41 protein-coding genes and 1 tRNA gene (1 of these 42 running past the window's edge) are annotated in these 57671 nt (G+C 72.6%); 17 read left to right on the top strand and 25 right to left on the bottom strand.

Going from position 1 to position 57671, the window contains the following annotated elements:
- Positions 1 to 188: the 3' portion of a hypothetical protein gene (locus AB0I21_RS37250; protein WP_360568341.1), read on the top strand. Its footprint begins 37 nt before the window's first position; only the last 188 of its 225 coding nucleotides appear in the window; the start codon falls outside the window, past its left edge; its stop codon occupies positions 186 to 188.
- A 450-nt stretch (positions 189 to 638) separates the two neighbouring features.
- Here AB0I21_RS37250 and AB0I21_RS37245 read toward each other — a convergent pair whose 3' ends face one another.
- The 5 genes from AB0I21_RS37245 to AB0I21_RS37225 form a co-directional block, all read right to left on the bottom strand.
- Positions 639 to 3374, bottom strand: a complete 2736-nt coding sequence (locus AB0I21_RS37245) for an FAD-binding and (Fe-S)-binding domain-containing protein (protein ID WP_360568339.1) — start codon at positions 3372 to 3374, stop codon at positions 639 to 641.
- 3 nt (positions 3375 to 3377) lie between these two features.
- A complete protein-coding gene (locus AB0I21_RS37240) occupies positions 3378 to 3713 on the bottom strand; it encodes a hypothetical protein (protein ID WP_360568337.1) in 336 nt (111 codons plus the stop codon).
- 409 nt (positions 3714 to 4122) lie between these two features.
- Positions 4123 to 4437 (bottom strand): hypothetical protein, encoded by a 315-nt coding sequence (locus AB0I21_RS37235; protein WP_360568335.1) that lies wholly within the window; start codon positions 4435 to 4437, stop codon positions 4123 to 4125.
- A gap of 230 nt (positions 4438 to 4667) precedes the next feature.
- A complete protein-coding gene (locus AB0I21_RS37230) occupies positions 4668 to 5264 on the bottom strand; it encodes a cadmium resistance transporter (RefSeq protein WP_360568387.1) in 597 nt (198 codons plus the stop codon).
- 182 nt (positions 5265 to 5446) lie between these two features.
- A complete protein-coding gene (locus AB0I21_RS37225; protein ID WP_360568333.1) occupies positions 5447 to 5809 on the bottom strand; it encodes a hypothetical protein in 363 nt (120 codons plus the stop codon).
- 362 nt (positions 5810 to 6171) lie between these two features.
- Between AB0I21_RS37225 and AB0I21_RS37220 the strand changes: the two genes are divergently transcribed.
- Genes AB0I21_RS37220 through AB0I21_RS37210 form a run of 3 tightly spaced genes read left to right on the top strand, consistent with a single transcriptional unit; the run spans position 6172 to position 10095 of the window.
- Positions 6172 to 8283 carry an MMPL family transporter gene (locus AB0I21_RS37220; protein ID WP_360568331.1) on the top strand — a complete coding sequence of 704 codons (2112 nt, stop codon included), beginning with the start codon at positions 6172 to 6174 and terminating at the stop codon, positions 8281 to 8283.
- A gap of 8 nt (positions 8284 to 8291) precedes the next feature.
- Complete coding sequence (locus AB0I21_RS37215) at positions 8292 to 9476, top strand: sensor histidine kinase (RefSeq protein ID WP_360568330.1); 1185 nt, start codon at positions 8292 to 8294, stop codon at positions 9474 to 9476.
- Positions 9469 to 10095: a response regulator transcription factor gene (locus tag AB0I21_RS37210; protein WP_360568328.1), complete on the top strand. Its 627-nt coding sequence runs from the start codon at positions 9469 to 9471 to the stop codon at positions 10093 to 10095. The genes AB0I21_RS37215 and AB0I21_RS37210 overlap by 8 nt, the downstream gene beginning before the upstream one ends.
- Before the next feature lie 196 nt (positions 10096 to 10291).
- Here AB0I21_RS37210 and AB0I21_RS37205 read toward each other — a convergent pair whose 3' ends face one another.
- Positions 10292 to 11524, bottom strand: coding sequence for a helix-turn-helix domain-containing protein (locus tag AB0I21_RS37205; RefSeq protein ID WP_360568327.1), 1233 nt, complete (start codon positions 11522 to 11524; stop codon positions 10292 to 10294).
- Between the two features lie 482 nt (positions 11525 to 12006).
- Positions 12007 to 12885 carry an alpha/beta hydrolase gene (locus tag AB0I21_RS37200; RefSeq protein ID WP_360568326.1) on the bottom strand — a complete coding sequence of 293 codons (879 nt, stop codon included), beginning with the start codon at positions 12883 to 12885 and terminating at the stop codon, positions 12007 to 12009.
- Positions 12886 to 12990: 105 nt separating this feature from the next.
- On the opposite strand from AB0I21_RS37200, the gene AB0I21_RS37195 reads away from it, so the two are divergent.
- Positions 12991 to 14961, top strand: a complete 1971-nt coding sequence (locus AB0I21_RS37195; RefSeq protein WP_360568324.1) for a BTAD domain-containing putative transcriptional regulator — start codon at positions 12991 to 12993, stop codon at positions 14959 to 14961.
- A gap of 32 nt (positions 14962 to 14993) precedes the next feature.
- A complete protein-coding gene (locus AB0I21_RS37190) occupies positions 14994 to 16217 on the top strand; it encodes a hypothetical protein (protein ID WP_360568322.1) in 1224 nt (407 codons plus the stop codon).
- Between the two features lie 14 nt (positions 16218 to 16231).
- On the opposite strand, the gene AB0I21_RS37185 is transcribed toward AB0I21_RS37190, so the two are convergent.
- On the bottom strand, positions 16232 to 17884 hold the full coding sequence (locus AB0I21_RS37185) for a DUF885 domain-containing protein (protein ID WP_360568320.1): 1653 nt from the start codon (positions 17882 to 17884) through the stop codon (positions 16232 to 16234).
- A gap of 139 nt (positions 17885 to 18023) precedes the next feature.
- On the opposite strand from AB0I21_RS37185, the gene AB0I21_RS37180 reads away from it, so the two are divergent.
- Both AB0I21_RS37180 and AB0I21_RS37175 read left to right on the top strand, forming a co-directional pair.
- A tRNA-Cys gene (locus AB0I21_RS37180) sits at positions 18024 to 18097 on the top strand.
- Positions 18098 to 18130: 33 nt separating this feature from the next.
- The gene (locus tag AB0I21_RS37175) at positions 18131 to 19579 is read left to right on the top strand and encodes a hypothetical protein (RefSeq protein ID WP_360568318.1); all 1449 of its coding nucleotides are present in this window, start codon (positions 18131 to 18133) and stop codon (positions 19577 to 19579) included.
- Between the two features lie 58 nt (positions 19580 to 19637).
- Here AB0I21_RS37175 and AB0I21_RS37170 read toward each other — a convergent pair whose 3' ends face one another.
- Complete coding sequence (locus tag AB0I21_RS37170; RefSeq protein ID WP_360568316.1) at positions 19638 to 21569, bottom strand: HEAT repeat domain-containing protein; 1932 nt, start codon at positions 21567 to 21569, stop codon at positions 19638 to 19640.
- A gap of 341 nt (positions 21570 to 21910) precedes the next feature.
- On the opposite strand from AB0I21_RS37170, the gene AB0I21_RS37165 reads away from it, so the two are divergent.
- A complete protein-coding gene (locus tag AB0I21_RS37165) occupies positions 21911 to 22594 on the top strand; it encodes a siderophore-interacting protein (RefSeq protein WP_360568315.1) in 684 nt (227 codons plus the stop codon).
- A gap of 5 nt (positions 22595 to 22599) precedes the next feature.
- Here the strand turns inward: AB0I21_RS37165 and AB0I21_RS37160 are convergent, their stop codons facing one another.
- The 8 genes from AB0I21_RS37160 to AB0I21_RS37125 form a co-directional block, all read right to left on the bottom strand.
- On the bottom strand, positions 22600 to 24813 hold the full coding sequence (locus AB0I21_RS37160; protein ID WP_360568314.1) for a DUF6055 domain-containing protein: 2214 nt from the start codon (positions 24811 to 24813) through the stop codon (positions 22600 to 22602).
- A 146-nt stretch (positions 24814 to 24959) separates the two neighbouring features.
- Entirely contained in the window at positions 24960 to 28304 is a 3345-nt protein-coding gene (locus AB0I21_RS37155; protein WP_360568313.1) for a beta-L-arabinofuranosidase domain-containing protein, read from the bottom strand.
- Complete coding sequence (locus tag AB0I21_RS37150; protein WP_360568311.1) at positions 28301 to 29269, bottom strand: hypothetical protein; 969 nt, start codon at positions 29267 to 29269, stop codon at positions 28301 to 28303. Before AB0I21_RS37150 ends, AB0I21_RS37155 begins: the two co-directional genes overlap by 4 nt.
- Positions 29270 to 29902: a hypothetical protein gene (locus tag AB0I21_RS37145; protein WP_360568309.1), complete on the bottom strand. Its 633-nt coding sequence runs from the start codon at positions 29900 to 29902 to the stop codon at positions 29270 to 29272.
- Between the two features lie 7 nt (positions 29903 to 29909).
- Entirely contained in the window at positions 29910 to 32963 is a 3054-nt protein-coding gene (locus tag AB0I21_RS37140) for a family 43 glycosylhydrolase (protein WP_360568308.1), read from the bottom strand.
- Between the two features lie 11 nt (positions 32964 to 32974).
- A complete protein-coding gene (locus AB0I21_RS37135) occupies positions 32975 to 38476 on the bottom strand; it encodes an Ig-like domain-containing protein (protein ID WP_360568306.1) in 5502 nt (1833 codons plus the stop codon).
- Positions 38473 to 39099: a hypothetical protein gene (locus AB0I21_RS37130; RefSeq protein WP_360568304.1), complete on the bottom strand. Its 627-nt coding sequence runs from the start codon at positions 39097 to 39099 to the stop codon at positions 38473 to 38475. Before AB0I21_RS37130 ends, AB0I21_RS37135 begins: the two co-directional genes overlap by 4 nt.
- 312 nt (positions 39100 to 39411) lie before the next feature.
- Positions 39412 to 39837, bottom strand: a complete 426-nt coding sequence (locus AB0I21_RS37125) for a helix-turn-helix domain-containing protein (RefSeq protein WP_360568302.1) — start codon at positions 39835 to 39837, stop codon at positions 39412 to 39414.
- A 117-nt stretch (positions 39838 to 39954) separates the two neighbouring features.
- Here AB0I21_RS37125 and AB0I21_RS37120 point away from each other — a divergent pair, with 117 nt between their 5' ends.
- Together AB0I21_RS37120 and AB0I21_RS37115 are read left to right on the top strand one after the other, a co-directional pair.
- Positions 39955 to 40821 carry an aldo/keto reductase family oxidoreductase gene (locus AB0I21_RS37120; protein ID WP_360568300.1) on the top strand — a complete coding sequence of 289 codons (867 nt, stop codon included), beginning with the start codon at positions 39955 to 39957 and terminating at the stop codon, positions 40819 to 40821.
- An 81-nt stretch (positions 40822 to 40902) separates the two neighbouring features.
- Entirely contained in the window at positions 40903 to 41073 is a 171-nt protein-coding gene (locus AB0I21_RS37115) for a hypothetical protein (protein WP_360568299.1), read from the top strand.
- A 49-nt stretch (positions 41074 to 41122) separates the two neighbouring features.
- Here AB0I21_RS37115 and AB0I21_RS37110 read toward each other — a convergent pair whose 3' ends face one another.
- Positions 41123 to 42934 carry a family 16 glycoside hydrolase gene (locus AB0I21_RS37110; protein WP_360568297.1) on the bottom strand — a complete coding sequence of 604 codons (1812 nt, stop codon included), beginning with the start codon at positions 42932 to 42934 and terminating at the stop codon, positions 41123 to 41125.
- A gap of 301 nt (positions 42935 to 43235) precedes the next feature.
- On the opposite strand from AB0I21_RS37110, the gene AB0I21_RS37105 reads away from it, so the two are divergent.
- Together AB0I21_RS37105 and AB0I21_RS37100 are read left to right on the top strand one after the other, a co-directional pair.
- Complete coding sequence (locus AB0I21_RS37105) at positions 43236 to 44921, top strand: Hsp70 family protein (protein WP_360568295.1); 1686 nt, start codon at positions 43236 to 43238, stop codon at positions 44919 to 44921.
- Entirely contained in the window at positions 44921 to 45421 is a 501-nt protein-coding gene (locus AB0I21_RS37100) for a hypothetical protein (RefSeq protein WP_360568293.1), read from the top strand. The genes AB0I21_RS37105 and AB0I21_RS37100 overlap by 1 nt, the downstream gene beginning before the upstream one ends.
- Positions 45422 to 45446: 25 nt before the next feature.
- Here the strand turns inward: AB0I21_RS37100 and AB0I21_RS37095 are convergent, their stop codons facing one another.
- Together AB0I21_RS37095 and AB0I21_RS37090 are read right to left on the bottom strand one after the other, a co-directional pair.
- Positions 45447 to 46244, bottom strand: coding sequence for a hypothetical protein (locus tag AB0I21_RS37095; RefSeq protein ID WP_360568291.1), 798 nt, complete (start codon positions 46242 to 46244; stop codon positions 45447 to 45449).
- 89 nt (positions 46245 to 46333) lie between these two features.
- Positions 46334 to 46756 carry a hypothetical protein gene (locus tag AB0I21_RS37090; protein WP_360568289.1) on the bottom strand — a complete coding sequence of 141 codons (423 nt, stop codon included), beginning with the start codon at positions 46754 to 46756 and terminating at the stop codon, positions 46334 to 46336.
- A gap of 236 nt (positions 46757 to 46992) precedes the next feature.
- Here AB0I21_RS37090 and AB0I21_RS37085 point away from each other — a divergent pair, with 236 nt between their 5' ends.
- Positions 46993 to 47262: a PspC domain-containing protein gene (locus AB0I21_RS37085; protein WP_354898862.1), complete on the top strand. Its 270-nt coding sequence runs from the start codon at positions 46993 to 46995 to the stop codon at positions 47260 to 47262.
- Between the two features lie 90 nt (positions 47263 to 47352).
- On the opposite strand, the gene AB0I21_RS37080 is transcribed toward AB0I21_RS37085, so the two are convergent.
- Positions 47353 to 48354, bottom strand: coding sequence for a hypothetical protein (locus AB0I21_RS37080; protein ID WP_360568287.1), 1002 nt, complete (start codon positions 48352 to 48354; stop codon positions 47353 to 47355).
- Positions 48355 to 48425: 71 nt separating this feature from the next.
- On the bottom strand, positions 48426 to 49004 hold the full coding sequence (locus tag AB0I21_RS37075; protein WP_344505387.1) for an NADPH-dependent FMN reductase: 579 nt from the start codon (positions 49002 to 49004) through the stop codon (positions 48426 to 48428).
- Positions 49005 to 49090: 86 nt separating this feature from the next.
- On the opposite strand from AB0I21_RS37075, the gene AB0I21_RS37070 reads away from it, so the two are divergent.
- From AB0I21_RS37070 to AB0I21_RS37060, 3 genes are all read left to right on the top strand, one after another.
- A complete protein-coding gene (locus AB0I21_RS37070; RefSeq protein WP_360568285.1) occupies positions 49091 to 49573 on the top strand; it encodes a MarR family winged helix-turn-helix transcriptional regulator in 483 nt (160 codons plus the stop codon).
- Positions 49574 to 49653: 80 nt separating this feature from the next.
- Positions 49654 to 53784 (top strand): PAS domain S-box protein, encoded by a 4131-nt coding sequence (locus AB0I21_RS37065; RefSeq protein WP_360568283.1) that lies wholly within the window; start codon positions 49654 to 49656, stop codon positions 53782 to 53784.
- Between the two features lie 69 nt (positions 53785 to 53853).
- A complete protein-coding gene (locus AB0I21_RS37060) occupies positions 53854 to 55044 on the top strand; it encodes an EAL domain-containing protein (RefSeq protein ID WP_360568281.1) in 1191 nt (396 codons plus the stop codon).
- 16 nt (positions 55045 to 55060) lie between these two features.
- On the opposite strand, the gene AB0I21_RS37055 is transcribed toward AB0I21_RS37060, so the two are convergent.
- From AB0I21_RS37055 to AB0I21_RS37045, 3 genes are all read right to left on the bottom strand, one after another.
- Positions 55061 to 55297, bottom strand: coding sequence for an STAS domain-containing protein (locus tag AB0I21_RS37055; RefSeq protein WP_360568385.1), 237 nt, complete (start codon positions 55295 to 55297; stop codon positions 55061 to 55063).
- An 80-nt stretch (positions 55298 to 55377) separates the two neighbouring features.
- Positions 55378 to 56889, bottom strand: coding sequence for an alpha-N-arabinofuranosidase (locus AB0I21_RS37050; RefSeq protein ID WP_360568279.1), 1512 nt, complete (start codon positions 56887 to 56889; stop codon positions 55378 to 55380).
- 62 nt (positions 56890 to 56951) lie between these two features.
- Positions 56952 to 57671 (bottom strand): ricin-type beta-trefoil lectin domain protein (locus tag AB0I21_RS37045; protein WP_360568277.1); only part of this gene is annotated, 720 nt, incomplete at its 5' end.

Raw genomic sequence — 57671 nt, 5'->3', positions numbered from 1 at the left:
CGGTCGAGGCGATACCGCCGTTCAGTCGAGCACTGCGGCGGGCCGGATCGGTAACGATCTGGTGGACCGCCACTCACCTCACCTCACCTCGGGACGGAACTTTGTCCACCTTGCGATTCGTCGAGAACCTCAAGCAGATCGAGGTCACCGCCAACGGCGAGGTCGTCTTCGGCGACGTCGTCTCATAGTTTTCGATTCATAGGTTCAGGGTCCGAGTCCTGTCGGCTCACCGCCGTGAGCCGCGCTTTGCAGTTGCACGGCGCGCGCTTCTTGCCACCCCCTTACTCGTCTGGGACGTGCGCTGGGTGATGGTCTTGACACTGCTTCGGCAGGGACAGCCCGGCCGCCCGGATCGCGGGGTAGAGCCCGACGACGACGCCGACAAGCATGCTGGCAGCGAAGGCTCCGGCCGTCGCCCAAGCCAGCACGACGGCTGGCAGGCCCTGGTCGGCGGCGTAACCGGTCGTGTCGGCGGCGCCTCAACGCACCGACCACCGCCCCGGGTGTCTCCAAGGTCAGGTGCGCTGATCTGCCGCTGCGGGCGTTCGGCGACGGACCGGCCTATGGGCGCCGTTGCGTTGAGCGTTGCCCGACGCCAGTCGCACCTTCTGATCCGTAGCGCGACTGGGTGCAGCCGCTCACGTCGGGCTCCCCGTGGCGGTGTCGAGCAGTTCGAGCAGGTGGTGGTAGGGGTACCCGGTCGCGCGGGTCAACCCGATCTCGCAGGTTCGGTTGACCGAGGCATGCGTGGCGTAGTCGCCGCGGTTGACGGCGTCGGCCTCGGCGCGGGTTGCGGAGGCCGTCAGTTCCGGGTGCAGCAGACCGCGGTCGCCGGCGAACGCGCAGCATTGCCAGTCGTGGGGCACCTCGACGCGTTCGGCGATTGCTTCGGCGATGCGGGTGATCGCGGCATCGAGACCAAGCCGGGTAGAGGAGCAGGTGGGATGCAACGCCAGCGATGGCAGCCGGTGGGTGATGGTGAGGCGAGGCAGGATGTGCTCGGCGGTGAATGCGACCGCGTCGATCACCGCCGAGTCGTCGAGGAGCTTGTGGAAACCCTCCGTGCACGACGCCGCGTCGATGATCACCGGCAGCGTCGTGCCGGCCACGGCGGCCCGGACCCGGTCGCGCATGACGGCGTAGCCGACGGGCAGGCCTTTGGACGACCACGGGGTGCCGCAGCACAGGTCGCCGATGCCTTCAGGAATGTGCAGCCGCAGGCCGGCGCGCTGCGCGAGACGTCGGATCGCGGTCATGACGCCAGCGCCGCCGGCGGCTGGTGCAAACATCGTGTTGAGACAGGACGGTAGGTAGACGGCGTCCGCGTCGTGCTGCGGTGCGGCACGGCGGCGGCCGCCGCCGGCCGGCAGATCCCGGCTCCAGCTCGGCAGGCCCGGCACGCGGGTGACTGCTTCCACCAGACCCGGCGGTGCGACCGCGGCGGCGTCGAGCGCGATGTTCATGGCTCGGGTGGCCGCGTCCCAGTGCCGTGCGGCGCCTGTCCATACCCGTTCGGCGATGCGGCCGTTGGCGTCCGCGCGGAGCCGTCTGGTCAGGTCGCCGGTATTGATGCCGACGGGACACGCGGTGGCGCACATTCCGTCGACGGCGCAGGTATCGACGGCCTCGTACTGATATTCCCGTTCGAGCTGACCGGCCAGCGTGGCATCACCGGCGCTGCGTGCCATGGCGAGTTCACGGCGCAGCACGATGCGCTGCCGCGGTGTGGTGGTGAGGTCCCGGCTGGGGCACACCGGTTCGCAGTAGCCGCATTCGACGCACCGGTCGACCTCGGCCTCGACGGTGACCACGGGTTTGAGATGGCGCAGATGAGCCTGCGGGTCGTCGGCGAGCAGCACTCCGGGGTTGAGCAGGCCGGCCGGGTCGCAGGCGCGTTTGACCTGCTGCATGACCTCGAACAGCTCGTCGCCGAACTGGCGCCGCACGAACGGGGCCATGACCCGGCCGGTGCCGTGTTCGGCCTTGAGGGTGCCGCCGCGAGCCAGGACCGCGTCGACCATCTCCTCGGTGAAGGCGGCGTACCGGCTGGTCTGGTCACCGGCGCCGAACTGCTCGTTGAGCATGAAGTGCAGATTGCCGTCCTTGGCGTGGCCGAAGATGACGCTGCGCTCGTAGCGGTGCCGGTCGAACAGCTGGTTGAGGTCGTCGCACAGCCCGGCGAGGGCCGGCACCGGAACGGCGACGTCCTCGAGCAGGGCGACGCTTCCGGTGGGGCGGTTGCCGGCGACGGTGGCGTAGAGGCCTTTGCGGATGTGCCACAGCGCCGCCCGCCCGGCCGGGTCCCGGCTGAGTTTCGGCGGTGTGCTCAGTCGCCGGGCCTGTTCTTCGCGGGCGGTGAGCTGCTCGTCGTCGGCTTCCTGCCATTCCACCAGCAGCGCGGCGTGCTGGTCGACGGTGAACCCGCGGAGTGCGGCGTCGGCTTGTGGGTCGAGTTGGGCGACGCGCAACGACTCGGCGTCGAGCAGCTCGATCGCGGCCGGGCCGGCGTCGACGAGTTCCGGCATGGCGGCCATGGCGGTGTGCAGGGTGTTGAAGACGATCAGGCCGGTGCTGGCCGCATGGTGCACCGGCACGGTGCGGAACACGGCTTCGGCGACGAACCCGAGCGTGCCTTCACTGCCGATGATCAGGTGAGCGAGGATCTGGACCGGGGTGTCGTGGTCCAGGAAGCTGTTGAGGCCGTACCCCATGGTGTTCTTCATGGCGTACTGTTCGGCGATCCGCCGGACGGAGTCGGGGTTGCCGCGGATGCGATCACGCAGCTGTTCCAGGGTGGTGGTGAGGCCCGGCTCGAGATGCCGCAGCCGTGCGTCGGCGTCGCCGGCCGCGGTGTCGATGACCGTGCCGGAGGGCAGTACCAGGGTCATCGATTCGCACGTGCGGTAAGCGTTGGCATGGGTGCCGCAGGTCATGCCGCTGGAGTTGTTGGCCACGACTCCACCGACGGTGCACGCGGCCTCGCTGGCCGGGTCCGGGCCGAGTTTGCGGCCGTAGCGGCTGAGCCGCGCGTTGACCTGCCGCAGCACCGCACCGGGCTGGACCCGGACACGGTCGCCGTTGTCGAGAATCTCGATGTTGCGGAAGTTGCGGCGCACGTCGACCAGCAGGTGGTCGGTGCCCGCCTGCCCGCTGAGGCTGGTGCCGCCGGACCGGAACGTGACTCCGAGACCGAGTTGGGCGCTGGCACGCATCAGCGCGCCGACGTGGGCGGCATCGTTCGCAACGACGACGGCCTGTGGGGTGAGCAGGTAGTGGGAGGCGTCGTGAGCCATGCCGAGCCGGTCGGACGCCCGGGTCCGCACGGACCCTGGCGCCAGCTGTTCCAGCGGTGCAAGCAGGGAGGAGTCGCTCATGGGTTACCGCCGTGGGTCGACGTGGATTTTCGGGCCCGGTCCGGCGTCGGCCGGCCGGTGCCCGGCGAACACCTCGGCGACCTCGTCGAGGCCGACGGTGGCGGCGACCGGGGGCCGCGGGTCGACGGATCCGTCCGCGTAGGCGGCGATGGTGCCGGCCAGGAATCGGCCGGCCGGGTCGACGCCCCCGTCGTTGAGCGCTCCAACCGCGGCAAGGGGCACTCCCACCCAGGGGTTGAGCAGGCCCGCGCCCGCTCCCGCACCCCCAGCAACGGCCACCCCGACGGGCGCACCCACCGCACGGCCGCGCCACCGCCACTGCTGCCGACCCTCCGCCATGGCACCCATAGTGAGTGGTGCAACCACATCAGCACCATCAGCCACAAAGTCGGATGGGATCTGACTGGCCGACGGCCGGGGCCGCGACAGGAGCAAGGCGATCCGAACAGTGCTGCGACCAAGCCGTGCATCTGGCTCAACGCCGCGGTGCGGGCTTTGATCGCTCCGCGGCGCGCGACTCGTAGCGCCCGGATCGCCTCCACTGGTCCGCTGCGCGACTTCGGCACGCCGTTGGCTTCTCCGGACAGCGCTGCACGCGTGCGCACCGCTAACTTTCGGATCTTCTTCCCTAGACAAGAGGAATGGTGTCGGCGCTTGCTGCGCTTCGCGGACCGTGGCGGCACCGCGTGCGGCGGCCTGTCAGGCTGTTGTTCGTCGCACCCGGCACGACTCGGCCACCAGATGTCTCTCATCCCGCCGACGGCATCGACCATAGTGCGATCCGCCGGGGACGCATATCCACGGCGCACCAGGACAATCCTCCGTAAGTGACGTTGAACGGGTACTCGTCGCACTGCATGGTCTGCGCGCCGGACGGCCCGGTGGTGTACGGGGTCGGGTAGTTGGCCCGGCAGTACGACTTGACGATGTTGCGGTTCGCGTTTCCCTGCGTGCCGTACTTGTTGCGGTGCAGCGGCTCGACCTTCGAGGTGTCCCGCGGGTAGTAACTGCCGGGCACGTACTGGGCGGAGGTCCGGCCGGGGAACGAGCCGAGGTTCGTCATTGCCTTGTTGATGAAACGCCACCGAGTCGCGCCAGTTCGACGCGCTGGCGCTGTTGTAGTCGAAGGTGAGGATGCCAGCCGACGCGGGGAACATGCAGGCGCCGTTGGCGGTCACGCCGGAGAAGTACGGGGCGTTGTCGCAGCGCGCCGGGATTTCGCTGGAGGCCGTGGTCTGCGCAGACCACGACCTCCACGTTCGAGCGTTGCGGCAGGTGGCAGGCGTTCGCCTGTTATAAGCCGAAGGCTCCGCCTTCGATGAGGATGAGCAGGCCGATGCCGATCAGGACGATCGGCATGAGGATGTGCCCCCATCTGCTGAGCGCTTTGGCGATCACCGGTCGGGTGGCGAAGTACCGGCCGGCGGCGATCCAGACGGCGACCAGGATGAGGAAGACGACGACGTAGACGCTCATGCCGCCGGTGCCGGCGGTGGCGAACACCGGGACGTATACGCCGATGTTGTCGCCGCCGTTGGCGAACGTGACGGTGGTGACCTCGAGGATCTTCGGGCCGTCCTGCTTGGCCTGGGTCTCTTCGTCGGTGTCGCCGCGGTGTCGCCATGCCTGGACCGCGGCCTTGATGCCCAGGCCGAGTGGGAGGAGGCCGAGATAGGGGATGACGCTTTCGGGCAGGAACGTCGCGCCGAACGCGGCGGCCACGGCGGTGGCCAGGATGGCGGCGAAGCCGACGTATTGCCCGATGGCGATGTTTCTCGTGGCGCCTTTGTGTCCGGCGCCTTGGGCGAAGAACAGGGCGAGAATCAGGATGTCGTCGATGTTCGTGACCGCGAACAGGCCGGCCGCCTGCCCGATGATGCCTGCATTCATGATTGCGGCACCGCCGCTGTGACCCGATCCGCGACGTGCGGATACCCGGAGTGTGTCTGCATGTTTCAACCTCAAGCTCTTCGTACCGATCAGGACACTGACTGGTGCGGCAGCACAGATCACGCTCGCTCCGCGGCCCCAGGGCTCATATCGGTGAGCGTCGCGCCGTACACCGGCGCCGATCAGCAGCGAAGGACTTGCAGGGCCTCCAGCCGGGGCTGCAGGACGGTGAGGATTCGCCAGAGCAGTGGTCGCCGTCGTGGCCGTCTGAGGGCGGAGGCGAGGATCAACGCCGTCCACAGCGGTGTCGGGACGTCGTGTTCGCTTGCCGGTGGCAGCACGAACGCGCGTGGCTGCAGCGTCAGACCGTCCGAGGTGATCGATGGCTGCGGGGAGTGGTCCTGGGCGACGTCGCTCGACACTGTCGCGACGTGCGCGGTGGCGGGACGGTGCAGGCCCTGCTCGGGGTATCGGTCCGACGAGATCAGGTAGAAGGTCAACGCGGTGACGACCAGCACGACGAGACCCGACCATCGCCGTGCCATCAAGCCTCCCACCAGCGCATCGTCAGCCGCCGACCGAGCCACAGCTTCCCATACGCAGGGCACGACCTAGATCGAGCCCCCGGCGCGACAGTTGCTCGGCCATCATGCGGCCTGGCCGGGCTCGCGCGACCGATCAGTGCAGCGGGACGCCGAGTCGGTCATCGTCATCGTCCGGTGATACGCGCTGAGGCGTTCCGCAGGTGGAGGTCCTGGGCGCTGCGGCCGCTGCCGTAGCTGGCGCCATCGAGTCTCCAACTTTCGTTGGGTTCCAACCGCCCACCTTCGCGCCATGTACCGGCCGGCCCGCGCTTTTAGCGTCGAAGGCAGTTGCTGTGCCGACTGCGAATCGAGGGTGGGGCGTGATGGCGGGCGTGTGGGATCGGCTGGCACGGCTGGTGACCGGCCGGAAGGGCGCATGGTTGGTACTGGTCGCGGGCCTGGTGGTCGCGGCTGGCGTGACGGGAGCGCTGCGGGGTGCGGAGGCTCCAGGAGCGGCCGACAGTTTGCCGACCGGGTCGGAGTCCGCGCGGGTGCGGCAGTTGGCGGAACGGTTCCCGCACCACGAGCTGGCGCCGGTGGTGGCGGTCTTCACCCGTCCCGACGGCGCCCGGCTGAGCAGCGATGATCTGGCCGCGGTCCGCGACATCGGGCAGCGGCTGGGGCAGCAGATGCATCAGCAGCCCTCGCCGCCGATCGTGTCCGGCGACGGCGAGGCGGCGGCGGTCGACGTGATGGTCGACGCTGACCGGCTGAACGCCCAGGTCGCCCAGACGATCGAACGGCTGCGTGCCACCGTCCGGGAGGCGGCACCGGCCGGGTTGACGGTACAGATCACCGGCGGGCCGGCGTTCGGTGCCGACATCGCCTCGGCGTTCGACGGCGCGAACTTCACGCTGCTGGCGGTGACGATCGGTATCGTGGCCGTGCTGCTGCTCATCACGTACCGGTCACCGGTCCTGTGGCTGATACCGCTGGCCGTGGTGGGCCTGGCCGACCAGGTCGCGGCGGCGGTGACGGCCGAGCTGGGTGCGGTGGCGAACCTGCGGTTCGATGCCGGCATCATCAGCGTGCTGGTGTTCGGCGCGGGCACCAACTACGCGCTGCTGCTGATCTCCCGGTACCGCGAGGAGCTGCACCGGGCCGGCGAACACCGGGCGGCGCTGGCCGCGGCGGTGCGCGGCACCGGCCCGGCGATCCTGGCCAGCAACGTCACCGTGGTGGCCTCGCTGCTGACGCTGCTGCTGGCCGCCATGCCCAACACGCGTGGGCTGGGGGTGGCCGCCGCGGCCGGGTTGGCGATCGTGCTGCTGTTCGCGCTGCTGGTGCTGCCGGCGGCGCTCGTGGTGTGCGGGCGGCGGCTGTTCTGGCCGTTCGTGCCCCGGCCGGGTACCGCACCGGCGGTGGGCCGGGTGTGGCGGCGGATTGCGGGCGCTGTGACGCGACGGCCAGCGCTGGTTGTGGTGGCCTCGCTGCTCGGGATGGCGGCGCTGGCCAGCGGGCTGGCCGGCACCCGGGTCGGGCTCAGCCAGCTGGAGCAGTTCCGTGTGAAGTCCGAGTCGGCGGCCGGGCTGGAGGTGCTGGCCCGCCATTTCCCGGCCGGCGAGTTGGCCCCGCTGACCGTCATCGCCAAGGCCTCTGCCGCCGACGCGGTGGCGGATGCGGCGAGTACCGTGCGGGGTGTGACGTCGGTGCGCCCGTCCGGCACCACCAACGGGCTGGTGAAGCTGACCGTGATCGGCTCGGCGCAGCCGGGCGGCACCGCGAGCCTCAACACCGTTCGCGACCTCCGCGCCGCGGTGCACGCGGTACCAGACGCCGACGCGTTCGTGGGCGGGCCGGACGCCGAGGACCTGGACGTTCGGGCCGCGGTTCGCGACGACCTGCTCCGTATCGCACCGCTCATCCTGGCCGTGGCGCTGCTGCTGCTCATCTTGCTCCTGAGGGCGCTGCTGGCCCCGCTGCTGCTGGTCCTGGTGAACGTCGCCTCGGCGGTGGCCGCCATCGGGGCCGGCACGTTCGTCGGTACACGGCTGTTCGGGTTCCCGGCGCTGGACGTCAACGTGCCCCTGATCGCGTTCCTGTTCCTGGTCGCGCTGGGCATCGACTACACGATCTTCCTGGCCCACCGCACCAGGCAGGAAGCCGCCGCCCACGGCACCCGTACCGGCGTGATCGAGGCGATAGGCCACACCGGCGCCGTGATCACCAGCGCCGGGGTCGTGCTGGCCAGCGTGTTCGCCGCGCTCGGCGTGCTGCCGTTGACCACGCTGGCCCAGCTGGGACTCATCGTCGGGCTCGGCGTGCTGGTCGACACCCTGCTCGTGCGCGGCATCGTGGTGCCCGCGGTGGTGGCGCTGGTGGGCGACCGGATCTGGTGGCCGAGCCAGCGCGGTCGGAATCCGGTGGTCCCCGCGCGGCCGGGCGCACGGGACGGTGAACCCCCTTCGGTCGGGCGCACGGCCCGGCTAACGTGATCAGTATCATGTCGAATGGCTGCTCACGGCCGGTGGCGCTGGATCTGCTGCGCCGTAGCGAGCATGTGCTGTTTGCCGCCCTGCTGATTCTGGGGGTGGCCGGCGCGTGGCGGACGGGGCCGCGGCACTGGGTGCTGGCCGTCGGCGCGGCCGGGGTCGCCGGCTGGTACCTGGTCGGAATGCTGCTGGCCCGGCGGAGTCGAGCGCGGTGGCAGGCGGCGGGCTGGCTGGTGGTGCTCACCGCCGGCTGCGCGGTACTCGCCGTCGGTTCGGTCAGCTTCGTGTGGCTCGCGTTCCCCCTGTTCCTGCTCTACACCCAGCTGCTGCCGCTGGCCGCTTCGGTACCGGCGGTGGCGTTGGTGACCGTCGGCACCATCGCGGCCATCGCGCTTGACCGGGGCCGGCTGGACGCGCCGGCGGTGGTCGGGCCGTTGGTGGGCGCGGCGATCGCCGTGGTCATCACCCTGGTGTACCGGGACCTGGCCGAGCAGGTGCGCCGGCGCGCCGAGCTGATCGACGAGCTGACCGCCGCCCGTGACCAGTTGGCTGCCGCCGAGCGCCGGGCCGGGGTGCTGGCCGAACGTGAACGGCTGGCCCGGGAGATCCACGACACGATCACCCAGAGCCTGACCGGCATCGTCCTGGTGCTGCATACCGCCCGCGACACCGACCCCGCCCAGCTCCCGGTGCTGCACGCCCAGCTGGACACCGCTATCACCGCCGCCCGTGCCGCGCTGACCGACACCCGCCGGCTGGTACGCGCCCTGACCCCAGCCGAGCTGGCCGGCCGGTCGCTGCCCGAGGCGCTGGGCCGCATCGTGGCCGACCAGCCCGGCCTGGGCGCCCGGCTGCACGTGGAAGGTGAACCGGTAGGCCTGCCCACCCCGGTCGCGGTGACACTGCTGCGCGGTGCGCAGGAGGCGCTGGCAAATGTGCGCGCTCACGCGCGGGCCCGGCGGGTGGACGTGACGCTGACCTTCCTGCCCGAGTCGATCAGCCTCGACGTGGTCGACGACGGCATCGGCTTCGACCCCGCGCTGCCGGTCGGGCCCAGCACCGGAACCGGGCTGGGACTGGCCGGCCTGCGGGCCCGCGCCGCCGAGGTCGGCGGCAGCATGGAGGTCGACTCGGCGCCCGGCCGGGGCACGGCGCTCAACCTCACCGTGCCTCGCAGGGAGGCAACCGATGCCTGAGATCCGTGTGTTGCTCGTCGACGACCATCCGGTCGTGCGCGGCGGGCTGCGCGCCGCACTCGGCGCCGACCCGGCTGTCAACGTGGTCGGCGAGGCCGCCAGCGGCGAGGACGGCGTGGCCCAGGCTCGTATCCTGCGGCCGGACGTGGTGCTGATGGACCTGCAGTTGGGCGGGGGCATCGACGGCGCCGAGGCCACCGCACGCATCCGCCGGCTGCCCAACCCGCCGCGGGTGCTGATCCTGACCACCTACGACCGCGACGCCGACATCCTGCCGGCCATCGCGGCCGGCGCCAACGGGTACCTCCTCAAGGACGCCACCCCGGCCCAGTTGCTGTCCGCAGTGCACGACACCGCCGCCGGCCACACCGTGCTGGCCCCATCGGTGGCCACCCGGCTGGTCGAACGCACCCGGTCACCACAGCAAGCGCTGACGGTCCGGGAGACGGAGATCCTGCGCATGGTCGCCGACGGGCTGTCCAACCAGGCCATCGGCCGTGCCCTGTTCATCACTGAAGCCACCGTCAAGTCCCACCTGGTCCAGGTGTTCACCAAGCTGCAGGTCGACAACCGCACCACCGCTGTGGCCGAAGCCCGCCGCCGCGGCATCCTCGCCTGAACGAGCCCCCCGTACGCGACGCGGCGTGCCGGTCCATGCAGCGTCGCCGATCGTCGGGGTCGGGGGCGTGGTGAGGTTGTCGGCTGTTCGCCCACGGCGCCTTGCGCTCGACCGTGACCGTCACAGCAGACCTGCGCGTCGAAGATCCCGCCGCCCAGCCATCGGGGCGGCATCGTCACCCTGCAGGTCCAATTCTTTAGATGCTGACGTTCAGGCGGGTCGCGAGTTGGGCGACGGGGGCTGATGGTGTACCCCGGGTGCGGCGCAGCACGTCGCTGAGCACCTCGTGGGCGAGAGGGCGGCAGCGGATCTCGGATGGGGCGAGCCGCTCGCTCTCCAGGAGGTTCTCGCCGGCCATGTCGATGTCGCCGATCATCGACTGGGCGCGGGCCTGGTCGAGGAGATGCTGCGCACGCCGCTCCGGCGGCAGCGCGTTGAATCCTTCGAGGTTCAGGCGTTCGTGTACCTCCACCGCCGAACTGCCCTCCCCGAGCTCGACGGCGGCGGCAGCGCGGTATATCTGGACGTTCGTCGGGCCGAAGGACGTCCAGTAGTAGTTGGCGTCGCCGTCGAGGCCACGGGCCGCATCTTCGGCCTCGGACAGCAGATCACGGACCATCGCGCTGTCCCCGAGCCGCGCCGCCGCCAATGCCCCCTGCAGCACCAGCTGGCCGTAGACGGAGAGCCGCTCAGGCGAGCTGTCGTTCTCGCCGGTCCCGGGGGCGATCCGGGTGGCGATGTTGATGCAGATGTCCAGCCCCGGCCGTGCCCGGCCGAGAGACACCAGCGCCATCGAAACACGCATCGCGGCCAGCCCGGCGAGCAGATGGTCACCAGCACGCTGCGAGACCGTGATCGACCGGTCAGCGGCAAGCCACGACAAGTCGTGTTCACCGACCTTACGCAGCACCGCCGCGGAGACCTGACAGATCTGCCCGAGCAGATCGGCGGCCTGCCCCGCATGCGGGCCGTCGCCGTAGGCGGCGTCGGCGGCCTGCGCCTCCCTCAGCAGGCGGGGCAGCGTCCGCGCGAGCGTTCCGTACTTCGCATACTGGTAGGACAGCCAGGCGTGGGACACCGCTTTGCGGAGATCAACGAGCGGTGGCGGCTCCGGCGGGGCAGAGAAGAAGGCGCTGATCTGGTCGTACCGCTCCAGCGCGGCACGGATCTCCTCCACCTCGACCTGGTCGACACCGCTGGGGTGCTCGTAGCGGCGCGCCGGGTCCTTGCCGAGCAGGATCTGGACGTCGAGTTGCAGCACGTCGGCGATCTCGTACACGACGGAGAACTTGTCGAGCCGGCGGACCCCGCGCTCCACCTTGTCCACCCAGCTTTTCGACTTACCCAGCCGGTCGGCGAAGACCTGCTGCGACAGCTTGCGCCGATTTCGCCAATACGCCACGCGGCGACCGATGGGAATCTCATCCATCTCGCTACCTCCAGCGATCACCCGTCCGGCCCATTCCACGTGCTGTGCAGCCTGACCCGCGGACCTACTCACACGCTCTGTACTGCAGCTACGGCTCCGGCTATCACCAGGCGGAAGCTGCACCGCAGTACGTTGCTGGTGGGCGCCGGATGCTGCTTGGGTCGCCGCCAAAAGCGGCGCTCTTCTCGCAAATTCACGAGCCGATCATCTGGAACGCCTAACGTAGCCCCCACGTAGCCCTACGTCGACCCCTGTCACCCGGCGGATGGAGGGTTGCCGAGCAGCGACTGACCATGCACCGGCCGCTCCTCTCCACACCGTCCGCGCGTCGCGACGGCTGCGATCAGATCGTGCACCTGTGGCGCCAGTGCGTGCGTCCCGGTCCACCCGGCGGGTACGTGGTGGCCGCCGATTCAGGTGGCATGGTGCGCACATCTGTCGACTTGAGCGCGTCACCGCGCTGCCGGCGGGCAGGCGATTCGCTACCGTGCGAGCAGGCAGCGAAGCACTTTGATGATCTCGTCCGGTGCTTCCTCGGCCATGAAGTGCCCGGCCGTGGTGGTGCGGTGCTCCAGATCGGTGGCCCAGGTGCGCCACAGCGCGGCGGCATCGTAGCCGAGTGCGGCTCCCCAGTCCTGCTGGACGACGGTGACCGGCATGGTCAGCCGGCTCCCGGCTGCTCGGTCGGCTTGGTCGTGTTCGATGTCGATGCCGGCCGAGGCGCGGTAGTCGGCGATGATGGAGGGAACCGCCTCCCGGGAGGCCTTCAGGTACTCCGCCCGCAGGTCCGCAGGAATGGCCTGCGGGCTCTGCGCCCATACGTCGAGAAAGTAACCGAAGAAGGCGTCCGCACTGGCGCTGATCATCTGCTCGGGCAGACCGGGTGGCTGGGCCATCAGGTACAGGTGGAACGCGACCGCGGCGGTAGTTCCGTGCAGGATGTCCCACATGTCCAGGGTCGGCAGGACATCGAGGATGGCGAGGTGGGTGATCGTAGCGGGATGATCGAGGCCGGCGCGGATGGCGACGAGGGCACCGCGGTCGTGTCCGGCCAGCGCGAAGCGCTCGTGGCCGAGCTTGCCGGCGAGGGTGACGACGTCGGCGGCCATGGTCCGCTTGGAGTACGTGTCGCCGTCGCACGCATCGGGCTTGTCGCTGGCGCCGTAGCCGCGCAGGTCGGGACAGATCACGGTGTGGTCGGCGGCCAGGTCGACGGCGACGTGCCGCCACATGACGTGGGTCTGCGGAAAGCCGTGCAACAGCACGATCGGGCGGCCCGTACCTCCCACCGCTACGTTGAGTGTCACGTCACCGTCGACCGCGACACGCTGGTAGCCGAACCCGGGAATGGCAAAAGTCATGATCGTCCTCTTCTCGTCGGGTGGACGATGTCAGCGTGCCGGTCGCGGATGAGCAAACAATGAGCACGGCAGGTGGTGCCCAGGCGCGGAAGGATGGTTCGATCAGTGCAGGTCAGGTTCGGTGTTCTCGGGCCGGTTGTCGCCTGGGACCGCGTCGGCGCGCCGATAGACCTGAAAGGGCCGAAACACCGCGCGGTGCTGGCGCGGCTCGTCATCGCACGCGGCCGGGTCGTCCCGGTCGGCAACCTCGTCGACGACCTGTGGCAGGAGCCCCCACCGGGCGCGGTGAGCGCCGTCCGCACGTTCGTAGCGGCGCTGCGGCGCGCGCTGGAGCCGCAGCGTCCACCGCGCGAGCCGGCTCGGTTGCTGGTCACCGAGGGCCCGGGCTACGCGCTTCGGCCGGCGCCCGACGCGGTCGACGCCTGGCGGTTCGAGGACGCGGTCGCCGCCGCGTCCACGGCGCCCCCGCACGAGACACTCGAGCGGCTCGATCGTGCCCTGAGCTGGTGGCGCGGGCCGGCGTTCGCCGGCTTCGACGACGAGCCGTGGGCCCGCGTCGAGCGCTCCCGCCTCGAACAGCTACGGCTGAATGCGATCGAGCAGCGGGCCGAGGCACGACTGGCAGTTGGGCGTGCCTCCGACGTCGTGCCGGATCTCGACGCGCACGTGGCCGAGCATCCGTGGCGGGAGGAGGCGTGGCGGCTGCTGGCGCTTGCGCTGTCCCGCGCGGGGCGCCAGGGTGATGCACTTGCGGTCCTGCGCCGAGCCCGCGGCCTACTCCGGGAACAGCTCGGCATCGATCCGGGCCCGCGACTGCGTCGCCTGGAGACCGACATCCTCCGCCAGATCGACCGGGTCAGCGAAGGTCCCGGTTCCCTGGGACCGGCACGGGTCTGGGCGGAGACCGCGGCGGCATACGACCGGACCGTGGCGTCCGGTTCCGGGGCTCGGCTGGAGTCGACCGTCGGTTTGCTGCGAAGTCTCGCCGTGACGGGGGCGAGCGGACTCGAGGCGGCGCGGGAGCAGCGGATCGCCGCCATCGCCGCGGCCGAGCAACTGGGCGATCCCGAGCTCACCGCCCGGGTGATCGGCGGCTACGACGTACCCGCGATCTGGACACGCTCGGATGATTCGGCACAGGCGGCGCAGATCGTCGCCGCGGCCGAGCGGGCCCTGACCGCCGTTCACCCCGGCTCGTCCGAGACCACCCGAGCTCGACTGCTGGCCACAATCGCGGTGGAGTCACGCGGTACGCGCGCGGCGCGCGGGCCCGAGGCGGCCCAGGAGGCGGAGCGGATCGCGCGCCGCCTGGGCGACCCGGCCCTGCTGGCCTTCGCCCTGAACGGCGTGTTCATGCAGACCTTTCACCGCGCGGGCCTGGCTCCCGAGCGGGACGAGATCGGTGCCGAGTTGGTCGCGCTCTCGGCCCGGCACGGCCTGGCGACGTTCGAGATCCTCGGTCATCTCGTCCAGCTACAGGCCCGCAGCGCGCTCGCGGACTTCGCCACCGGCGACCAGCACGCCGCCGCAGCGGACCGGCTCGCCGAACGGCACGACCGCCCGCTGGTCGGCGTGTTCACCCAGTGGTACCGCGCACTGCGACTCGCCGCGACCGGGCCGTCGCCACAGGCCGCGGAAGCCGCCTACCGCGACGCCGCGGCACAGCTCGCCAACGCCGGCATGCCCGGTGTCGAGCGGGGCCTCCTACCGCTGGCCCTGCTGTGCCTGCACGTGTGGCACGGCGAACCGATCCGCTTCGAAGATGACACCGACTGGGGCCCTTACACACCCTGGGCGCGCCCGCTCGTCCTGCTGGCCCGGGACCGCCGGGCCTTTGCCGCCGCGGCGCTGCGTCAGGCCCCGGATCCGCCGCGCGATCTGCTGTTCGAGGCCCTATGGTGCCTCACCGCCAAGGCCGCGATCGCCCTGGACGACCGGACGGTGATGAAACGCGCCCGGACCGAACTCACGCCGGCCGCCGACGAGCTGGCCGGGGCCGGCAGCGGCATGCTCACCGCCGGCCCCGTCGCACGCCATCTCGACCACCTCAACGCGGCCCTCAGCCGCACCCGATGAGCCGGACAGCTATGCAAGCCGAATCGTCGTCGATGGCCCAACGAGCGTGGGGGTGTGGTCGCGCTCGGACCTTCGACACGGGCAGCGGGTCGGGGCCGAACCCGCCGACCGGCAGCGTCCAACGGTGGCGGGGCACCGCCGCCGACCCGTTCCGGTTCGAGGAGGTCGGGCTGCTGGGCAACCAGCCCAGCTACTTCACCGTCCACCAGAACCGGCTCGTCACCGGCACGTGGGTCGGCACCGGCAGCAGCGAACCGGCCGGCGTCTACCTGAGCCCCCCGCTGCACGAGCTCGGTCCGCGGGCGCGCACCCGGTGGCAGCTGGTGTTCACCGCCGCGCACTTCTTCCCCGACCCGCTCACCGCCGGCGCGATGGTGTCCTTCGCGGTCACCTCCTTCGAGGGCTGGATCTACGCCACGTTCGGGATCCCGTCGGTCGCGCCGTCACTGACCCGGCACCTGGCCGCCTACCCGCAGATCCCGCACGGCTCCGTCCCCGAGCTCGCCCTGGCGTACCTGCGCAGCTCGCCCGGCGGGGTGGTGTACCGGATCAAAGACCCCGGTGAGCTGAACCAGCAGGTCGAGCTCCTCTACGGGGAGCGCCGCTACTGGGTCTACGACCCGGCCACCAGCGACTGGCGGCAGCAGGACAACCTGCTGCACCAGGATCCGAAGTACGGCGGTGGCGGGTTCGGCAACCGGTTCAACGACTACGTCGGCTGGGGCGCGGCCGTCTTCCGCGGCAAGCTGTACCTCGGCACCTTCAACGCCGAACGGGTGTTCCGCGACATCACCCTCAACCCCGCCACCGGGATACTCGCGCAGCTCCTCGGCCGGCCCGTCACCGCGGTCGAGATCACGATGTGGCGGCAGCTGGCGGCCCGGCTGGTGTTGCGGGACAACCGCACCGCCGGGCAGGTCTGGGTGTTCGACGACGCAGACAGCCCCGCCTGGCCGCTCGCCACCACCGGGTTCAACAACGCCTGCAACTGGGGCATCCGCGGCGTCCTCCCGGTCGGCGACGAGCATCTGTTCTTCGGCACCAACCAGGGCTGGCAGTACCCCACCGAACCCCGCGACGACCCGCCCCGCCGCGCCGGCTGGCAGCTGCTCAAGTACTCCCCGGCCGCGGCCTCCGACGGCCAGACCGCCGTCGAGCTCCTGCAGGCCCTGGTCCCCGGCTGGGCGGACCCGGTCAAGCTGGTCAAACGTGTCGCCGCGACACTGCCCATCCCGATCGGAGCCACCCGCGAATAGCCGTGCGCGCCCGCTCACGCCGCCCAGCGTTGGACGCGCTCGGCGAGGGTGCCGAGGGGCAGCGGGCCGGAGGTGAGGACGGTGTCGTGGAAGGCGCGGATGTCGAACCGGTCCCCCATCGTGGCACGGGCCTGCTCACGGAGCCGCTGGATCTCCAGGCGGCCCACCATGTATGCGAGGGCCTGGCCGGGGTCGGCGATGTACCGGTCGGTCTCGGACTGGATCTCGACCTCCGCCATGACGGTGTTGGCCCGCAGGTAGTCCACGACCTGCTGGCGGCTCCAGCCCTTCGCGTGGATGCCGGTGTCCACGACGAGACGGGCGGCGCGCATCGAGTCGGTGGCGAGCATGCCGAGCCGGGTGAGCGGGCTGGAGTAGAGGCCCATCTCGTCGGCGAGGCGCTCCGCGTACAGCCCCCAGCCCTCACCGTAGGCGGTGAACTGCGCGATGCGCCGCAGCAGCGGCAGGCCGGTCAGCTCCTGCGCGAGGCTGATCTGCAGGTGGTGGCCGGGGACGGCCTCGTGGAAGGCGGTCGCCTCGGCGACCGTGCGGTCGCGGCCGCCGGGCTGGAAGGTGTTGGCGAAGTAGATGCCGGGGCGGCTGCCGTCGATCGCCGGGGCGAGGTAGTAGGCGGCGGGAGCGCCGGGAGCCTCGTCGGCGGGGACCGGCGCGACCGTGCACCGCTGCGCCGGCAGCGTGCCGAACCACTCGGGTGCGGCCTTCTCGGCGCGCTCGATCGCGTCGCGTGCCGCGTCGAGGATCTCGTCACCGTCGCGCCAGCGCAGCGCCGGGTCGGTGCGCAGACGGTGCAGCACGTCGGCGGTGTCGGAGGTGCCGAAGGCCTCCGCGCCGATCTCCGCGAACTCCCTGGCGAGCCCGGCGATCAGGTCGAGGCCGATGCGGTGCAGCTCGTCGGGTGTGCGGTCGGTGGTGGTGTGCAGGCGCACCTGGCGCAGGTACAGCTCGTCGCCGCCGGGCAGGAAACACAGGCCGGCCTCCTCCAGGCCGCGGGAGGCGGGGGCGATCTCGGTGGCGAGCGTGTCGCGGTAGGCGGCGACGGCGGGCCGGACGACCTCGTCGATCAGCCGGTCACGTTCGGCGGCGAACCCGTTGTCCTCGGCCGGCGCGGGCTTGCGCAGCGGGTCACCGTCGGCGTTGGCCAGGTAGCGGTCGAGGTGCGCGACGGCACCTTCGACAAGGTGCCGGACCGGCCGCCGGCCCGCGGCGATGCCGTCGCGGTGGCGCTGGGCGATCTGCGCGAACGCCTCCGGCAGCTTCCGGAGCCGGGCGAGATAGCCGTCGGCGCGGGTGGCGTCGGTCAGCCCGACCATCGGCAGCTGGACCAGCAGCGCCGCGGCCGGTGCGGTCCAGGTGTCGGTGATCGCATACTCGGTGGAGCGCAGGTCCACGGTGTCCACGATGGACTGCGCCTGCTGCAGGACGACGCCGAGGGTGAGCTGGTCGTCGTCGCCGAGACCGGCGGGGTCAAGTGCCCGGGCACGGGCGGCGATCGCGAGCGCGCGGTCCCTGATCGCGGCGTCGCCGGCCTCGCTGTAGTCCCGCATCTGGTCGTCGCGGCCGGGGATGCCGAGCAGGGAGGCGCCGATGGGGAACACGTCGAGCATCACGTCGAGCAGGTCTTCAGCGAGCTGGTTGGCAGTGGACATGTCGTCTCCCTGTCGCCGCGCATCGATCGGTGCGCCGATGCTACTGGGTACGCGACCATGGATGCACCGTCCGTAGCGCATCGGCTTCGTTGAGCACGGTGTCCCGACCGGTGCTCGGCGGCCGGTAGCATGCGCCGCGACGGGTGTAGCGCAGAGGTCGTCGCGGCGGGACTGCAATTCCTGAGGACGCCGGTTCGAATCCGGCCGCCCGTCATCGTCCTGTCGTCGCGTGTCCGGGGGACGCTGATGGCCCTGACCGAGCCGGTGCTGCGCAGGCACGACCTTCCGGCGGCCGCCGTGCGGGCCGCCACCGAACGCCGGCTCGCGGGCGACTGGCAGGGCGCGTGCGCGGCGGCCGGCGTCGAGGTCGACGCGTCGGTGCTCGCGTGGGAGCCCCGGATGCTGGACGACCTGCGGCACCTGACGCCGGATCTGCTCCGCTGGCATCTGCTCGACGGTGGCCTGAAGTGTGCGCGCGGCGTCCAGTTGCCACTGCTGCTGGCGCAGTACCCCAGGGGACTGGCGCTCGTCGTGCATCCCCACTTCGAGACGTACGGGCCGCACCGGCTGCGACTGTCGACCGACACCGCCTGGGTGCGCAGCCGGTGGGACAGCAGCCGGCACCTGTGGGACGCGCGCCACGCCACGCGGCTGCCGCACCGGCTGGGCGGCGGCGACCGTACACCGGGCTTCCACCGCGACGGCCGCCGCCTGGACCGAGCGGACCTGCCGCAGACGGCGCCGGCGGGGCACGACCGTGCGGCGACCGCGGAGTGGGAGCAACGGCTGGTCCTCGACGACCGCCTCGCCGGATGGCGCGCGGCCGGGGTCGAGATCGACCCGACGGTCACGGCGGCGTTCAACGCTGCCGGGGCGCTGCTGCCGTTCCTCCGGATGAGCCTGGTCGTGCCTGCCGCCTGGGACCTGCTCGGCGCCGGCGCGAGGTCGGGCACGGTCCTGGTGACCCGGCTGCCGCAGCTGCCGGACCAGGCCCTGACGCTCACGCTGTGCCGCGGCGCGGGCGCGGTGCTGCGGGTCGACAGGTGGCGCTGTGCGCAGCGCCTGCCGGCGGTGCCGGAGACCGCCTTGAACCTGCCGTGGTTCGTCGAGGCGCTGCGCTGCGGCTGGCTGCCCATCAGCGCCGTGCATCCGCTGGTGCGCGCCGCGATGTTCCCGGACGCCCCGGACACTCCGTATGCCCCGGCGGCCGGTGTACGGGTGCCCGAGCGCATCCACGTCCAGTGCGGCAGCCACCGGCACTACGTGGGGTGGCGCGACGGCAGGTTGGCGGCGCTGAGCCACACCCCGGACGACGTGTGCCGCGAACGCGCCCTGCAAGCGCTGGGCGGCAGGTCGACCGGCTGCCTCGCCGTGCTGGACAACTGGTCGGCCCGGACCGGACCGTTGCCGCGGCAGATCCGCATCGTCGCCCGCCACATGCTGCTCGCGGCCGGCCACGGCGACGTCGCCGAGGTGCACCGGCTCCTGGACGCCGGGGTGGACCCTCGCGGCGTCCGCGGCGTGCAGCGTCGATCGCTGCTGCACATGGCCCACCTCATCGGCGACGTCGCCCTGATCCGACGGCTGCGGGCGGCTGGCCTCGACCCGACCGTGCCGGACGGCCACGGACACAGTGCCCTGCGGGTCGCGCAGGCGATGGGTGCCTCCGCGGCGATCCTCAGCGCGCTGCGGTAGCCCCACGGCACTGGTCCGCAGCCGGGTCTCGTCCGCGACGCCGCCGCCGAACGGCAGGTCAGCGGTCCGGGTCCACTCGTCCTGCGGCGGACGCGGCGGAGCGGACCCGGGGGTCCGGATCCGAGGACCGGAGCGCTTCGAGGCGGTCGCGGGCGTCGGGGTCGGCCAGCGCCCGCAGCGTCGCGGCCGCCTTGGCCCGCACCTGCGGCGCCGGGTCGTCGAGCAGGGCGCGGACGGCGGGCAGGTGGTCGCGGTCGGCGCGGCGGGCCACCGCGGCGGCCGCGTTCGCCCGCATGCCCGGATCCTCGTGGGTGAGCGCGCCGGCGAGCCGGTGACGCACGTCCCCGCCCGGCTGGTGACCCAGGATCCAGATGTACGCGCGTTGCCGGAAGATGTCGCTGCCGGGCACCCCGTACTGGTGCATCGCGGCGTCCGGGATGGCGGCGAGCGCGCGGCCGGCGGCGCGCCAGACCGCGGCGTCCGGCGAGGTCAGGAACACGTGCCACAGCGTCGGCACCGCCGCCGGATCGCCGATGCGGCCCAGCGCCGCCGCCGCCCGGCCGGCGTGCGCGGTGTCGCACAGCCTGATCAGCGCGCCGACGTGCCGCCGGTCACCGGTGCGGGTGAGCACCCGGGCCGCCCGGTCGCGGACCGCGGGGTCCGGATCGTCGCAGGCCGCGAGGGCGACGTCGGGCACCCGGGGGTCGTCGATGTGTGCCAGCGCCCGGAGGCTGTGGTCGCGGACGTCGGCGCGCGCGTGCCCGGCCAGGTCGGTCAGCGTCGGCACGGCGTCGGGTGCACCGATCTTCCCGAAGGCCGCGATGAGGCCGATCGGCACCCACCGAGCTTCCCGCGCCATCCGGCACAGGGCGGGCACCGCCTCGACCGCGCGGAGCTCACCGAGCGCGTGGGGCGCCGACTCCGCCCACGCCGGATCCGTGGTCTTCTCGATGAAGAACGCGACGTGTCCGGCCCCGTGCTCGGTGAGCCAGCCCGGATCGTCCCGCCACGGTGGCTCGATCGGATCGAGGAACCGGCCGCGCAGCGCGGCCTCGGCCGCCGGCCCGCCGACCGCCCGCAGCCGGTCCACCGCCGCGCGACGGACCCACCGGTGCTCCGGCCCGGCGGTGGCGGCTGCCGCCGCGAGCAGGCGGAGCTCCCGGTCCCCGGCCGGCCCGGTCAGCCCCCGGATCGCGGCCACGGCCAGCCACCCCGTCTCCCGCTCGACGACGTCCAGCAGCCGGTCACGGTCCACCGGTTCGCCGCTCGCCACCTGGGCCTCCACGGCGACCATGCGCTCCCATGGGTCGGCCGAGTCCCACCACGCGACGGCGAGCCGGCGCGACGCCGTCGCCGGTCGGGTGGCGATGGCGTGCACACCGCCGCGCAACGCGCTGAGGCAGCATGACCGCGCCGGTCCGGCCTTCTCCGCCTCGTACGCCGCGAGCAGCGTCGTCAGTGCCTCGTCGGTGCCGATCGCGCCGAGCCGTCGCGCGTAGTCGTCGAGGTGCCCGTCCCGGCCCGGCGGCTCAGGCGCCACCGTCTCGGCCGCGGGCTCCGGCGGGTGCGGCAGGCCGAGCGCGTCGGCGAGCCGGACGTGCTGCCCTCGCCACCACTCGTAGGCGTGCTGCCCGGCGAGGTGGGCGTGCAGGTCCGTGAGCACCGCGTACCGGATCGCCGCCGCCCCGGGCGTCCGCACGAGCCGCTCCGTGAAGCGCGCCCGGTCGTCCCACGGGCGCCACGACATGGCCTCGACGAGGTGGACGACCCGCTGCGGCACGCCCGCCCGGGCCAGGTCCATGGCCGACACGCCACGTCCGGGCACGAGGTGCAGCCACGCCGCCTGCCGGACGGCCGCGTCCGGCCCCGCACCGGACCCGGCGAGGATCCGGTCCACGCGTTCGAGATGGCCGAGCAGCAGCCCACCGCCGGCGAACAGCTGTCCCCGGTGCGCCCGCGCCGCGATCCGCCGGGCCTTGGCCAATCCCATGCCCGTATCCAATACCAGCGGCACCGAACCCGCGGCCCCGGGCCGGTGTTCAGGCCTTACAGGGCAGTGGGATGGCTTGTGGTTCAGCCGCTGACGGTGAGCACGACGCGCTGGGCACGAGGTCAGCGCCGGCGATCCGTTGGCTCGTGGTTGGCCTCCGAGTAGCGCGAGGCCACGGTCCACTGCAGCCTGGCGGCGAAGTCCTGCTGAGCCGTGCCGAACCGGCGGCTGGCGGCGTAGTTGCTCGACGAGACGCCGTTCGGCTTTCAAGACCGTCGCTGAACGCCCCGTCGGGCGGGTGCTGCAAGATACGGGCAAGCACCGGAGTGGGAGGAGCCCCTGTGGGGATCGCGGGTCGACTGATCGACATGGCCGAGGCCGCCCTGCTGACTGAGGCTGAGGTCGCCGCCGTCGACGGGGTCGGCGACGACTTCGTCCGGGTCGATCTCGTGGCGCCGGCGTTCCGGGCCGCCAAGTGGGTGGCCGGGGCCAAGGTGCAGATCCGGCCGCCGGGGGCCGGGCGGGGGCTGCGCACGTTCACGCCCACGAGCTGGGACGTCACCGAGGGGCGGACCAGCCTGCTCGCCTACCTGCACGGCGACGGGCCGGCGAGCGCCTGGTTCCGGCGGGTCCAGGCCGGTGACCGGGTCAAGCTGATGGGGCCGCGCCGGTCGATCGATCCGCCGGCCGCCGGGGACCCGGTCCTGTTCGTCGGCGACGCCACCAGCGTGGCGCTGGCCGGCGCGTTCGAGACCACGGGTGCCGCGCTCACGTGCCTGTTCGAGGCGGATCGGCCGGCGACGCTGGACGGCCTGCGGCCGGGTGCCGAGGTCTGTGAGCCTGCCTCCCTGCTCGACCGGCTGCGGACCGCGGGAGCCGGCATGGCAGGCCCGTACCGGCTGGTCGTGACGGGCAACGCGGCCACGGTCCACGCCGTCCGGCGGGAGATCCGCACGTGGTCCGCGCCGCCCGCCAAGGTGACCGGCAAGGCGTACTGGGCAGCCGGCCGCACCGGCCTCGATTAAAGGCGTCAGGCGGTGAAGGCCTTCACCTCCAGCAGCCCGACCGAGTTGGTGCCGTTGGACTGCAGCACCACGCGCAGCCGGGTGGTGCTCACCGCCGTGAACGTGACCGTGTTGTACGCGTTCGCGGTCACGGTGTAGGCGGACGCGCCCGGCACGTCGGCGTAGGCGCTGCCGGTCCAGTACTGCAGCTTCCAGCTCGACGGCAGGTCGATGCCCTGGTTGTCGTCGAAGAGGTACACCTGCGCCTTGTTGAGCTGCACGGCGCCCGGCCAGGTGAGCTCCGCCCACTGCTGGCCGCTGTTGGGCCAGGTGCCCCAGCGGCGGTTGACGGTGTCGTTGGACGACGGCGGGTCGATGCCGTCGTTGATGGCGGCGACGGACTCCCACGCCGAGGTGTAGGACGCCGACGGGGTCGCGGAGCCGGCCACGTTGACGCCGCCGGTCGGCGGGGGCGTGGTGGTGCCGCCGATGGCGAGGTCCGCGCTCGCGAACGGGCTGAACGACGGGTTCACGTCGACCTCGCCGCCGGCGCCGTCGCAGCGGCGGTCCGGGTTGAACGCCAGGTAGGTGCCCGACGAGCAGGCGATCGCGAACTCGGCGTCGCCGCCGACCACGATGCTGCCGGAGAGGTTGGCGCCGTTCTGGATGAGCGCGTTGTCCTTGACGACGGCGTTGCCGCCGACGGTGCCGCCGTTGACCCAGCCGAGGCCTTCGATGCGGGCGTTGCCGGTGACCGTGCCGGCGAAGACCGCCGCCTTCGGCCCGACGTAGGCGGTGGCGGCGACGCTGGCGTTGCCGGCGACCCAGCCGCCGCCGTTGCTGTGCCAGTGCCCGCCGTTGGTGGCGGCCGGCTTCACGTAGCCGGGCTCGAAGCCCGACGGCGCCGCGCCGGCGACGCGGAACTCGTAGGGGAAGCGCCGCGCCTTGGGGTAGCCGTCGAGGAACGCGTAGTGCGGCACGGCGGACGGGGTGCCGGTGACGACGAGCCACACGTCGCGCTCGCCGGCCTGCAGCTGGAAGTCGATCTGGCCGTCGGTGCCGGTCGTCAGCGGCGAGTACCGCGGTGTGCCGTTGCGCACGGCGACGAGGCCGAAGGTCCAGCCGGTGGCGCCGGTCTCGGCGTGGCCCTTGAGCCGGACCCTGACGAGCCCGCCGTCGGCCGCCGCCACCAGCTTGATCTTGTTGAACCCGTAGTCGGACGGGGCGACGCGGGCGTTGATGCGGTAGTGGCCGAGCGAGGCGTCGACCGCCTCGACGCTGCCGCCGTTGTAGGCGTTGTTGAGGAAGCCCGCGCCGTACACCCCGTTGATGAACGGCATCAGCGTCGACTTGTTGCCGAAGTCGTAGGTCACGGTGCGGGTCGCGTATTCGCCCACGCGCCGGTTCAGCTCGGTCTGGGTGATGCCGGTGATTCGCCGGTACGTCTCCAGTGGATGCTCATTGTTGCGAGCCTCGTTCCAGATGCGGTTGAACATCGCGAGCCCGTCGCGGTCCTTGATGTACTGCATCAGCATCCAGTTGCCGTAGTGGTGGCGGCTGGAGCTGTAGTACAGGTTCTCCGAGCGCAGCCAGCGGCTCAGGTCGCCCGCGGCGGTGGTGGGCAGCGCCTGCATGGCCATGAACTCCGCGCTGGTCTCCCAGAAGGTGCCCGCGCTTGCGTCGGTGAAGCCGTACCCGGAGCGGCCCAGGAACGTGTAGTTCTGGAACACGTGCCCGAGCTCGTGCGCGAGGCCCCAGGAGCCGGGCAGTGCGGCCTTGGGGTCGATGTTGATGACGCCGACCTTGCCGTCGACGGAGCCGCCGGTCGCCCAGGCGTTGAGCTCGGTGCGGTTCCACGTGTTCGTCACGATCACGATGATCTTGTACTGGGCGAGCAGCCCCTGCTCCGGCGTGAACTGCATCGTGTTCACGTAGAACGAGTACAGGTTCTCCAGCTGGGTGATGATGCTGTTCGGGTCGAAGTTGTACGGCGAGGGCGCCGAGGCCGGGTTGGTGCCCGACTTCTCGCCCCACAGCAGGATGAAGTTCGTCGACTCCCGGGTGCGGTTCTGGGCCCACGGCACCTCGCCGGTCTGGGTCCAGCGGGCGGGGATGTAGAGCGACTTCGCGGCGGCGGCGGCCGGCCGGGTCTGCAGGGCGACGAGCACCCCGGCGATCACGACGAGCGCGACCAGCGGCGCCAGCCACAGCCGGCGCGATCGGAGATTGATGGGGGTCATGGCACCCCACCCTGCCCCGAAAACCTTTTCGGGGCAACTGAAGTCTCCGTTTGCGCTTGCTTTTCGGACCCTTAAGCCGCACCCCGGCGGCAACGGCAAAGGCCCCGGGACGCCCGCCGTGCGCGTCCCGGGACCCGAAACTTTCATCAGGTGTACGCGGCCTCGACCTGCGCCGTGACCGTCTGCCCGTCGACCACGCCGGTGGCCGTGACCGTCACCGTGCCGGCCGGGACCGACGCGAGGCGGGAGTTGAACGACTGGTACGCCGACCTGCCGGGCGCCACCCCGGTGACCGTGCGCGACCCGTACACCGTGACGAGCTCCAACGTGAGCGGCACCCGATCGGCGTTGCGCGCGTTGACCGACACGAACACCGTCGCGCCGATGCGCTGCGTGCGCGCCTCGACCTCGACGGCGAGCGCCGGCCCGGTCGCCAGCTCCCGCTCGGCCGCGACCGCCGCCGCCACCACCGTGTCCCGCTCCGCCGCGCTCAGCAGCGCCCCGGCCAGCTCGGTGACGGCGGCGACGAACTGCGCGTGCGTCGCGAACGGCGCCCGGTCCCACAGCAGGTCCAGGAACGTCGGGCCGTCGGTGCCGGGCGACGTGACGCCGGTGACGGGCACGTCGTAGCGCGGCAGCCCGTCGTCGCGCTTGCGGTTGGGCACGCCGGTGTCGGCCGAGCCGAAGACGATCGTCGGCTCGACCCGCCGGAAGTACGACGACGCGGCCTGCCCGTCGGCGATGTGGTACGGCCGCAGGGTGAACCCGCCCGCCGCGAACGTCTGGTCGCCGGCCGCCGTGACCGCCCCGGCCGTGACGGCCGCGCGGCCGTAGTCGCCGTCGCGCTTCAGGAAGCGGTACAGCGACAGCTCCCGCCACGCCCCGCCGCCCGGGTTGCCGAGGATCTGCAGCAGCAGCGGCCCCCAGAACAGCGCCTGCGTGTCGGGCCGGTCGGCGGCCCGCTCGACGCGGACGCTGAACGGCATCCGGATCTCCACCACGTCGCCCGGGCTCCAGGTGCGGCGCAGCGTCACGTACGAGCCGGGCCGCGCGTCCAGGTGCTGCTCGGCGCCGTTGACCGTGACGGTGAAGCCGCGCCGCGCCCAGCCGGGCACCCGCAGCCGCAGGTCGAGCGGCCCGGCGCCGTCGACCGTCAGCCTGGTGCGGTCCTCACGCGGGAACGCCGTCGCCTGCGTGACGGTGAAGCCCTTCTCGGCCCAGGTGAGCGTCGAGGGCAGGTAGAGGTTGACCCACAGCGTGCCGCCGTCGGCCGACTTGAGGTAGATGCCCTCCTGGTACTTGGTGTGGGTCTCCAGGCCGGTGCCGCCGCAGCAGGTGCCGGTGTTGCCGTAGCTGCGCACGGTGCCGGAGGCGACCGGCTGGAAGTAGGTCACCTGCGGGTCACCGGTGGACGTGGTGTCGGCCCGCGACCCGGGGATCATGTTCAGCAGCGCCCGCTCGTAGTAGTCCATGTACGCCGGGTCCTGCTCGTGCAGGAACAGGTTGCGGGCCAGCTTCATCACGTTGTACGTCGTGCAGGTCTCCGCGCCGCTGGTCGCCACCGCGTTGGCGATGTTGCCGCGGTTCTGGAACAGCTCGAGGTTGTTGTTGGAGCCCGGGTAGTTGCCGCCGGTGCCGCCGTGGGCGAACATGCGGTGCGGCACCACCATGCCGTAGAAGTGCTTCGCGGCGGTGAAGTACTCCGCTCCCCCGCCCTGCTCGAAGACCCGCAGGTAGCCGATGAACTGCGGCACGTGGGTGTTGGCGTGCAGGCGCTCGGCGCGGCGCCGGCCCGGCCGCTGCTGCGGGGTGACGACGAGGATGTCGCGGTCCTCCACGCACGCGCCGAAGAGCGACTCGCGGTTGTCGAAGCACTTCGCCGTCTGCAGGTGCCGGTCGTCGCCGGTGAGCTGGTAGATCTCGGGGAAGACCTCGTTGGCGCCGCCGAACTCGCCGCCGATGTACAGGTCCCACATGTAGTTGAGGTCGTCGCGGGTCAGCGGGCCCGGGTAGCCGGGGTGGTTCTTGTCCCCGACGGTGAGCGCCAGGTGCGCCCAGCCGGACATCTTCGTGACGACCTCGAGCGCCTGGGCGTTGCCGGTGTGGTAGTACGCGTCGAGCAGCCCGCGCATGATCTTGTGCTGGGTGTACCAGGGCGCCCACGTGTTCGTCTCGGCGTTGCCGCCGTAGACCGCCCAGCGGGGCGGGCCGAGCCGTAGCACCGCGTCCTCCGGGATCGCGCCGAGGTAGCCCGCGAACGTCGGCACCCAGTCCGCGGCGCCGGCCGTCGAGGCGGCCACGATACCGGCGTCGCGGCCGTTGGGCGAGGCGTCCTTGAGCGCGGTGCCGCCGGCCTCGTCGAACCGGTACCACGCGATGTTGCCGCCGCCGGTGCTCCCGGCCGGGGACTCCAGCAACGTCGCCAGCTCGGCCTGGCTCAACGCCCGGTCGAAGATGTGCAGCTCGTCGACGGTGGCGTCCAGGAACGGGTCGCCGTACTGCGACCGCCCGATCCACCGGTTGCCCGGGTTGCCGAGGCTGGTCGGGTTGAGCGTCATGGCGGTGTTGGTGCCGGCCGGCTGCCCGTCCACGTACAGCGTGCCGGTCGTGCCCGACAGCGTCACCGCGAGGTGCACCCACTGGTTGACCGGCAGCGCGGCGGAGCCGTTGATCCGCTGCTCCTGCCCGGAGCCGCCGACGGTGATGGCGAAGCGCGGCACGTTGCCGGTGACGCCGGCCCGCGGGGTCAGGAACATGTTCACGGCGGTGCTCTGGCCGAAGTCGAAGAGCCGGGTCCAGCCGGCCGTGGAGGCGAGGTTGACCCAGACCGCGATGGTGAAGTCGGTGAGCTGGTTGATCGCCTCCTGGGGCAGGGTGCAGTACTGCGCCTTGCTGGTGCCGTTGAGCTTGAGCGCGGTGCCGAAGCGGCCCGGCACCCGCCCGATCGACGGCGGCGGCTGCTCCCCGCCGCCGCCCGGCTCGGTGCCCATCCGCGCGGTGATGGCGGCCTGGCACGCGGCCAGCTCGCCCACCATCCAGTCGAGCTTGGCCTTGTAGACGGCCTCGCCCTGGTCGGCGTACGCCTGCGCGAGGGCGGTCATGTGGTGCCCGGCCCAGTGGCCGCTGAGCAGCCCGCCGTCCTCCCAGCCGCCCGGCACCGCGACGCCCGCCGGGTTCGGCCGGCCCGCCTGGTTGTTGAACAGCACCAGGAACCGGCGCTCGTCGTAGGCGCGCAGGAACGCCTTCGTGCGGTCGCGCTTCTCCTGCAGCAGCCCGGCGCCGAGCCGGACCTCGCCGAGCTGGAACGGGCGGACGGGCGCGGTGCCGCCGGGCCCGGGCTGGGGCGGCGCGGCGGCAGCGGTTGAGCCGGCGCCGGCCTGCGGTGCCGGCGCGGCCGACGCCGGTGCCGCGCCGAGCTCCGGTGCGAGCGCGGCGGTCGCGGCGCCCAGCGCCGAGGTCCGCAGCAACGTGCGACGGTTGAAGGCGGTCATGTACTTCCTTCCGCGGAGCGCCGGCCTTCCTGGCGGGCCCGCTCCAGCAGCCGGTCGTAGCGGCGGCGGAGCAGGCGCCAGGCGAGGACCAGCGCGACGAGTGTCAGGACGACGAGCAGCTGCGGCCACGGCATGAGCCAGGAGCTCACCGCGACGGTGACGGGCGGGCCGGCGCCGGTGACGGTGACCGCGGTCCGGACGCGGCCCAGCGCCCACACGCCGTGGACGGTCGCCTCGTCGGTGCGGGCCCCGCCGGGCAGCAGCTCGCCGCCGCCGGCGTCGCGGGCCCGGACGTTGGCCCCGAACAGCTCGGAGACCTCGGCGCGGGCGTGCGGCTCGACCCGGACGTTGCCGGTGTTGGTGGTGGAGTATCCGATGTGGACGGTGCCGGAGCGCAGCGGATTCCACGACCGCTCGTAGCGCACGGTGAGGCGGCCGGCGGCGACCGCCGGGGTGACGGTGCCGCTGGCCCGCAGCATGACCCGGAAGCCGACCCGGCTGTCCACCGACACCGTGCCGGAGCTGCTGAGCACCGACGCGGCGATGCCGGCCGGGTGGTCGCCCGGGGCGGCGTCGCGGGGCACCGTGATGGTGAAGGGCACAACCTTGGTCTCGTTGGGGCCGACGGTGACGCTGCGCTGCACGGTGATCCAGGTGCCGCCGTCCTTGGAGCGCTGGTCGGTGGGGAGCATGTTGAAGCGGCCCTTGTCGGTGAGGTAGCCGTCGGCGGCGGTCAGGGCGAAGACGGTCGACGCCGTGCCGATGTTGCGCACGGCCAGGTGCTCGGTGACGGCCTGGCCCGGGTCGAGGGTCCGTTCGACCCAGCGGCGGCCGTCGGGGCCGGCCTCGGTGGCGGGCTGCACCGTCCACGTGACGGCGTCGGCAAACGCGGGGGCCGGTAGCAGGGGGACGGCCAGGGCCGCGGCGAGCACCGCCGCGGCCCGACTCGCGTTTCGGGGGTTCATCTACTCGAACAGGGAGATGGTCACGGTCGCGTGGTAGGAGCCGGCAGCGACGTCGGCCGGGGTGCGCAGGAACAGGTCGGCGTTCACGTCGTAGGAGCCGCCGGTGACCGCGGCCGAGTCGTACGTGGACACCAGCAGCTCCTGGTCGGTGAGGCCGACGTTGTTGCCCGGCTGGGTCGGGTCGTCCAGGACGGTCACGACCTCCTCGCCCTCCGCGACCTGGCCGGTGCCGCCGCCGTCGATCAGCCGCGGCCGCCAGCCGAGGTGGCCGGCGGAGATCACGGGCTGCCCGGCCGTGCCGGCGAAGTCGCTCGACGTGCCCAGCACCGCCCACGCGGCCCCGGCCGGGATCTCCTGCGCGGTGCGGGTGTCGGTGACGGTGACCGTCGGCAGGGTGCCGGTGAACTGCCGCACCAGGGCGGTGGAGCCGTTCTCCGACAGGGTGACGGCGTTGCCGGCGACGGTGAGGGCCAGCACGCCGGGCTGGTGGATGACGGGGATGTCGACGGAGACCTGGATGTCGCTGGAGTCCCCGGGGTCCCCAGGGGCCGCGGTGGCGACGCCGGGGAAGGCGGCGGTCCCGGCCAGCACCGCGGCCGCGGTGGCCACGTGCAGTCGAGCGCGTGCGTTCATGCTGCTCCTAACAGGTGAGGGTGCCGTGATCGGCGGTGACGATGGTCGTGACGGTCGCCCCGCCGACGGTGCCGGTGGCACGGACGGTGACGGTGCCGGCCGGGACCGACGCGGCGCGGACCGCGAAGGACTGGTAGGCGTTGGCGCCCGGGGCGACGGCCGGGAACGTCCGGTTGCCGTAGGCGGACTCCACGGCGATGCTCACGGCAGCGTCGTGGTCGTTGCGCGCCTGCACGGCGAGGTACGCGGTGCCGGCGATGCACCGGGGCTGGACGGTCACGGTGACCGGGACGCTGACCGGGTGGGTGCCGGGGTCGTCGGCGAAGACCCGCCACTCGGTGACGGCCACCGCGGAGAACGTGGTGCCGTTGCCGTTGGCGTTGATGGTCGCCCGCAGCCGGCTGGTCGTCACCGGGGTGAACGACACGGTGTTGAACGCCGTCGTGGACGTGCCGTAGGTGCCGGCGGCGGCGACGTCGAGCCAGGCGGCGCCGTCCCAGTACTGCAGCTTCCACCCGTCGGGTTCGGCGACGCCGTCGCCGGTGCCGCGCGCGGAGTCCTTCCAGAACTTCAGCTCGGCACCGGTGAGCCGGATCGGCCGCGCCCACTCGTACTGCACCCACTGCGTCGCCGGGCGGCTGCCGGACCAGGTGCCCCAGAGCTGCGCCTGGGCCGGGACGGCCGGGTCGGCGTTGTCGTTGAGCGCGGCGACGCTGTTCCACGCCGCGGTGTACGACGCTGCCGGCGTCGCGATCGCGGCGACGTTGCCGGTCAGCGGCCCGGACAGGTCGGCCGGGATGGTGGCCGTCTTCGCGGCCTCGACGTTGCCGGCGTTGTCCACGGCCCGGAACGACACCGTGTGCTTCGCGGCGTCGGGCGCGGCGATCGGGCCAGTGTAGGCCGTCCACGCGCCGGTGTCGATCGCGTACTCGATGCGGGCGACGCCGGAGGTGGCGTCGGACGCGGCGAGCGTCACGGACCGGCCGTCGACGGTGGCCGTGCCGGTGGGGGCGGTGGCGTCGATGCGCACCGGCAGGCTCGCCGGGGCGGAGACGTTCCCGGCCCGGTCGGTGGCGGTCGCGGTGACGGTGTGCTGCCCGTCGCCGGTCACGGTGACGTCGGTGTACCGCACCGGCGACGCGCTCACCGCGCTGCCACCGTCCACCGTGGACTCCAGCGTCATCCGCCCGCCGCGGTCGTCGACGGCCGCGACCCGCACCTTGACCGTGGAGCGGAACCAGCCGCCGGTCCCGGCGCCGCCGCTCGGGGTGAGCGTCACCGTCGGCGCCGTCACGTCCCCGGCGGTGTCGCCGGGCGAGACCACGGTCACCTCGGCCGCGACCTTCCCGGCGGCGTACCCGAGCACCGTGCCCTGCACCGTGAACCGGCGCGGCTCGGCGACGTCGGCGGCGGTGACCGGGTCCCAGTACACCGGCACCCGCAGCGTCTCGGCGCCGAAGGTGACCGGGACGGTGCCGGGCAGCTCGGTCTCGCCGACCTCGACGGTGACCGCCGGCGCGGTGACCTGCGCCGGCTGCGCGGCGAGGACCTTCCACTCCTCGACGGCGACGGCCGAGTAGGTGCTGCCGTTGGTCGAGGCGTCGAACGTGGCCCGCACCTGGGTGGTGGTGACCGGGTCGAAGGTGGTGGCCTGCGGGCCGGCGGTCGACGTGGGGTATCCGCTGGGGTCGGGCACGTCGGCCCACTGCCCGGCGGCGAGGTTCCAGTACTGGATCCGCCACCGCGCCGGGGCTGCGACGCCGACGCCGCTGCCCTGCGGCTGGTCGTTCCAGAAGTCGATCTGCGAGCCGCTGACCCGCATCGGCTGGTCCCACGTGTACTGCACCCACTGCTGCGCGGGGTTGTTCCCGGTCCAGGTGCCCCACATATCCGGCGGGAGCGGGTTGGCGCGGACGATCTCGTCGTTGAGCGCCTTCACCCAGTACTGGGTCGGCACCGGGTCGTTGGAGACGGTGACCTTCGCCTCCTGGGCGATGTTCGCCCGCGGGGTGCGGTCGCGCTGCTTCACCGGCGTCTGGACGACCGGTTTCATCCGCGGCGGGGACTGGGTGTCGTCCCACTCCACCGGGTCGATGGCGACGGAGCGGCGGAAGTGCCCGCCGCCCGCGGCGTCCGCGGTGTGGTACGTGAGGTACCACTGGCCCTTGAACTGGATGATGCCCGGGTGGCTGGTCGTCGAGGACACCGGCGCGAGCACGGTGCCGCGGTAGGTCCACGGCCCGGCCGGCGACGACGCGGTCGCGTAGGCGATGCACGCGTGGTAGTTCGCCGGGGTGCACGGCGAGGTCGGGCCGGCGTTGTTGCCGGCGTAGGCCAGGTAGTACGTGCCGTTGCGGGCGAAGAGCCACGGCGCCTCGAAGAAGCCGGTGAGCCCGGTGACGGTCCGCTGGGTGCCGACCGGGGTCTTCATGTCGGCGGCGTACTCGAGCATCCGCAGCTGGCCGAAGGTACCCCAGTAGACGTAGACGTGGCCGTTCTCGACGAGGATGGTCGGGTCGATGTTCTGGATGTCATTGGTTGTGGGCACCCGCTGCGAGATGAGCGGGCCGCCGAGGTAGTCGGTCCACGGCCCGGCCGGGCTGTCGGACACGGCCAGGCCGATCGCGAACTTGTCGGCGGCGGTGCTGGTGCGCTCGCTGACCGGCAGGTACCAGTAGTAGCGCCCGTCGGGGCCCTGGACGGCCTGCCCGGCGTACGCCCGCCCGGGCGTGGCCCACGCGAACAGCGTCTCCGGGCGGGCCAGCGACGGGAAGTGGGTCCACTGTCCACTCTGGACGTCGCCGGTGCGGAACGCGCCCCACTCGTTCATCTGGAAGTCGTTGGTGGTCGGCCCGGCCTCGTCGTGGCCGGTGTAGATGTACAGGTCGTCGCCGGCGACCAGCGGGGCCGGGTCGGCCGAGTAGTAGCTGCCGTCGGCCAGGATCGGGTTGCCCTGATGCGTGAACGTGGAGGAGCCGGCGGCGTGGGCCGGGCCGGCCGGGCTGACGAGCAGCCCGGCCAGCACGATCCCCGCCACCGCCGCGAGGCGGAGGGGTTTCAACAGTTGCCGTCCTAACAGGTGGAGGCGGTGTAGGGGGCCTTGATCTCGGCGCTGCCGCCGGAGCCGGTGACCTTCACCGTGACGGTGCCGGCCGGCACCGCGGCGGTGCGGGCGTTGAACGACTGGTAGGCGGTCCTGCCCGGGGCGACCCCGGTCACCGTCCGCGTCCCGTACGGCGTGACCAGCTCGACCGTGAGCGTCTGGCTGTCGGCGTTGCGGGCGGTGACGGAGACGTAGGCGGTGCCGGCGATGCACTGCGTCTTCGCCTGGACCTCGACGTGGTACTGCGGCGCCGGGGTGCCCGGCACGTCGTACACCTCCCACTCCTGCACACCGGGTGCGCCCTTGCCCTCCTCGGTCCCGCTCGCGGTCAGCAGCGCCCGCAGCTTCGTGGTCGTGACCGCCGTGAACGTCACGGTGTTCCACTCCGTGGCGGAGGTGCCGTACGCCGTTGGCTGCTCGACGTCGGCCCAGGCGCCGGCGGCGGTCCAGTACTGCAGCTTCCAGCCGCTCGGCGGGGCCACCCCGGCGCCGGATTCGTCGACGTCCTGGGTGAACCAGATCCGCGAGCGGTCGACGGTGACCGGCCCGGACCAGTCCAGCTGGATCCACTGCTCGCCGACCTGCGGCCAGGTGTTCCACACGTCGGTGTTCGGCCCGACCGGCCCGGTGGGCTGGACCCCGTCGTTGAGGTTGTCGGCGGTGACCCAGCCCGGGGTGTACGACGCGGACGCCGTCGCCGTGCGGGCCACGTTCACCGGCGCCTGACCCGCCGCGACCTGCAGCGTGCCGACGGCGGAGGTGTTGCCGGCCTTGTCCACGGCCCGGTAGTCGACCGTGGTGGCCGGCGAGCCGATCGGGACGGCGCCGCTCGCGGTCGTCCAGTCCTGGGTCACCACGCCGCCGACGGTGAGCCGGAACTGGACCGCCCCAACGCCGGACAGCGCGTCGGCGCCGGTGATGCTCACGGCGCGGCTGGCCGGGTCGAGCGCCGCGGTGGCGGTCGGCGCGGTCCGGTCGATGCCGACCGTCCGCTCCGTCACCGCGGAGACGTTGCCGGCCTTGTCGGTGGCCCGTGCCCGCACGGTCGTCGAGCCCTCCGCCGTGATCGTGACCGGTCCGGTGTAGGCCTGGAACGCGCCGGTGCCGACGGCGAGCTCGAGCTTCGGCGACGGGTCGGCGTTGTCGGTCGCCGTGGCGGTCACCGTGACGTTGGCCGTCGTCCAGCCGCTCGCCGGGGCCGGGTCGGCGGCCAGCGCCGCGACCGGCGGGGCGGTGTCGCTCGGCCCGCCGCTGCCGACGGTGACGGTCGCGGCGGCCGTCTTGTCGGTGCCGGCGACCTGGCCGCTCACCTCGAAGGTGCCGGCCGCCGCGTACTTCGCGGGGTCGATCGCCGCCCAGGTGACCGCGATGCCGCTCTGCCGGGAGCCGTCGTTGTAGCCGACGGTGACCCCGGCCGGCAGCCGCGGCGCGACGCCGACCTTGGTCTGCACGGCGACCGGGTCGATCGTGTTGATCTGCACCGGGTCGGGGCCGCGCACCCAGACGTGGGCGGTGGCGGTGAGCGTGGTGCCGGCGACGAAGCCGGAGACCGTGAAGTCGCCGACCGCCGCCACCTTCGCCGGGTCGATCGCGCCCCAGGCCACCGCGACCGGCAGCGTGGTGCCGTCGGCGTAGGTGACGTCCACCGTGGACGGCAGGGTGGGCACGACGCCGACCTGGGTCCGCGCGTCGACGCCCCGCACGGAGCTCGCGGCGGCGGCGAAGACCCGCCACTCGGAGACGCCGACCGCCGAGTACGCGGTGCCGGCGGCGTTGGGCAGCGCGTTGAACGTGGCCCGCAGCCGGGTCGTGGTGACCGGGTCGAACGTGACCGGGTTGGTCCGTCCGCGCACCGCCGGGTCGAAGCCGGCCGCGTTGGTCACGTCCTGCCAGGCGGTGCCGTCCCAGTACTGCAGCTTCCACGACCTCGGCACCGCGACGCCGGATCCGCCGGTGGTGCTGTCGGACCAGAAGTCGATCGAGGCGCGGTCGACCCGCACCGCCGACGGGAAGTCGTACTGCAGCCAGCGGGTGGCCGGCTCGCTGCCGGTCCAGGTGCCCCACAGGTCGGTCTGCGCGCCGCCGCTGAAGAGCGCGGGCTTGCCGTCGTTGACGGCGTTGACGGCGTTCCAGCCGGCCGTGAAGCTCGCCGACGGGGTCGCGGTCGACGCCACGTTGATCTCACCCTCGGCCAGCGCCGTCGCGTTGACCACGACGTCCTTGGTGGACGTCGCCTGGCCGTTGGAGACGGTCAGGCGCAGCGTGTACCGGCCGGACTTCGTGAACCGGGCCACGGTGCCCGGCGCGTTCGCGGGGTCGAAGGCGACGGACCCGCCGTCGGGCCCGTCGGCGACCGTCCACGCCGAGGTCAGCGCCGCGCCCGGGTCCCCGTCGTCCTGGGCGAGGCCGATGAGGCGGGCCGAGCCGGCCTGGCTGTAGGAGGAGTCCAGCCACGCGTCGGCCAGCGGCGGGTGGTTCACGGCCGCCGGTGCCGCGACGCCGGTGCCGAACGCCTGCACCTCCTTGACGCCGGTCTTCGCGCCCGGCGCGTGCTGCACGGTGATGCGCAGCTTCTTCGCCTGGACGGCGGGGAACCGGACCTGGTTGAGGTTGCCGCGCGGATACGCGGGCGCCCGGAACTCCTGCGGGACCAGCTTCCAGCCGGAGCCGTCGTCGTACGACACCGTGAACTGGGCCGGCGGCGCGTAGCCCTGGACCGTCGCGGTCGTCGTGGTGTTGTAGAAGTACACCCGCACGTCGTCGATCGACCGCTCGCCCTGCAGGTCGACGTCGATCGAGTCGGTCGCGTTCGGCGACCCGGCGGTGCCCCAGAAGGGCTCGTTGACGGTCGTGCCGTTGACGGCGCCGGCCGGGGCGCGGCCCGCCGCCGAGAACGTCGCGGTGGCCGGGCGGCCCTGGGCGAAGTTCTCCGAGCCGGTGCTGGCGGGGCTGATGTCGGCGCCCGCCTTGGCCATCACGTCGACGATCCGGGCGTCGGCGGCGTAGGTGACGTCCTGCGGCGCCTTCACCGCGATCGCGGTGTGGGCGAGCACCTGCACGCCGGGCGCGGCCTCGACCGTGCCGGTGGCCGGGTCGTAGACGAGCTTGCCGAGCCGGTCCGCGGTGAACGCGAGCTGCCCGTCGAGGTAGACGGAGTAGCCCTCCGGGACGCCGGTGCCGTAGTACCGCGTGCCGCCGGGCGCGTCCCAGACGATGCTGAGGTCGCGGTCGCGGTAGCGGATGTTGTTGGCGGTGAAGTGGTCCCAGCCGATGTCGATCGGGTCGAGCTCCACCTTCGCGTCGGCGCGCGGGCGCAGGCCCATCGCGTCCTCGATGACGGTGAAGTTGGTGGCGCCCAGGATCGTGTGGTGGATCCAGGAGCGGTAGCCGATCGTGCCGGCGTCCGCCGAGCCGTCGGCCCAGAACTCGTTCTGGTCCGGGTAACGGTTGTCGCCGTTGTTCTGGTACTGCGCCCAGGCGTTCCAGTACAGCAGCTTCTTGTACCAGGTGGCGTCGATGGCGCTCGTCGGGTAGTTCCGCAGTACCGACGACAACATCCGGAACGTCACCGTGGAGTTGATGACGGAGAAGTTGTTGCTGCCCGGCTCCCCCGCCGCCGCGGCCGCGGCCTTGTCGGCCTGGTTGGCGGTGGTGAACGGGAAGATCGGGTACTGCGCGCCGTCACCGAACAGCCGCAGCGCCTCGACGTAGGGCTGGGTGTAGTCGGCGTCGCCCGGCTTCGGCATCAGCCCGACCGAGAACGGGTAGTAGTTGTTGATCTCCTTCCACGGCACGAGCTGGTTGCCGGCGACCAGGCGGTGCTTGAGCAGGTTGCCGCTGAGCCCCATCTCGTCGGGGGTGCTGCGGGCGGGCTCCCACAGGTACTGCAGCACGGCCGCCTTGATCCGTGCGGCGAACGCCTCCATCTCCACGGCCTTGGCCGTGTCGCCGGCGGTGCGGTACGCGGCCGCGGCGGCCTTCGCGTTGGAGTACAGGTACGCGTTCTCGGTGCGGTCCATGTAGCCGGGCTTCCAGTGGAACGACACCGCGTCGGCGTCGTTGCCCGTCATGGCGCCCCAGTTGTACTCGATGAGGCCGTTGCCGTCGAAGTCGTACGCCTGCTGCAGCCCCTTCACGTCGTTCTCGGCGTAGCCGGCGAGGTTCCGGGCGATCGCCTTCGGCCCGCCGTGCAGCTGGTACGAGCGCCAGGCGGCCTCGGAGATGTACTCGGTGTAGGAGTTGGACCAGTTCGCCGGGTCGCCGGGGTTGTCGACGTACTTCGAGCTCTTCGACACCTCGCCGGCGGAGACCCACGGGCCGTAGGAGTAGACGGGGTCGCGGAAGTACTTGAGGTCGTCGACGAACATGCCGACCGTCAGCACGATCGCGTTGTTGTAGCCGAGCACGCCCTCCATCGACGTCGGGAACTGGTAGTCGTTGCCCGGCAGGTCGGCGTCGAGGAAGTTGTACCGCATGAGCCACCAGCGGTAGAACAGCGTCTTGTCGATGTTGTTCTCGGGCGTGTCCAGGTAGGGCACGTTGTCGGCCCACCACCGGTTGTACCGGGTGACCTGGTCGGTGTAGGCCGCCGCCGGGGACAGCGCCCGGTAGCGCGCGTACTCCGCCGCCGACGCCGGCTGCTCCCTGGTGACGAAGCCCAGCTGCACCTTCGTCGTGGCGGCGCCGGTCGCCGGGACCGCGACCGCCTGCCTGAGGGTGCCGTCGACGGCGCTGAACCCGTCGCCGGAGAAGCGCGGGAAGAGCGTGGTGAGCTGGTTGAACGCGCGGGCCGCGCCGGTCAGCTCGCCGCTGTCGTCCGCGACCGTCCTGGCGAACGCCGAGCCCGCGGTCAGGGTGACGGTCTTGGCCGCGCCGTTGGTGCTGGCCAGCTCCAGGTTCGTCACGGCGACGTTGGCATCGGTGATGAACTTCGTCTCGGTGACCCGCAGCCCGTTCGCCGCGTTGGTGAACACCGTGCGGAAGTAGCTCGGGGTCTGCCGGCGCGCGGTGACGTCCTCGGTCAGCGCGAGGTCGGTGCCGTTGACGGAGGCGGTGATGGTGTACGCGCCCTGGCCGCCCGCGATGGACTCGATGTAGGCGACCTCGCCGCCGAAGCCGAGCACGCCCGGGGTGTGCGTCTTCATGAACGCGGCCCGGCCCCGGCTGAACAGGTACTGGTTGGCGTCGCCGTTGGAGCCGCCCGGCTGGTTGCCGGTGCGGGCGAGCATGCGGTCGATCCAGAAGTCGTTGCCGGGGGCGGATCCCGCCCCGGCCGCGACGTCGGCGTCGAAGATCGCCTGGAGCTGGTTGCGGGCGTGGTATCCGGTCCGCTCGTCCGGCACGGGGTCGGCGCTGCCGGTGAAGGTCGGGTAGGGGGTGGCGGTGTTGGGCGCGGCGTTCGCCGGCATCGGGGTGAGGGCGGTCAGCAGCAGGCCGGCGATCGCGGCGGCGGCCGCGGCGCGGGATCTCACGAGCTGGCACCTTTCTGCGGGGTTGCGAATTCGTTGGCGTGCAGGTCGGCCCGCGCGACCGCGTCCCCGTTGCGGGCGAGCACCTGGATCTGGGCCTCCTCGGAGAGCACCCAGGCGATGAAGTTCCAGGCCTGGTCGGCCTTTCTGGAGTCGCGGGAGATGCCGATGCCGTCGGCACCCAGCCGGTTGAGCACGAACGGCAGCGCGTGCCGGGCGCCGTCCTTCGTCCCGGCCCGCACCGACGGCTCGTCGAGCTGCGCGGCGAAGGGCAGCCGCGCGATCCTGCCGTCCAGGTCCTGGTAGAGCCGGCGACCCGTCCAGCCCGGCACGTCGGCGACGGGCCCGGCGACCAGGTCGGGCAGCGCACCGGTGCCTGCGGCGGCGTCGACGCGGGCCGGCAGGTCGGGCACGAGGGTCAGCTCGACCTGGTTGGTGTGGGTCGCGTTGTACGCGTCGACGAGCAGGGTCGCCTGCACCTCCAGCTGCGACCGGGTCCACAGCGCGAGCCGGCCCCCGCTGTCGGCGCCGTCGACGGGCGGCGACGGCGTGGGCCTCGGGCCGGCCGTGCACCCGGTGAGGACCACGGCCGCCACGACGAGCACGGCCAGCACCCGGCGAACCATCGACCACCCACCCTATTGTCGAAAACCTTTTCGGGAATGGTGGCAACACATTGCGGCCGTGTCAACGGTTCGTTTCAGCCGTTCGAGCCGCTTGTTACCAGCGTGACAGCCATCTTTCTGTGAACGCTGGCCGAAAACTTTTCGGGCGACCGCGTTGACGTGCCCCGATGCGCCGCGCGACGGACGGGTGGCACCGATGTCCGCGAATATGTATCAGCACCCCGTTGCGCGCCGGATTAGCCCGGTTTACCGCGAAATCCTGGTCGGTCCGTCAACCCGAACCGGTTCCCGGTCCGTCCACTGCGGCATCCTTCAGGCGGTCGTTTCGTCGTACGAAGCACGGTGGGCGAGCACGTCGTCCATGTGGTCCTGTGCCCACAGTTTCAGGCCGCGGACCAGGCCGTACATCGACAGGCCCAGGTCCGTCAGCTCGTAGGAGACCGTGACGGGGACGGTCGGCGTCACGGTGCGGCTGATCAGGCCGTCGCGCTCCAGTGCGCGCAGCGTCTGGGTGAGCATCTTCTGGCTGACGCCGGCGAGCAGGCGGGACAGCTCCGAGTAGCGCATCGGGCGGGGGTCGCCGCCGCAGTCCGGGCCGCTGCCCAGGGCGGTCAGGATCAGCGCGACCCACTTGCCGGAGATCCGCTCGAGCAGCTTGTGGCTCGGGCACACCGCGAGGAAGGCGTCGTAGTCCGCCTTGGTCTGTGCCCGCTGCTGCGCCGCCGTCGTCGTCGCCATCGGCCGTTCCTCCAACCGCCGGGTGTGTTACGCACCTTGAGGTGCGTACTTCCCAATAGGAAGTTACCCCCTGAGAGTGGAGCGGCACCTGTCAGGCAGCAGAACAGAGGAGCACGCATGTCGTCCACTGCACTTCCCGGCGGCACCTGGACGCTGGGGGATCTGACCGTCAGCCGGTTCGGCTACGGCGCCATGCAGCTCGCCGGCCCGTGGGTCATGGGGCCGCCCGCCGACCGTGACGGCGCCGTCGCCGTCCTCCGCGCGGCCGTCGAGCTCGGCATCACCCACATCGACACCGCCGACGCGTACGGGCCGCGGATCACCAACCAGCTCATCCGGGAGGCGCTGCACCCGTACCCGGCGGACCTGCACATCGTGACCAAGGTCGGGGCGACCCGCGACGAGCAGGGCGGCTGGCCGCCGGCCAGGGACCCGCGGAGCCTGCGCCGGGCCGTCCACGACAACCTCGAGAGCCTCGGGCTCGACGCGCTCGACGTGGTCAACCTCCGGCTCGGCGACGCCGAGGGTCCCCGGCCAGGCTCGCTCGCCGAGGCCCTCGGGACGCTCGCCGAACTGCGGCAGCAGGGCCTGATCCGGCACCTCGGCGTGAGCAACGCGACCCCGGAGCAGGTCGAAGAGGCGATGACGATCGCACCCGTCGTGTGCGTGCAGAACCTGTACAACCTGGCCCACCGCCACGACGACGACCTGATCGACCACCTGGCCGGGCGGGGCATCGCCTACGTGCCGTTCTTCCCGCTCGGTGGTTTCACCCCGCTGCAGTCATCGGCGCTCTCCGGCGTCGCCACACGACTGGGGACGACTCCGATGTCCGTCGCCCTGGCGTGGCTTCTGCACCGCTCGCCCAACATCCTGCTGATCCCTGGCACCTCGTCCGCGGCGCACCTGCGCGAGAACGCCGCCGGCGCCGGGCTCCGGCTCTGCGACGAGGACCTGGCGGAGCTGGACAAGATCGGTCGCTGAGCTGCACCCGTATTGCACGCCGGCGTTGGACAGGGTCTCCGACAATGCCGGGAAACGCGCAACTCATCGAGGAGACCAACCATGGTTCGTTCCAGACGGCTCGCCGTCGCGGCGCTGGTCGCGTTGACCGTCGCGGCCCTGTACGCCATCGATCCGAAGCATGAGAACGACCCTGACCCAAATCCCACCGTGGCGCTCGTCAACGGCGACCCGATCGGACCGAGCGGCGGTGGCGGCGACCCCATCGGCTGAGCCGCACAAGGGGCGGGCCGTCACCACGGCCCGCCCCGGGAATCAGGTGCTACAGGCTGACCGCGCGGCCGCCGAGGGTCACCACGAGGTGCCCGTCCGCGGCGAACGACCAGGCCAGGGCGCCGCTGTAGGTGGCGCAGCGGGAGCCGTTCGTGCCGGTCCAGAACTGGTTGCTGCTGTCGGCGTTGCCAACGGTCTTGTCGTTGGATCCGCCGCTGCTGAACCGGCAGGAGGTGTTGCTGCGGTACGTGTGGGTGCCCGCGTCGAACGAGAAGTTGCGTTCGGCGTTGTCGATGGACAGGTTGTTGGAGATCGCCATCGAGCCGGGGTTGTTGTTGTACGTGAAGCCGTGGTGCCCGTTGCGGTAGGCGATGCTGCGCTGGACGACGTGGTTGACGCCGATGCCCTCGCCGCCGAGCTTGTAGCCGTTGCGGTCGCCGTTGGTGTTGACGGTGCCGTTGCTCAGCGTGCCGTTGTTGTAGGACAACGAGTCCTGGATGGTGACCGCACCGATCGGGCCGGTGTCGGTCTTGGTGTAGAGGTCCCAGCCGTCGTCGATGTTGTTGTGCGAGACCGTGTAGCGGAACACGTTGCCGGGGCCGCTGGTCAGCTTGGCGGCGAAACCGTCCGCGTCCTCGCCGTCGGAGTCGGCGTTGTCGTGCGACTCCGAGGAGAGGATGAGGTTGTTGGCCGGCCACTGGGACTGCGGGGTGTCGGAGGCGGCGCGGGAGATCTGCAGGCCGCTGTCGCGGTTGAAGCGGGTCACGACCCGCTCGATGGTGTTGTTGCTGCCGCCGACGAAGATGCCGTTGTCGCCGGCCCGCTCCACGACGATGCCGGTGATGTGCCAGTAGTTGCCGTTCACCGCGAGCCCGCGGTTCGCCGGGTCCTCGCTCTGCGCGGCGAAGTTCAGCACCGGGGTCTCGCCGGGGTACGCGGTGATCCGCTTCGGCGCGCCGGACGTGCCGTTGTTGCCGACCGCGATGGTGACGGTCGAGGACAGGCTGTAGGTGCCGCCGCGCATGGTGATCGTGCCGCCGGCGGTGACCCTGGTGATCGCCGACGCGAGCGTCGTCGGGCTGGCCTGCGTGCCCGGGTTGCCCGCGCTGCCGTTCGGCGCCACGTACAGCGCGGACGACGGCGGCTGGGACTGCGACGGCGAGCTCGAAGGCGAGCCCGAGGGCGACCGGGACGGCGTCGGTGACACGGTCGCCGTCGGCGTCGGGGTGGTCCCGCCGGTGGTGACGGTGACGTTGTCGAAGTTGGCGCTGGAGTACGCCGTCTGCAGGCCGATGCGGCCCTTCGCGATCGACGCGTCGCTCGCGGCCGCGACCTGGGTGCCGTCGACGGAGCCGCTGATGGCGCCGCCGTTGACGGTGATGGCCAGGGTGTACCAGGTCCCGGTGGACACGGTCCGGGAGGCGCTGCCGAGCACCGTCACGGAGCCGCTGTTGACGGCCTGCAGCTGCACCTGGTTGCCGGGCAGCAGCGCGAGCCGGTAGAACGTGGTGGCCCCGCTCGAGCGGGCGAGCAGGCCGACGAAGCCGCCCGAGCCCAGCGACAGCGGCTTCACCGCGGCCTGCACCGTGTAGTTGGTCCAGCCGCTGTCGCCGGCGAAGTCGCGGGCGTTCTCGCTGCCGGCGTTGGACTGCTGCAGCACCTTGCTGCCGTCGGTGACGACGCTCCAGGAGCCGCCGGACTTGGACCAGCCGCTGGTGGAGCCGTCCTCGAACGTCGCGCTGAACGCCGTGTCGGCGAACGCGACCTGCGCGGCCAGCGCGACACCGGTGACCGCGGCCACCGCCGCGGACGCGGCCAGCCACCGGCGCGCTCGCGGCCGGGTTCGGACTTGTGCACTCATGGTTCCTCCGGAAAGACAGACGCGCACACGCGACGGGGCGTGCGGCAGTGCGATCGGCGGCGCTTCCGGGGCGGCGGGAGCGGGGCGGATCCACATCGACGCCCGTCACCGTAAGGCAAGCGCTTTCCTGAGGACAAGGCGTGACGTGTGCAGGTTTGTTGCAGGATGTACCGGCAGCGTCCGGCTCGGCCGGGCGGGTCGCGGAACCTCCGACACGGCCCCGATTCGCCGCCGAACGGAGCAGCGGGCGTGATCCGTTCGCACGATCGCGGGCGGATCCCGTGCTTCCTAGGCTGCGGGGGTGCCGGACACCGCCCTCGGAATCGACTACGGGACCTCCAGCACGGTCGCCGTCGTCCGCCACACCGACGGCCGGATCCGGCCGCTGCTGTTCGACTCGTCGCCGCTGCTGCCGTCCGCCGTGTTCGCCAACAGCGCCGGGCGCCTGCTCGTCGGGCGGGACGCGGAGAACTCCGCGCGGCTCGACCCGGCCCGCTACGAGCCGCACCCCAAGCGGCGCATCGACGAGCTCGACGTGCTGCTCGGCGACCGCGGCGTGCCGGTGCCCGAGCTGATCTCGGCCGTGCTCACCCGGGTCCGCGCCGAGGCCCTGCGGACCCTCGGCGGCCCACCGGCGACGATCACCATGACCTGCCCCGCGACCTGGGGCGCTGCCCGCCGCCAGGTGCTCCTGGACGCCGCCGCGCTCGCCGGGCTCCCGGTGCCGGCGCTGGTGGCCGAGCCCGTCGCCGCCGCCACCTACTTCGCCTCCGTCCTCGGCCACGCCGTGGCGCCGGGGCAGTGCGTCGTCGTGTACGACCTGGGCGCCGGCACGTTCGACGCGAGCGTCGTGCAGCGCACCGCCGACGGGTTCCGCGACCTGTCCTGCCGCGGCCTGGACGACGTCGGCGGCATCGACCTCGACGCGCTGGTCGTCGCCCACGCGCGCACGGTCGTCGCGGCCCGCGCGCCCGAGCTGTGGCAGCGGCTGGAGGCGCCGTCGTCGGCCGCGGACCTGCGCCATACGACCATGCTGTGGACCGACGCGAAGCACCTGCGTGAGGCGCTGTCGCGGGAGTCGTCCGCCAGCCTGTTCATCCCCGCGGCGGACGAGGAGGTGCTGCTGACCCGGCAGCAGTTCGAGACGGCCGCCGAGCCGCTGCTGCGCCGCACCGTCGACCTGGCCCTGACGACGCTGAAGGAGGCCCGCGTGCGGTCCGAGGCGGTCGCGGGCTGGTTCCTCGTCGGCGGCGGCACCCGTACCCCGCTGATCGCGACGATGCTGCACCGGGCGACCGGGGTGGCCCCGACGGTCCTGGAGGAGCCGCAGCTGGTGGTGGCCGAGGGCGCCCTGCACCTGGCGAGCCTGACTGCGACCGCACCCGTGCCCGCACCCGCGACCTTCGCGGCGCCCTCAGTCGCGGCCTCGCCTGTCTCCGCCGCGCCCGCGACCTTCGCAGCACTCCCGGTCGTAGCCGCGCCCGTCTCCGCGTCACCCATCTCCGCGTCACCCATCTCCGCGCCCCCTGTCTCCGCACCGCCCGTCTCCGCGCCGCCGATGCAGGGCACCGTCCCGCCCCCGGCGCCGGTCGTCACCGCCGCCACCGCGGGGCCGGTCGACGAGCCGTCCTGGCCACCGTCGGCCCCCATCGCCGCGCCCGTACCCCCAGCACCCGTACCCCGGCCCGTACCCGCGGCGTCCGGACCCGTACCCACGGCCGGGCTCGGGACCGGGACACGCGAGCTGTTCGGACTCGTGGCCGCCGGTTTCGCCGTGCTGGTCCTGCTCGTGGGCTACCTGGAGGCCAGCGGCAACGGGTTCTGGCTCATCGGCGGCGGCCTCGTCACCGCCGGCCTGCTGTGGCGCGGCTGGCGCCTGCGTCACCCCGGCCCCCGCGGCGTCGACTGGCTGGCGTTCTCGGCAGCGGCGGCCGGCGCCCTGCTGCTCGTCGTGTACACCTTCGTGCGCATCTCGGGGATGGTCTGATGGCTGCCGGACTCTCGCCCTACGACGTGGCCACCGCCGCCGCCGCCGTCACCGCGACGAGCGCCGTCGTCGCGTGGGCCGCGACCACCGCCCGGCCCGCACCCGCGGACCCGCCGGTGACCCTGCCGAAACTGCCGAACCGGCCCGCCGAGACCGTCGGCCTCGTCGCGGCCCTGATCGCCGCGCTCGTGGCGTTCGTGCTGCCGCCGGCCGCACAGTTGGAGTCCGTCCAGGAGGTGTCCGCGATCCTGCTGCTCGCCGCCGCCGCGCTCCGCGGATACCGCTTGACCCGGCCCGGACCGGCCGTGCTCGACCGCCTGGCCAGCGTCCTCGCCCTCGTGCCCGCCTGCGGCCTGTTCGGCGGCGCGTGCGTCGTGGCCCTGTACGACGGCCTGGACGATCTCGACTGGTGGGGCTTCTGGCTCGGCGGCCTCGTCGTCGGCGGCGCGCTCGCGCTGGTCGCGGGCCTGTCCTGGCGGCAGCCAACCCAGCCGCGGTAGCGCGTGGTCCAGCACGGCGGCGCCGTCAGCCGGGACCATCCACGAGTGTCAGCTCGACGCCGGCCAATTGGAGCACCTCGACCGCCAGGTCCAGATACCCGGACAGCACGCCGTCCCCCTCGTAGTCGACGGTCCGCGTGAGGTGGCGCCGGGCCACGTCGAAGTGCGTCCAGCGCACCCTCAGCGGATCCGAGGTCTGCTCCGCCCTGAGCTCCAGAATCGTCGCAACAGAGATGAACGCGGACCCGATCCAGCCGCCGGGCCCCTCGACCGCCTCCCCCAGCGCACAGAAGAAGCTCGCCAGGTCCACGACGTCCCGGCCGTCGAGGACCGCGTCGACGGTGTGGACCCTTTCCGCATCCGGGGTGGCGATCCAGGGACTGCAGCGCTCCGCCACCTCGAGCCAGCCCTCCCGCGAACCCGGCGGCAGTGCCGCCCACCGGCCAGGCCGGTCTGGCCGTCGCACCCGCCACGACGCCCAGACACCGGCCGCGGCGGTATGCGGCAGCGAGGTGATCCAGCAGTCGACCTCGGCGGCGTCCGGCCCGGACGGCTGCTCCACCCGGACGCCCCAGATGTTGTAGGAGCCCATGACTGCGCCCGCCGCGTCCAGCACGTCGATACTCATATCGCCGGGAGTGCCCCCGTCGCCTGGGAGGTCGACCCCGGTGAGGCCGAACCTCAGCTGGTGCGGCGCCATCTCCGGGTCCTCGAACTCGTCGTAGACGGTGCGCTCACCGACGAAGAAACGGGGCATGTCCTCGCACTGCAGCACGACCTCGCCGGTCCTGTCGAGCCGGAACGCGTACCACGGACGCGACATGCCCCACCCCTCGTCAGTCAGCAGTTGCCCTTCGGCAAGTTGGTGATCTTTCCATTATGGTTGCTGGTGTATCCGTGGCAGCACCGCTGTCAGGGCGCCGGTGAGAACGGGCGGACGCCGACCCGCTCCGTCTCGGTGATGACGTCCCACAGGATGCGTGGAGCCTTCGTGCCCTGGACGGTCCTGACCGTCTTGCGGTAACCGCCGCGGTAGGACACCGTCACCCGGTAGCTGTAGCGGTCGCAGCAGGGGTTCTGCGGCTGGTACGAGTTGCGCAGCCACCGGAACTGCCAGCTCCCGGCCGTCCGCAGCACCGGCCGGCCGCCGACCGTCGTGCGGTCCACGACGAACGAGTCCTTCTGCCCGGCGAAGCCACCCGACCGGTCCAGCACGATCTTGGTGGCGGAGCCGAACGGCACCGGTGAAGCCGCGGCGGGCGCGGCCGGTGCGAGCGCCGCGACCCCGCAGGCCGCGACCAGCGTCACGATGGTGTTGCGGGCGATGCGTCCCATGGTGTCTCCCCCGTGTCCGGCGTCGCCGTCGACGCCTCCTCCCCCCGAGGACACCACGGACCGCTCGGCGACCATGCCCTAAATGCCGGAAATAGGCCTTACGTGCCACCGGCCTGGCCGCACGGCCGACCCGTAGGTGGTCTGGATCCGGGGGTGGCCCGGGGCGCTCCCCGATGCCCGGGCCCCCTCCTGGACGCGACAGTTGAACGGTCGAACACGAGCGAAGGAGAAACGAGATGGAGACCGTTCACGGCACGATGCGCCAGCACGACCTGGTGCGGCCGGTGCAGGGGCGGGTGCTCGGCGGCGTCTGCGCCGGGCTGGGGCGGCGCTTCGGCATCGACCCGTGGCCGGCACGGCTGCTGTTCGCGCTGATCCTGCTGGCGATTCCCGGGACGCAGATCCTCGCCTACCCGATCCTGTGGATCCTCATGCCGGCCGAGACCGCGCCGAAGCCCGCCGAGCCCAAGCTCGCCGAGCCGGAGCCGACCCTGACGAGCGTCTGACCGCCACCGCCGCGCCGCCACCGCCGCGCCGCCACCGCCACCGCCGCCACCGCCGCGCCGCCGCCACCGCTGCCGGCGGACCGGAGCCGGTCAGGCCGCCGGGCCCGTGGGCCACGGCTCGCCCGTGGTCGCGTCGAAGCGGTGGATCGTCTTCTCGCCGGCGACGAACAGCGCGGCGCGGCCGTCCACCTCGAGCGCGCAGACCGCCTCGAGGTACTCGTCGCCGAAGGACACCGGGGCGGCGACCGGCTCGAAGGTGGCGGGGTCGAAGCGCCACAGATTGTGGCCCTCGGCCACGGCCAGGACCGGACCGGACGCCAGGCACACGGCGGCGCCCTCCTCGAAGGCCCGGAAGTCGCCGACCAGGTCGCCGCTCACCGGGTCCACGCGCCGGATCGACTGGTCGGCGCTGGACGTCGCGAGCAGGGTGCGCCCGCCGATCTCGAACGGCACGATCGCGAAGTACAGCTCCAGGTGCGCGGACACCGGCGGACCCACCGGCACGCCGGTGACGGCGTCCCAGCGCCACAGGCGGCCGGTGTCCTCGCCGCACGCGAGGTGGGTCCGGTCGCCGACGGTGTAGACGGCGATCCGGTTGACGCTGCCCTCGTGCACCAGCGGCGGGGCGACCTCGGCGCCGGAGACTGCGTCGAACCGCCGGACCGCCCCGTCGGAGTCGCCGAGCACGAGGACCGTGCGGCCGTCGTGGACGTACGACGTCACCGCACAGACCCACGGCGCCTTCAGGTCGCCGGGCCGGGCCAGCCGGAGATCTGGCGCCGCGGGTGCCGGGTGCGGCAGCCGCCACTGCCGGACGACCTCACCGTCGAGGGCCGTCACCAGCACCGGCTCGCCGCGGTCCGAACTGAGATGCGACCTGATGAGGCCGCCCATCGCGTGCCACCCGCCGACTCCCGACACCCCGATCGTCACGCCGGTCGCCGCGTCGTACACCCTGATCTGGCGGCCACGGTCCCCGCCCACCCGGACGAGCACGGGGCGGCCGTAGGCGACGGCGCCGAACAGCCCGCCCTGGGCGTCGCCCCAGGACCAGTCACGGACGGCGAACGGCGGGCCGAGCGGATCGCGCACGGACACACTCCCAGCGGTCGGAGGCCGGAGCCCCGGCGCCCCGCGACGGTATCAGCGGCCGACGGCGGCGGTCACCCGGCCGCGGGTGCGCGCAGCGGAGCCAGGGCACCCGTCCAGCGCACCAGCTCGTCGAGCATCGTGACGGCGCCGGCCTCCATGGTCTCGTTGGGGCGCAGCGTGCCGTCCTCGTCCACGAACTGGGCGACGAACGGGATGTGCACGCCCTCGGGGATCGGCATCATCTTCAGCACGGTCAGCACCGGCTTCAGCGACTGCACGGCGCGGGCGCCGGCCGCGACGCCGCCGTAGCTGACCAGGCCGACAGGCTTGTGGGCCCACTCCTGGGACAGGTAGTCGAGGGCGTTCTTCAGCGGCGCGGTGTAGCCGTGGTTGTACTCGGGCATGACGATCACGAAGGCGTCGGCCCGGTCGACGGTCGCGCTCCAGTCGAGGGTGTGCTGGTGCTCGTAGCGGCGCAGCCGCGGGTGGTTGGGCTCGTCCATGAGCGGCAGGTTCCGCTCGGCGAGGTCGACGAGCTCCACCTGCTCGAAGCCGCCGTGCTTGACCGCCGCGGCGTGGATCCACTCGGCGACCGGCAGGCCGACCCGCCCCGGGCGGGTGCTGGCGATGATGATCTGCAGGGTGTGCACGGTTCTCCCTCGTTCAATTGCTGACGTGTCAACAACCGTAGCCGGATTTTGCTGACGTGTCAGCATCCATCGGTACGATGTGACGCATGACCGAACCGCGGTGGCTGGACCGGGACGAGGAACGGATGTGGCTGGCGTTCCTGCGGATGCGCCGGACGCTCGACGTGGCGATCGACGGGCAGCTCGCCGAGGCGGGCCTGTCGGCCGCCGACTACGACGTGCTCGCGCCGCTGTCCGAGAGCGACGGGCAGGTGCTGCGCGTGCGGGACCTGGCCGCGGGCATCGGCTGGGACCGCAGCCGGATCGCCCACCACCTGCGGCGGATGGAGCAGCGCGGGCTTGTCGCGCGGTCCGGGTGCCGCACCGACGGGCGCGGCACGATGGTCAGGCTCACCGAGCAGGGGCGCGCGATGATCACCGCCGCCGCGCCCGGGCACGTGGCGACGGTCCGCCGGGTCCTGCTCGACCAGCTGGACCCCGACGACCTCGTCCGGCTCACCGCGATCGCCGAGCGGGTGGTCGACGTCGCCGGCTCGGCCGGCACCGCCCGCACCGGCGGCCCCACCTGAGCCGCGCCCAGCCCTGACACCGGGCCGGACCTGCTCAGGTCGGCCGTTCCCACGCCGATGACGTCATAGTGGGAGTCGGCGTGCTGGGGCGGCTCGGTGAGCAGGCGCGGTTGCGGCTGCTCGCCCAGGCGTTCGAGCGCGGCATGGCGGCGAAGGCGGTCGCCGCGCTCGTCGAGGGGGCGCTGGGCGACCTCGTCGAGGTGAACGCCGCCCTGTGCGACCTCGTCGGGCACGGCCGCGACGAGCTGCTCGGACGGTCCTGCGCCGCGCTGTTCGACGCCGCGGACCGGCCGCCGGTCGTGGCGGCGCTGGCGGCCCTGGCCCGGGACGAGCGGCGTGAGCTGGTGCTCGACGGGCAGCTGCGCAGGCACGACGGCGGGCTGGTGCCGGTCACGATCCGGGCCACGGTGATCCACGACGCGCTCGGCGGGGCACACGTGGCCGCCGAGTTCGCCGCACGGACCACAGCGGCCACGGCACCGGCCACGGCTCCCGGCGGCCCCAGCGAGGCGCTGCTGGACGCGATCGTGTCCGCCACCCCCGACCTGTTGCTGGTGAGCACGCCCGAGGGGCGGGTGGTCCGGGCGAACGACTCGTGGGAGCGGCTGCTCGGCTGGACCGAGGCCGACCTCCAGGGCATGGACGTCACCACGCTCATCCACCCGGACGACGTCGCCACGGCCGCGGCCGGCGGCAAGCCGGCCACCGGCCTGCGCAACCGGTACCGGACCCGCGGCGGCGACTACCTGTGGCTGCAGTGGAACGGCGCCGCGCTGCCCGGCCAGGACCTCGTCGTCGGCATCGCCCGCGACGTGACCGCAGCCGTCGAGGCGCAGCGGCACGCCGAGCGGGAGACGGCGAGGCTGCGCACGACGATCGCCGTGCAGCGCGAGGTGACCGCCGCCGCCGACGACCGGGCCACGGTGCTGCGGCTGATGGCGGAGCGGACACTGCAGGTCATCCCGGGCGGCGACGCCGCCGTCGTCGCGCTGCTCGACGCCGACGGGGCGGCGTTGCAGGTCGCGGCCGGGACCGGCACGGCCGGCGCCGACGAGCCCCGGATCCCGGTGAACGGGTCGCTGTCCGGCCTGGCGATCCTGACCGGCTCGACGCAGCGCTGCGACGACACCCGCGCCGACGAGCGGATCTCGGCCGCGGTGAGCGCGGCCGTCGGCGTCCGGGCGCTGATCGTGGCGCCGCTGCTCGGCGTCTCCGGCCCGCTCGGGGTGCTGCTGGTCAGCAGCCCGGCGCCGGGGGCGTTCAACGACGCCGACGAGCAGCAGCTGACCCTGCTCGCCGACGCCCTCGCCGGCGCGCTGCGCCACGCCGACGACGCGGCCCGCAACCAGGCGCTGCTGCGCGCGACGACCGCCGCGAACGCGCAGTTGCAGGCGCAGCGCGGCGAAGCCCTCGCCGCCGTGGAGCGGCTCGAGCACAGCGAGCGGCGCTTCGCCGACGTGTTCGACCACAGCCCGGTCGCGAAGGTCGTCGTCGGGCTGCGCGGCGCGGACCGGGGCCGGATCACCCTGTCCAACCCCGCGTTCGCGCGGCTGCTCGGGTACAGCGCCGGCGAGGCCGCCGCACTGACCGTCACCGACCTGCTCGCCGAGCCGTCGGCGGCCCTCGACCAGGCGCTGACCGCGCTCGCCGACGGCCGGGCGAGCCGCGCCGTGCGCCAGTCGGTGCTGCGCCACCGCGACGGCCACCGGATCGAGGTCGCCACGCACACGTCGGTCATCACCGACGCCCGCGGGCCGGCGTCCGCGGTGCTGCAGATGCTCGACGTCAGCGCCGAGCGGGCCGCCGCCCGCTCGACGGAGCGGGAGTTCCAGCGCCTGCGCGACACGCTGCTGGTGCAGCGGGAGGTGACCGCGGCCGCCGCCGACCGCGACAGCGCGATCCGGGTCGTCGCCGACCGTGCGGTGCAGCTGTTCCCGGCCGCGGACGGCGCGGTCGTCGAGCTCCTCGACGGCGACGCGCTGTACTACGCCGCGACCGCCGGCACGCTCGGCCGGTCGCTCGGCACCCGGGTGCCGGTCGTCGGCTCGCTCAGCGGCACCGTCCTGGCCACCGGCGCCCCCGCGGCCTGCGCCGACACCAGCGACGACCCGCGGGTCAACCGGGCCACGTGCGCCCGGCTCGGCATCGGCTCCATGCTCATCGCGCCGCTGCTCGCCGGCGACACCGTCATCGGCGCGCTGAAGGTCTCCGCGGTCCGCCCCCGCGCCTTCGACGACACCGACGAGCAGCAGCTGGCGCTGCTCGCCGACAGCCTCAGCTCGGCGCTGCGGCACGCCGACGACGCGGCGCACAGCGCGGAGCTGCTCGCCGAGCGCACCCGGGCCCTCGCCGCGCTGGAGGTCAGCGAGACCCGGTTCAAGCTCGCGTTCGACAACTCGCCGCTCGGCGTCGTCCTGGCCAGCCTCGACCCCGGCCAGGTCGGCCGCTACCTGCACGCCAACGCGGCCATGGCCGCCATCACCGGCTACAGCACCGCCGAGCTGATGACGATGACGTTCCGGGACCTGCAACACCCCGACGACGTGGCCAGCACCGACGGGCTCACCGCCCAGCTGCTCTCCGGCGAGCGCGAGACGCTCATGGTCGAACGCCGGTACCGGCACAAGGACGGCCGCACCATCTGGGCCAACGTGCACGTCGCGATCGTCCGCGAGCACGGCATCCCGCGCTACCTGGTCAACCAGGTCGAGGACGTCACCCAGCGCCGGGCCGAGCTCGCCCAGCTGCACCGCCAGGCGACGCTGCTGCAGCTGATCCCCGCGGCCGTCATCGTCCGTGGCCTCGACGGGCGCATCGTGTGGTGGAACCAGGGCGCGGAGGACCTCTACGGATGGCCGCTCGCCGCCGCCACCGGCGAGGTCACCCACGAGCTGCTCGCGACCGGCTTCCCCGACGGCGGCACCGAGACCGGCCAGACCGCCGCCCTGCTGCGGGACGGCCGGTGGGAAGGCCAGCTCAAGCACGTGACCGCCGCCGGCCGCACCGTCATCGTGCTCAGCCGGCAGGTCCTGCAGCACGACGACCGGCCCGGGCTCGCCGGGACCGTGCTGGAGGTCAACACCGACGTCACCGCGGAGCGCGCCGCCGAGGACGCCCTGGCGGCGAGCGAGGCCCGCTTCCGGGCCCAGTTCCACAACTCCGCCGTCGGCCAGATCGTCCGCAACCTCGACGGCAGCCTCGCCGAGGTCAACGCCGCCTACGCCGCGATGCTCGGCTACACCCCGGAGCAGCTCCTCGGCACGAACAGCATGCACAGCATGCACCCCGCCGACCTGCCCGCCGTCGCGGCCCGCCTCGACGACCTGCTTGCCGGTCGCCGGGCCGCGTTCACCCTGGAAGGACGGATCCGGCACGCCCGCGGCCACTGGGTCGACGTGGAAGCCAGCGTCACCCTGGTCCGCGACGCGCACGGCCGGCCGGACCACTTCATCGGCGTCGTCACCGACGTGACCCGGCGCCGCGCCGCCGAACGGGCCCGCGACGCCGCCGCCACCGAGCTCGCCGACCGCAACACCGAGCTGGAGGACGCCAACCGGCTCAAGCTCGACCTCATCGGCATGCTCGGGCACGAGATCGGCAACCCGCTCGCCGCGATCCTCGGCTACACCGAGATCTTCCTCGACGACTGGGCCGCCCTCAACGACGCCCGCAAGACGAAGATCATCACCGGGATCTCGCGGCAGGCGCACCGCCTCGACGACATCGTGCAGGAGGTCCTCACGATGGTGCGCATCGACGCCGGCGCCATCCACGCCCACCGCGAGCCGGTGCGGCTGCACGAGCAGATCCACACCGCGCTCACCGCCGCCGGCGCCGACGTCCCGATCCTCGGGCCCTCGGTCGACGCGCTGGTCAACGCCGGTCACCTCCAGCACATCCTCACCAACCTGATCTCCAACGCCGGCAAGTACGGCGGCGGCGCCATGGCCGTGCGCGTCGTCGACCCCGGCGACGGGCGCGTCCAGATCCGGGTCGAGGACGAGGGGCCGGGCGTGCCCGACGAGTTCCGCGACCGGCTGTTCCAGCGGCTCGCCCGCGCCGACCGCGACGCCAGCCGGGTCAAGGGCACCGGCCTGGGCCTCTACATCGTGCACAGCCTCGTGCGCGCCAACGGCGGCGACGTGCACTACGAGCCCAACCCCGGCGGCGGGTCCGTGTTCGTCGTCACCCTCGAGGCGCCCGACCCGTGACATCCCTCAGGTCCCGGCAGCCGTGACCGATGTCGAGCCTGCACGAACCCGCGGACGATTGGTGAGCCCATGACGCGCAGCACGACCCTCCCGGTTGCCGATGCCGCCGTCGTACGGCTGCTGCGCGACCGCGACGTGTGCCCGATCTACCAGCCGATCGTCGACCTCACCACCGGCGACGTCGTCGGGGTCGAGGCGCTCGCCCGCGGGCCCGCCGGCTCCGACCTGCACATGCCCGCGCAGCTGTTCGCGGCCGCCGCGGCGGCGGGCCTGCTGCCGGAGATCGACCAGCTGTGCGCGACCCGCGCGCTGGAGCGGGCCCGCGACGCCGCCGCCACCCCGCCGCTGGTGTTCATCAACGCCGAACCGGCGGTCCTGGACCGGCCGCTCACCCCGGAGCTCATCGCCGTCATCAACAGCGGTCTGCCGTTCAAGATCGTGCTGGAGTTCACCGAACGGGCCCTGACCCGGCAGCCCGCCCGGATGCTGCAGATCGCCGACGTGACCCGCTCCTGGGGCAACCGGATCGCCCTGGACGACGTGGGTGTCGAGCCGGCGTCGCTGGCGTTCATGCCGCTCGTCGCGCCCGACGTCGTCAAGCTCGACATGAGCCTGCTGCGCTCCCCGCACCGGCCCGACACCGTGGACACGGCCGCCGCCGTCGCCGGCTACGCGCACCGGGTGGGCGCGACCGTCATCGCCGAGGGCATCGAGACCGAGGCGGACCGCGCGACCGCCGCCGCGCTCGGCGCCCACTGGGGGCAGGGCTGGCTCTTCGGCCGCCCGGGACCGCTCGACGCGCTCGACAGCGGCAGGTTCGCCGGCGCCGTCGACCTCCACACCGCCGGACCGGCCGCCGGCGTGTGCCCGGTGACGCACACCGGCGACGCCGACACGGTCGACGACCTGTGGCAGGCGCTGCTGCGTCGCGTGCTGCGCTGGCACACCCCCGCGTCGGTGCTGTGCGCCGGCCGCGACACGACGACCCTCATCCGCTGGGCGGCCGCCCTCGGCGGCGTGGACCTGGCCTTCCGCGGCGTCGCCGGCGCGCTGCCCGCGGCCGTGCCGGGCGTCCGTGTGTGCCGCCCCGACCTCGTCACCACCGACGACGACGCGCTCACCGCCGTCGCCGTCACCGCGCACAGCGCCGTCGTGCTGCGCGCCAGGCCCAGACCGGACGGCGCGTTCGACATCACCTTCACCGACGACCTGACCCTCGCGGTCCAGCTCGGCCGGGCGCTGCTCAACTCCTTCGTCTGACCCGGCCCGGAGCTGCTCAATCCCTTGATGCGGTCCCGTCCGGCCCGGCCTCGGCCGGCACCTCGAACAGGTCGATCAGCCCGGTGATCGCCAGGACCTGCCGCACGATCGGCGTCGGTCCGACGACGAGCATCCGGGCGCCACGGTGCTCCACGTACTTGCGGAAATTCAGCAGGCAGCGGATGCCCTGCGAGCCGAGCAGCCGCACCTCGCCGATGTCGACGGCGACGTCCGTCTGCGGGGCGAGCCCCAGCGTGTCGGCACCCGCCGTTCGTCAACCTGGCGAACCCACCCCCGCCGACGCCGTCCAGTCCCTCGTACCGGCGCCGCAGCTCAGGGCAGGCGTAGGCGGAGCATGGTCCAGGAGACCGGCGGCAGGTCGACGTGGACGGTGCCGTCGGCGGCGGTCGCCGAGGTGTTCGGGCGGGGCAGGACCGACGTGGCGTCGTCGGCCGTCGCGGACCAGGTGTGGTCCGGGTTGGACAGGGTCAGCGCCTCCACGATCCGCGGGTGGGGGAAGCCGCGCGGGTGGACGGTCAGGGCGACCGGCCGCGACACGGACCGGTTGACGGCGAAGAGGACCAGGCCGCCCGTCGACGGCTCGTACGTGGCGACGGCGTCGACGGCGGGGACCGGGCCGAAGCGGGCCGTGTCGTGGACCGGGGCGTCGATCGCGGTCAGGAGCACCTCGCCGGCGGCGTGGCGGGCGGTCAGGGCGAAGGGGTGGAACGTCGTCTGCCGCCAGGACCGGCCGCCGGGCTCGGTCATGATCGGGGCGATGACGTTCACGAGCTGGGCGAGCGACGCCGCGTGGACGCGGTCGGTGTGGCGCAGCAGCGAGATCAGCAGGCCGCCGGCGACGACGGCGTCGGCGACGTTGTAGCGGTCCTCCAGCAGTGTCGGGGCGACCGGCCAGTCGTCGCCGGTCGGCGGGCGGGACTCGGCGCGGTCGGTGTACCAGACGTTCCACTCGTCGAAGGAGACGTGGATGCGCTTGGTGGCCTTGCGGGCGGCGCGGACCGCGTCGGCGGTGGCGACGACCGAGTCGATGAAGTGGTCCATGTCGACGGCGCAGGCGAGGAACGAGGCGAGGTCGCCGTCCTCCTCGCAGTAGTAGGCGTGGGCCGAGACCAGGTCGACCACGTCGTAGGTCTCGCCGAGCACGACGCGTTCCCACTCGCCGAACGTGGGCATGCCGGAGCCTGACGACCCGCACGCCACCAGCTCCAGGTCGGGCTGGAGCTGCCGCATGGCGCGCGCGGTCTCGGCGGCGAGGCGCCCGTACTCGTGGGCCGTCTTGTGCCCGGTCTGCCACGGGCCGTCCAGCTCGTTGCCCAGGCACCACATCCGGATGGCGTGGGGCTCCTCGGCGCCGTTCGCCCGCCGCCGGTCCGACCATGCCGTGCCGCCGCGGATGTTGCAGTACTCGAGGAGGTCCAGCGCCTCCTGGATGCCCCGGGTGCCGAGGTTGACGGCCATCATCGGCTCGACGCCGGCCTTGCGCGCCCAGCGGACGAACTCGTCGACCCCGACGGTGTTCGGTTCGGTCGAGTGCCAGGCCAGGTCGAGCCGGGCGGGTCGCTGCGCCCGCGGCCCGATGCCGTCCTCCCACCGGTACCCGGAGACGAAGTTCCCGCCCGGGTAGCGCACCGTGCTGACGCCGAGCTCGCGGACCAGGTCGACGACGTCGCCGCGGAAGCCGTCCGCGTCGGCGGTCGGGTGCCCCGGGTCGTGCAGGCCGGTGTAGACGCACCGGCCGAGGTGCTCGACGAACGAGCCGAACGTCCGCCGGCGCACCGGCCCGACGACGAACGCCCGGTCGACGGTGACGTTCGCGAGCAGCATGCGGACCTCCTCATGAGGGTGGCCGTGCGGAAACCGCACGGCCACCGGTCACCGCGACAAACTTAGCTGAGACTGAACCGCTGGTTGGCCTGGCCGTTGCATGCGTAGAGCTGGACCTGCTGGCCGTTGCCGGTGCCCCAGACGTCCAGGCACCGTCCGGACTGCACGCCGGTGATGGTGCCGTTGCTGTTGACGTTCCACTGCTGGTTGGCCTGGCCGTTGCAGCTGTAGATCTGCACGGCCGACCCGTTGCCGGACCCGGCGGCGTCCAGGCACATGCTGCCGTACACGGTCAGCTGCTTGCTGCTGGTGTACGTCCACTGCTGGTTGCTCTGTCCGTGACAGTCGTACAGCTGCACCCGCGTGCCGTTGGTCTGCGAGCTGTTCGGCACGTCGATGCACCGGCCGGACTGGGCCCCGACGATGCGCTTCGCGCCGGAGGGCGGCTGCGACGACTGGCCGCCGGTCGGCGAGCCGGACGTCGGGCCGGGGCCGGGGCCGTTGAGGGCGTTGAGGACCGAGGTGTACGCGGCCTTCTTGTTGCCGCCGCCGTCGAAGAGCAGCGGGCTCTCGTTGGAGCGCCACGAGTCGCTGTCCCGCACCCCCCACACCGTGATACCGACGCAGCGCGGCACGTTCATGCACGCCTGGGTCAGCCCGCTGTACTGCGACGTCGAGGAGTTCGTCACGTCGACCTCGGTCAGCGCCACGTCCACCCCCAGGGCGGCGAAGCTCGACAGCGTCGTCTGGAAGTTCCCCGGCAGCGAACTGCCTCCGGTGAA

Source organism: Dactylosporangium sp. NPDC050588 (genome assembly GCF_040654975.1).
Lineage (GTDB): Bacteria > Actinomycetota > Actinomycetes > Mycobacteriales > Micromonosporaceae > Dactylosporangium > Dactylosporangium maewongense.
The sequence above is the reverse complement of the archived record's forward strand: the minus strand, read 5'-3'. Positions and strand labels throughout refer to the sequence as shown.

What these genes read in the sequence shown, in the direction of transcription:
- AB0I21_RS37170 (WP_360568316.1), bottom strand. Translation starts at nt 21,569, where the DNA reads ATGGGATTGGCCAAGGCCCGGCGGATCGCGGCGCGGGCGCACCGGGGA.
- AB0I21_RS37235 (WP_360568335.1), bottom strand. Translation starts at nt 4,437, where the DNA reads ATGACGAACCTCGGCTCGTTCCCCGGCCGGACCTCCGCCCAGTACGTG.
- AB0I21_RS37155 (WP_360568313.1), bottom strand. Translation starts at nt 28,304, where the DNA reads ATGACCGCCTTCAACCGTCGCACGTTGCTGCGGACCTCGGCGCTGGGC.
- AB0I21_RS37130 (WP_360568304.1), bottom strand. Translation starts at nt 39,099, where the DNA reads ATGGTTCGCCGGGTGCTGGCCGTGCTCGTCGTGGCGGCCGTGGTCCTC.
- AB0I21_RS37220 (WP_360568331.1), top strand. Translation starts at nt 6,172, where the DNA reads ATGGCGGGCGTGTGGGATCGGCTGGCACGGCTGGTGACCGGCCGGAAG.
- AB0I21_RS37125 (WP_360568302.1), bottom strand. Translation starts at nt 39,837, where the DNA reads ATGGCGACGACGACGGCGGCGCAGCAGCGGGCACAGACCAAGGCGGAC.
- AB0I21_RS37185 (WP_360568320.1), bottom strand. Translation starts at nt 17,884, where the DNA reads ATGTCCACTGCCAACCAGCTCGCTGAAGACCTGCTCGACGTGATGCTC.
- AB0I21_RS37210 (WP_360568328.1), top strand. Translation starts at nt 9,469, where the DNA reads ATGCCTGAGATCCGTGTGTTGCTCGTCGACGACCATCCGGTCGTGCGC.
- AB0I21_RS37145 (WP_360568309.1), bottom strand. Translation starts at nt 29,902, where the DNA reads ATGAACGCACGCGCTCGACTGCACGTGGCCACCGCGGCCGCGGTGCTG.
- AB0I21_RS37150 (WP_360568311.1), bottom strand. Translation starts at nt 29,269, where the DNA reads ATGAACCCCCGAAACGCGAGTCGGGCCGCGGCGGTGCTCGCCGCGGCC.
- AB0I21_RS37205 (WP_360568327.1), bottom strand. Translation starts at nt 11,524, where the DNA reads ATGGATGAGATTCCCATCGGTCGCCGCGTGGCGTATTGGCGAAATCGG.
- AB0I21_RS37240 (WP_360568337.1), bottom strand. Translation starts at nt 3,713, where the DNA reads ATGGCGGAGGGTCGGCAGCAGTGGCGGTGGCGCGGCCGTGCGGTGGGT.
- AB0I21_RS37190 (WP_360568322.1), top strand. Translation starts at nt 14,994, where the DNA reads ATGGCCCAACGAGCGTGGGGGTGTGGTCGCGCTCGGACCTTCGACACG.
- AB0I21_RS37095 (WP_360568291.1), bottom strand. Translation starts at nt 46,244, where the DNA reads ATGTCGCGTCCGTGGTACGCGTTCCGGCTCGACAGGACCGGCGAGGTC.
- AB0I21_RS37115 (WP_360568299.1), top strand. Translation starts at nt 40,903, where the DNA reads ATGGTTCGTTCCAGACGGCTCGCCGTCGCGGCGCTGGTCGCGTTGACC.
- AB0I21_RS37100 (WP_360568293.1), top strand. Translation starts at nt 44,921, where the DNA reads ATGGCTGCCGGACTCTCGCCCTACGACGTGGCCACCGCCGCCGCCGCC.
- AB0I21_RS37085 (WP_354898862.1), top strand. Translation starts at nt 46,993, where the DNA reads ATGGAGACCGTTCACGGCACGATGCGCCAGCACGACCTGGTGCGGCCG.
- AB0I21_RS37120 (WP_360568300.1), top strand. Translation starts at nt 39,955, where the DNA reads ATGTCGTCCACTGCACTTCCCGGCGGCACCTGGACGCTGGGGGATCTG.
- AB0I21_RS37090 (WP_360568289.1), bottom strand. Translation starts at nt 46,756, where the DNA reads ATGGGACGCATCGCCCGCAACACCATCGTGACGCTGGTCGCGGCCTGC.
- AB0I21_RS37215 (WP_360568330.1), top strand. Translation starts at nt 8,292, where the DNA reads ATGTCGAATGGCTGCTCACGGCCGGTGGCGCTGGATCTGCTGCGCCGT.
- AB0I21_RS37060 (WP_360568281.1), top strand. Translation starts at nt 53,854, where the DNA reads ATGACGCGCAGCACGACCCTCCCGGTTGCCGATGCCGCCGTCGTACGG.
- AB0I21_RS37245 (WP_360568339.1), bottom strand. Translation starts at nt 3,374, where the DNA reads ATGAGCGACTCCTCCCTGCTTGCACCGCTGGAACAGCTGGCGCCAGGG.
- AB0I21_RS37230 (WP_360568387.1), bottom strand. Translation starts at nt 5,264, where the DNA reads ATGAATGCAGGCATCATCGGGCAGGCGGCCGGCCTGTTCGCGGTCACG.
- AB0I21_RS37050 (WP_360568279.1), bottom strand. Translation starts at nt 56,889, where the DNA reads ATGCTGCTCGCGAACGTCACCGTCGACCGGGCGTTCGTCGTCGGGCCG.
- AB0I21_RS37175 (WP_360568318.1), top strand. Translation starts at nt 18,131, where the DNA reads ATGGCCCTGACCGAGCCGGTGCTGCGCAGGCACGACCTTCCGGCGGCC.
- AB0I21_RS37070 (WP_360568285.1), top strand. Translation starts at nt 49,091, where the DNA reads ATGACCGAACCGCGGTGGCTGGACCGGGACGAGGAACGGATGTGGCTG.
- AB0I21_RS37225 (WP_360568333.1), bottom strand. Translation starts at nt 5,809, where the DNA reads ATGGCACGGCGATGGTCGGGTCTCGTCGTGCTGGTCGTCACCGCGTTG.
- AB0I21_RS37200 (WP_360568326.1), bottom strand. Translation starts at nt 12,885, where the DNA reads ATGACTTTTGCCATTCCCGGGTTCGGCTACCAGCGTGTCGCGGTCGAC.
- AB0I21_RS37110 (WP_360568297.1), bottom strand. Translation starts at nt 42,934, where the DNA reads ATGAGTGCACAAGTCCGAACCCGGCCGCGAGCGCGCCGGTGGCTGGCC.
- AB0I21_RS37160 (WP_360568314.1), bottom strand. Translation starts at nt 24,813, where the DNA reads ATGACCCCCATCAATCTCCGATCGCGCCGGCTGTGGCTGGCGCCGCTG.